Raw genomic sequence first — 55,827 nt, forward strand, 5'->3', positions numbered from 1 at the left:
TGGCCTCGTGCGCCTTGCGGATGAGGGCCGGCAGCACGTGACTGGAGCGAAGATCGAAATTGTCGCCGGGCCCGTAGAGATTGGTGGGCATTGCCGAAATGTAGTTGCGGCCGAATTGTTTGCGATAGGCCTGCGCAAGCTTGATGCCGGCGATCTTGGCGATGGCGTACCATTGGTTGGTGGGTTCGAGCGGCCCGGTCAGCAGCGCGTCTTCGGCGATGGGCTGGGGCGCGAGCCTGGGATAGATGCAACTCGAACCGAGAAAGAGCAGCCGGTCCACATCGCTGGCGTGCGCGGCGGCGAAGATATTGGTTTCGATCTGAAGGTTCTGGACGAGAAAATCCACCGGATAAGTATCGTTGGCGAGAATGCCGCCGACCCGCGCGGCGGCAAGGACGATGGCATCGGGCCGGGTCTCGGCGATGAAAGTTTCGACCTCAGCCTGTCGCGTCAGATCGAGCGTTTCGCGTCCGGCGGTGATCACTTCGCAGGGTTCGCCGGCCAGGCGCCGGACGAGGGCGCTCCCGACCATTCCCCGGTGGCCGGCGACCCAGATCCGCTTGTTCTCGAGCCCCCAAGCCATTGTGCTAAGCTTCGACGCTGACGGGCAGATCGAGCCCGTGCTGCTTTAGAAGGGCGTAGCGCCGGGCGGCGGTGAAATCGGCCTGGATCATTTCCCTGCACATCTGCCGTGCCGTTATCGTCGGCTCCCAGCCGAGCTTACATTTCGCCTTGGAGGGATCGCCCAGAAGGGCGTCCACCTCCGCCGGACGGAAATAGCGCGGGTCGATCCTCATGATGACGTCGCCCGGCTTGACGCTTGGCGCCAGCGTGCGGTCCACCTCGGCTGCGATGGCCATTTCATCGGCGCCGCTGCCTTGAAACTCCAGCGTCATGCCAAGGTCCGAGGTGGCCCAGATCAGGAATTCGCGCACCGAATGTTGCTTGCCGGTAGCGATGACGAAATCCTCGGGCTCTTTTTGCTGCAGCATCATCCACTGCACTTCGACATAGTCCCTGGCGTGACCCCAGTCGCGGAGCACATCGATATTGCCAAGATAGAGACAGGCTTCGAGCCCGAGCGCGATATTGGCCAGGCCACGGGTGATCTTGCGCGTGACGAAAGTTTCGCCGCGCCTCGGGCTCTCGTGATTGAACAGGATGCCGTTGCAGGCATAAATGCCGTAGGCTTCCCGATAATTGACTGTCGTCCAATAGGCGAAAAGCTTGGCGGCGGCATAGGGCGAGCGCGGATAGAAGGGCGTCGTTTCGCTCTGCGGCGTTTCCTGGGCGCGTCCGAAAAGTTCGGACGTCGATGCCTGATAGAAGCGGGTTTTCTTTTCCAACCCCAGAAACCGGATCGCTTCGAGCAATCGGAGCGTGCCCATGGCATCCACATCGGCTGTATATTCTGGAGCCTCGAAAGAGACGGCAACGTGGGACTGGGCGCCCAGATTATAGATTTCGTCGGGCTCGATATCGGCAATGATCCGGGTCAGGCTGGACGTGTCGGTCAGGTCTCCATAATGGAGTTTCATCGAGGCGTTTTCGACGTGGGGGTCCTCATAGAGGTGATCGATGCGCTGGGTATTGAAGAGTGAAGCACGGCGCTTGATGCCGTGCACCTCATACCCCTTTTCGAGCAGCAATTCGGCCAGATAGGAGCCGTCCTGACCGGTGATCCCGGTAATCAGTGCCTTCCTCGTGGTCATTATCCCCCCAGATAATCAGTGACCGGCGTGTTTTTCTAAGTCAGCGTGTCCCGTCGCTCGGGCGTGTCAAGCCGACGACCCGATGGCCGTCGGCAATTCGGCATTGTGCGAGATGAAAGTTCATGAAGCCCACCGAACCCGGTGATGAACGCCTCATTCGGCGGCGTCCACGCGCGTCTCATGATCGGTGGTGAGTTCGCTGCGTCCGATCGAGGCATAGGCAAAGCCGGCCTTTTCGACCTCGGAGCGGCGATAGACGTTGCGCAGGTCGATCAGCGACGGGGTTGTCATCGCGTCCTTGATGCGGCCCAGATCGAGGGACCGGAACTGGTTCCACTCGGTCACCAGAACAAGCCCATCGGCGTTTCTTGCGACGTCATAGGCGTCGACGCAATATTGGATGCCGGTGATCATGGGCCTGGCCATTTCCATGCCCTCGGGATCATAGGCTCTGATCGTCGCGCCTGCGTCGAGCAGGGTCTGGATGATGGCGATCGAGGGCGCGTCGCGCATGTCGTCGGTATTGGGCTTGAAGGTCAGGCCCAATACGCCGATCGTCTTGCCGCGCACATTGCCTCCGCACGCCGCGATCACCTTGCGGCCCATGGCGCGCTTGCGGTTGTCGTTGATAGAGACCGTCGTTTCGATAAGCCGCAAAGGCGCGTCGAAATCCTGGCCGGTCTTGACCAGGGCCAGGGTGTCCTTGGGAAAACAGCTTCCGCCATATCCGGGTCCGGCGTTGAGGAATTTCGAGCCGATGCGCTTGTCGAGCCCGATACCGCGGGCAACGGCCTGAACGTCGCCGCCGGCCTTCTCGCACAAATCGGCCATCTCGTTGATGAAGGTGATCTTCATGGCGAGGAAGGCATTGGCCGCGTATTTGATCAGTTCAGCCGTGCGCCGTCCTGTGAACATCAGCGGCGCCTGGTTGAGATAGAGCGGGCGATAGACCTCTTCCATGACCGGGCGGGCGCGCTCGTCCTCAAGACCGATCACGATGCGGTCGGGGCGCTTGAAATCGTCGATCGCGGCGCCTTCGCGCAGGAATTCGGGGTTCGAAACCACCACGAAATCGGCGTTTGGGTTGGTGTCGGCGATGATGCGCTCCACCTCGTCGCCGGTTCCCACGGGAACCGTCGATTTGGTGACGATAACGGTAAAGCCCTTGAGCGCCCGCGCGATGTCGGCGGCGGCGGCGTGGACGTAGGAAAGATCGGCGTGCCCATCGCCGCGCCGCGAGGGCGTGCCCACCGCGATGAAGACCACGTCGGCATCGGAAACGGCGCTGGCGAGATCGGTCGTGAACGACAGGCGGCCGGCGGCGGCATTGGATTTGACCAGCGTATCGAGGCCGGGCTCGAAGATCGGGATGATGCCCTGCTCGAGCCGCTCGATCTTGCCGGCGTCGAGATCGACGCAGGTCACCTCATGGCCGAAATCGGAAAAGCACGCCCCGCTCACAAGGCCCACATATCCGGATCCGATCATCGTTATACGCATAAATCCACCTGTCTTTAGCGTGTCCCGTGGCGGAGTGGCCGCGCGCGGATCACCACATCTGTCTCAAATTGCGCCGAGGCGCTTAATGTCCTTAGCCGGACTTTATTGCGATTCGACGGCAGCACTGTTTCCGCACACTTTGGCGATTATGGTGCCGTCGCCAATGGCCCAGAAAGCGCAATTGGCGAAATCATTGTCCTGATGCTGATTGCATTTGCCATAGCGCAGAGGATGGCCCGCCATGTCAACCACATGACCACCCGCGGCGCGCAGGATGGCGTCGCCGGCGGCGGTGTCCCATTCCATGGTTCGGCCGAAACGGGGATAGAGATCGGCCACACCCTCGGCGAGAAGACAGAATTTGAGAGATGAACCCACGGCCGAAAATCGAGTGATTTCGAGGGCGTCGAGCCTCAGATCGGCATCGTCGCTGCCATGGGAGCGGCTGCCGACCGCCAGCAGTCCATTCTCAGGCGCCGGGCGAACCTTGACGGGCGACGTCTCGACGATTTCGTGGTTTTGGATTTTTCCCGTAAAGGCGCCGCCGTCGCGGCTGCCCCACCAGATCTTGCCGAGCGCCGGCGCATAGACCACCCCGGCAATCGGGATGCCGTGCTCGATAAGGGCGATATTGACTGTGAACTCCCCGTTCCGGGCGATGAATTCCTTCGATCCGTCGAGGGGATCGACAAGGATGAAGCGCTCGGCCAGAACCGGCGAGAAGCCATTGGCGATCGCTTCTTCAGCAACGACGGGAACATCGGGAAACAGCGCTTGGAGCCGGTCGACGATCAGGGCTTCGGCGGCGGTATCGGCTTCGGTCAGGGGTGTCGCGTCGGGTTTGGTCCGGACGGTAAATTCCCGGCCATAGATCGAAAGGATCGTCTCGCCCGCCGCCAGCGCGATCTCGACGAAAATGTCGGCCGGTTCGCGGGACGAAGATGGCTGGACCGGCTGGGGTTGGCGCGCTGTCATGGTACTCACGGGCAATTACAAAGACTATCGCGGCCGATGGTAATCCAGTCCGTCCCGAACCTAAAGTCCGGTTCCGTTCGGAAATTCCTGCGCCAGCGTCTTCAAGATGATCTTGATATCGAGAAAAATAGAAAAATTTTCGATATAGGCAAGATCATGGTCGATGCGGGCCCTCGCCTTGGCGGCGTCGTTTGTGGGTCCGCGCAGGCCATTGGCCTGTGCCCATCCGGAGAGGCCTGGCTTCATCACGAGGCGCGCGCTGTAATAGGGCACCAGACGATCATAGGGGATTTCGGCGGCGAGCATGCCGAAGGCGTGGGGTCGGGGACCGATGAGCGACATTTCGCCCTTGAGGATATTGATGAGCTGGGGCAGTTCGTCGACCGAGGTGCGGCGCAGGAAACGGCCGATGGGGGTAACGCGCAAATCGCCGGTCACCGCCTGCTCGACGCCGTCGAGATCGCAATGGTCCAGATACATTGTGCGGAATTTATAAATTCCAATCGGCTTGCCGTGATGCCCTTCACGCTTCTGCCGGAAGAGAACGGGGCCGGCGCTTGTTGTCCGGATGGCGAGAGCGATCGCCAGCAGGGCAGGCAGGAACAGCAGGAGCACCAGGCAAGCCAGCACGATATCGAGGAGGCGTTTGGCCACCAAGTGCAGGGTTCGGGATGAGGTCATCGCGGGAAGAACGGGTTGTCCGTCGTCCAGCGTCAGCGGCAGGCCCGATTGCAAGAGCACTACCCGATGCGCGAATTCAGCCCGCCCCTTGGCCGAAACCAGCATGTCCCCCACCTCATGCCCCTGCCCCCGCTATAAATAACGGGCTATGTATTGCTAGATATGGCACAGGCCCAAATAAAGGTGAACGGTCTATTGGCGGGGGCCTCGATTGACGACCGCCTCCAATGCATCGCAGGCCAGTTCTATGGCGTCGGGCGTTCCCACGCTGAGGCGGATGCAGCGGTCGAGTATGGGAACAGCCGGCTTGCGCACGAAGATGCCGCGTTCGAGCAGGCCGTTGAGGAGCGTCTCGGCGCGGGAGGCGTCTGCGCAGTCTATGGCGACGAAATTGGTGGCCGAGGCGATGGGCGTCAGCCCCAATTGCCGGGCGCGTTCGGCGATGCGGTCGCGGCCGGCGGCTATGGCATCGACAGTGCGGGAAAGATAATCCTGATCCTCGAGTGCTGCGATCGCCGCGATCTGGGCGAGTTTATTGACCCCGAAATGGTTGCGGATGCGGTCGAAGGCGGCGATGAAATCAGCCGGCCCGATGCAATAGCCGATGCGCATGCCGGCAAGACCGTAGGCCTTGGAAAAGGTGCGGAAGCGCAAGAGATTGGGGCGGATGAGGCCGATGCCCGGCAGCGTGCCCTGAGGCGCGGTTTCGCCATAGGCCTCGTCGAGGACGATCAGCGTTTCGGGCGGGATGGCATCGACGAAACGGACAATGTCCTCGGCCGGCCACCAGGTGCCCATGGGATTGTCGGGGTTGGCGAGATAGACGATTTTGGTCGGTGCGGCACGGGTGGCCCGGATCAGCGCATCGAGGCTTTCGCTATCGTTTTCGTAAGGAATTTTGACGAGTTCGGCGCCCTGGGCGGCAACGTGATAGTTGAAGGTGGGATAGGCGCCGAGCGAGGTGACGACACGATCTCCGGGCGAGAGAAAGAGCCGGCAGGTCAGCCCCAATAGCGCGTCGATGCCTTCGCCCACCGAAATGGTTTCGATGGGCGTATCCAGATGGGCCGAAAGCGCCGAGCGGACAGTGAAATTTTCCGAATCGCCATAGGTCCAGACGTCGCCGGCCGCGGCGGCAATGGCGGCGATAACCCTGGGGGAGGGGCCGAATGCGCTTTCATTGGCGCCCAGGCGAGCGCGGAACGGGACGCCGGTGCGCCGTTCGATGACTTCGGGGCCCACGAAGGGAATTGTGGCCGGCAGGGCGGCGATGATCGGGGCAAGGCTGGGGCGTGTCATCCGAGGTTTCCTCCCATTGCGGCCTTCAGCGCTGGACCGAGAGCATTTCGTCCTGCCGTTTGCGCAGGGTGAAGAGCTTGGTGGAGGTGTCGGGGATTGCATTGGCCGCCGTCAGCAGCTCGCCCTTTTTGATCGGCGCCGTAACCGTGCCCCCTTCAAGAAGGCCGACCGGAATGGCGGCGGCGGCGCGGGCGTCGGCCACGGTCATGGTCCATGAGCGGTAGCAGGTTTCCCCGATGGCATCGAGCAGTTCGCCGGGCTTGAGGTCGCGCTTGGCAACGGCGCAGACTTCAGCGACGGGGTTGGCGAGTGGCACCATGTCGGGTTTGCCATAAAGCATGATCCGGGCGGCGGTCAGCGGCACTTCGAGACTGGTGAGGTGGTAGGGGCGATAAAATCCATAATAGGGCCCGTGACCGACATGAAGGTCGTCCATGCGCTCGACGACGCGTGGATGGGTGGCCTTGGCGATGACGAAAACGCCGGGCGCCACGCCCTTGCCGATGGTGTAGTCGACGACGCCCGATTTTTCGAGCACGCCCCCATCTGCCCTGGGGATCAGCACCTTGGGAAGCGTCTCGCGATCGGCATTGGGGCCGTGCATACCGGGGCGGTCGGGGACCAGTCCGGTGGCGTTGGCGATGGCGGCCATCTCCACCATGGTTTTCGAGCCGTCGATGAACTCCACAAGCATGCGCGGGTTCATGTTGCGGCGCGTGGCTTCCTCCATATAGTCGGCGGGCACCGCATCGTGGTTGAGCGGGTTGTTCTTGCCCTTGCCGGCGGCGACGATTTCGAGCCCGAGGGCGGAGGTGAATTCGATCAGCTCCATGCACGAAGAGGGCTCGTCCCCCGCGCCCACGGAATAGACGACGCCCAGCCGGTCGGCCTCGTGCTTCAAATAGGGGCCGATGGTGACATCGGCTTCGACATTCATCATCACCAGATGTTTGCCGTGCTCCATGCCCAGCAGGTCGAAATCGGCGCCCACGCCCGGCTTTCCGGTGGCGTCGATGATGACGTCGATTTCCGGGGCCGTGACCATCAATTCGGTGTCGGAGGTGACAGCGATCCGGCCCATGTCGATGGCGGCGCTCATCGCGGCCCTTGAATCGGCCTCGCGGGCATGCTCGTTTTGGCCGCCCGGTCCATAGGCGATGTCCATGGCCGAAAGGGCGGTGTGTGGACGCCGCGTGGAAATGGCGGCGATTTCCATGCCGTCCATCAAGGACACCTGGGTCACGAGATCGGTGCCCATTTCCCCCGAACCGATGATGCCGAGCCGTATCGGCTTGCCCGTCTCCCTGAGACGTTGAAGGTCGCGCGCGATACCGGTCTTTGAAATTGTCATGACCCTTGGGGCTCTTTTTGCGTTTGGTGGTGCGCTTCTCCTAATTCATTTTCCCGGGCAAGGGAAATAACGCAGTATGGGAAGCGGCAAGAGGAAGGGCTCATGAACGACATCTCCATTTCGATCGAAGGCGCCTGCGGCGTCATCCGGCTTAGCCGGCCCAAAGCAATCAACGCGTTGACCATGGACATGATCGCCGCGGTACGCGCCGCGCTCGACGAATGGGACGAGGACGAGCGCGTCCGCATGGTGCTGATCGAGGGAGAGGGGGGAAAGGGGCTCTGCGCGGGCGGGGACGTGCGCGCCACGCGCGATATGGCGCTGGCGGGCGAGACACGCCTTGTGTTTTCGTTCTTTGCCGACGAATACGACATGAACGGGCTGATCGCCACCTATCCCAAGCCGATCGTCGCCTTCCAGCACGGCATCGTCATGGGCGGTGGGATCGGGATTTCCTCGCACGCCCGGTATCGCATCGCGGCGGCTTCGAGCCGGTTCGCCATGCCCGAGGGGGCTATCGGGTTTTTCTGCGACGTCGGGGTAAACGCGATCCTCTACAAGACCGCCGAGGCACGGGCTCTGGCGTTTCTTCTCTCGGGGCAGACGGTGGGCGCAGCCGATGCCATAGCCCTGGGGCTGGCCGATGCGGCGGTACCCGAGGACGCGCTGGTTGATCTCAGGGCACGGATTATCGAGGCGGCGCAGGCGGGAGATCCGGATACGGCGATAACCGCGCTCATCCAGGCGCAATCGGTCGATGCGGGGGAGTCGGGCTTTTGTGCACTCGCCGATTCGCTGGCGCCGGCCTTTGCCGCCGAGAACGCCGAAAAGATTCTGGAAAACCTGCTCGATCTGGCCGAGGAGGGCGATCCCGGCGCGGCCGCGCTCCATTCGGCGATGTCGGCCCATTGCCCCACCTCGCTTGTCGCTATCGTCCTGTCCCACCGGCGGGCACGACAGCTTCGCGACGTGCGGGCCATTCTCGAAGACGATCTGGCACTGGCCAAATATATGGCGCTACGCTCCGATTTCGCAGAGGGCGTGCGGGCGGTGCTGGTCGACAAGGACCGAAACGCCAAATGGCAGCCGGCGCGGTTGGCCGAGGTCGATGTCGAGGCGCTCGAAAAAACTCTGATCGAGCCGGCACTGGTTCAGGTGTAAGACACCGTTCTCAAAGCGGATTGGCCGTGGGTTCACGCGCCGGAACGCCGTTAGGGTTCATCGCGCCGAAATATCCCTCGACCACCCGCAGGGTCTTTCGGTAGTGGTCGTCCAGAAGCGCGGTCGCGGTGGTCACGTCGCCGTCCATCGCGGCCTGGGCGATGGCCTCATGCTCGAGATTGTAGTCGGTGCGCGCGTTGCGGGAGGTGGCTGCGACCGCGCGGTATCGATCCGATTGCTCGCGCAAATCGTCGCAGATCGCCAGAATCTTCGCCGAACCGCAGCGGGAAATCAGCGCATGGTGGAAGCGGTGGTGATACACTTCCCACTCGGCGTTCCTGATCTTGCGGTCTTCGTCGAGAAACCGCGGGATGCGCAAAAGCCGGTGCAGGCTGACGACGATTTCGTCGCGCCATTCCTCGGTGCCATTGGCAATCGAGCGGCGCAGGGCCTCGATTTCGAGCATGCAGCGGGCTTCGAGAAGATCCTTCCAGACTTCGAGCGATATCTGGGAAACCGAAAAGCCCTTGTGGTCTTCCAGGTCGACAAGCCCCTCGGCCACCAGCCGGTTCAACCCTTCGCGAACCGGGTTGATGGCTGTGGTGAATCGCTTGCGAAGCTGTTCGATGCGCAGCTTGCTGCCCGGCGGGAGAGAGCCCTGAAGGATATCCTTGCGGATTTCCATGGCGATCTGGCTTGCGGCGGTCAGCCTTTGGGATTCTTCCCCTTTGGTTTTGCGCATTTTTTTTTCTCCCTGGACCAACCGGATTTAGCATGAGGTTGACAGACAGACAAAATGGAAATTAACTCCCGACAGTCAAAATAATCCATTATCCACTTGGGAGGCGAAATCATGGATATTTTATCACGCTGGACCGCGGGCACCGTTCTCGCACTGGTTTCAGGCACTGCGGCTCTGGCCGGCGACATCGTCGTGGCGGTGCCCAACCCGTCGGCGACGCTGCTGCTGCCGATCGTTGCGGCGCAGGGAGAGGGCTTTTTCGAAGAGGAAGGCGTCAACGTCACGATCGAAGCGCTCAACGGATCGGGCGCCGTCATCCAGGCGCTCGCCGCCGGTCAGGCCCAGATCGGCAATCCGGGCGCCGGTCCGCTGCTTCAGGCCCGCACGCGCGGCGTCGAGATCACCAATATCTACCGCCTCAATCCGTTGAGCTCGTTCGCGCTGGTCGTGCCGGAAGGCTCGGGCATCGCATCGGCCGAGGATCTGGCCGGCACCACCATCGGCGTGGGCACGGCTGACGGGTCGGAAACCGCTTTCGCCCGCTCGATCCTGTCGGAAGCGGGCCTTGAGGAAGGCACCGATTACAATTTCCTCGTCGTGGGTGACGGCGGCCAGGCGACCGCCGGCTTCCTGCGCGGCGATATCGATGCCTATGCGGCGGCCACCAATGACGCGGCGATCCTCAATGCGCGCGGCGTTGCGCTCGAAAACATCACGCCCGAAAAGTACAAGACCTTCTTCGGAAACGCGCTCGCGGCCATGGACAGCTATATCGAGGAAAACCGCGAGGATGTCGAAGGCTTCGGCCGCGCTCTGGTTCGGGGCGCCAAATGGGCCGCCGATCCCGCCAATCGCGACGCGCTGATCGAACATATCGGTGCTGAAAACCCTCAGGAAATCGAGGACCGCGATTTCGCCAATGCGCTGATCGACCAGATCATCATCCGCCAGACCCCGTTCGATCCCGATCTGGGCTATGGCTATCAGGATCATGAAGCCTGGGTCGCCTGGGAAGAGAGCCTTGTGGCTTCGGGCGAGCTCGAAGCGCCGCTCGAAGATCTTTCCGCCGTCTATACCAATGAACTCATCGACATCTGGAACCAGCAATGATGCAGTCCGGCATGGCGGACAGCCTGACGGCGGACGCGGGGGCTTCGGCCCCCGCCGTCTACAGGATCCGCAATCTGCGCAAGACATTCGCCCGTCACAACGTGACCGCGCTCGAAAATGTGAATTTCGACCTGCCCCAGGGCAGTTTCACGGCGGTGATCGGCGCGTCGGGTTGCGGCAAGTCCACCCTTCTCAAGATCATGGCAGGCCTCGTCTCGCCCTCTGAAGGGTCGGTGATGCTCGGGGGTACTCCGGTGCTCGGCACGCGTCCGGACATTGGCATGATGTTCCAGCACGCGGTGCTGCTTCCCTGGAAAACCACCATCGAAAACATCCTGATGCCCATCGAAATCCGCGAGGGCAAGGCAGCGGCCAGGGCCAAACGGCCGGATGCCGAGGCGCTGATGGATCTGGTCGGCCTCAAGGGGTTCGAGGAAGCGTATCCGTCCGAATTGTCGGGCGGCATGCAGCAGCGGGCCTCGATCTGCCGCATGCTCATCACCGAGCCGAAAATTCTGCTGCTCGACGAGCCGTTCTCGGCGCTCGACGAACTGGTGCGCGACCATATGAACATGGAACTCCAGCGCATCTGCATGGCGCGCAATGCGACAGCGTTCCTTATCACCCACTCGATTCCCGAGGCCGTCCTGTTGTCCGACACTGTCTTTGTGATGGGTTCGCGTCCGGGGCGCATTCTCGAACGGGTCGAGATCGACCTGCCGCGTCCCAGAACCCTCGACATGATGCTCGAGCCGCGCTTCGGCGAACTCGTGGGCCATATCCGCAACCGTCTCGACATGGGAGTGAACCATGGCAAGTGATAGCGTCGCCATGTCCTCGGAAACCTTCGTTTCGAGCGAGGAATTTCCCTCCACCGTCTGGCAGGAAACCGATTCGCTGATCGACCGCATCCCCCGGCCCGTCGCCATAATCGGGCTGGGCGTCATCATCGTCGCCGTCTGGCATCTGGCGACGATGTCGGGGGTGATCAACACCATCATCCTGCCCACCCCCGCCATGGTCTGGACCCAGATCGTCACAGTGGGCACCAATCTTGCGACCGGCGGCTACATGCTGGCCGCGCTCTGGATCACGACCCAGGAAGTGCTGATCGGGTTTGCCCTCGCCGCCGTTCTGGGCATTGCGCTGGGCACGCTGGTGGGCGAAACCAAGTTCGGCGCCCGCGCCGTCATGCCCTATCTCGTCGCCATCGATACGATGCCCAAGATCGCCTTTGCGCCCCTTTTCGTCGCGTGGCTGGGCTTCGGGCTGGAGAGCAAGATCGCGCTGGCCACCTTCGTTTCGGTGTTCCCCATCATCGTGGGCACCGCGTCGGGTCTGCGGGCGGCGGAAGAGAGCGCCCACATGCTGTTCCGTACCATGGGCGCCACCCGTCTCCAGACGCTCACCAAGATGAAGTTTCCCTTCGGCCTGCCCCAGATCTTCACCGGCCTCAAGATCGCTTCGCTCGGCGTCATGGCCGGCGCCATCACGGCGGAGTTCCTTGGCGGCGGCAAGGGCTTTGGGGAGCTGATCCGCGTTGCGGCGTCCCAGCTCGATACGGCACGCGTTTTCGCGCTCATCATCTATCTCAGCCTTGTGGGGCTGGCGATGTATGGCGCGGTGATGCTCGCGGAACGCCAGATCGTCTTCTGGCAACGCCGCCGCTCGGGCGAATAATCACAAACTGGAATTGAAGCGATAATGTCCAACCGTCTTTTTGCCGATCCCGTCTTTCCCGCCGTGGCGGTCAAGGGGAGCGAAAGCTCCTACCCCGTGCACCGGATCTTTTGCGTGGGCCGCAACTATGCCGACCACGCCAAGGAAATGGGCGTTGAGGTCGATCGCGAGGCTCCGTTCTATTTCCTCAAGCACCCACTCTCGCTGGTCGAGAACGGGGAAACGATCCCTTATCCGCCGGGAACGGGCAATTTCCATTACGAAATGGAATTCGTCGTCGTCATCGGCAAGCCAATCTTCAAGGCCAATCCCCAGGAGGCGATCGAGGCGGTGTTTGGCTATGCCACCGGCCTCGACATGACGCGCCGCGACCTCCAGCTCAAGGCGCGGGAGAAGGGGCGTCCGTGGGATCTGGGCAAGGATTTCGAACGCTCGGCGGTTCTTTCGGCCGTCACCCCCGCCGAAAAATTCGGCACGATCGGCGCCCAGGCGATCTGGCTCAAGGTCGATGGCGAGACGCGCCAGGACGCGACGCTGGCCGATCTGGTCTGGTCGGTTCCCGAACTGGTCTCCGACCTTTCCCATTACTATCACCTGCGTCCGGGCGATGTGATCTTTACGGGCACACCGGCCGGGGTGGGCGCCGTCGTCGCCGGCCAGTCGCTGCATGGCGGTATCGACGGGCTCGATGACATCAGGCTCGTCATCGGCGCGGCCGAATGAGGCGACGGAGGCCGGCAATTCGCCGGCCTCCTTTTAAGGCCAGGCGGCCTAATGGCCCCACCGTCCAGGACGGCGCCATCCACTATCCGATCTGACGCTAAGGGGCCTGGGTGGTCAGGACGCCCGGGCCCAAGCCCCCACCAGACGGGGATAGAAGATGCACGGGTCACCCGTTCCCGCTTCGCCGAGCAGGCGTTGCTGGAGCGTTTCGATTTCGATGTCGGCGGCGGTGGCGATGCCAAGCGCTTCCATCGCCGGCATCAGGCTTCGGGTGGATTCCACGATAAAGGCGAAGCCGTCGGCGTCTTCGCCATTGCTGATCCGCGTCAACCCGATCATCGCGGGCATAAGCCCCGCCGCGCGATAGGCGGGATAGAGCCGGGCGCCCATATCGGCGGAACGGCCCGAGCGGGTATAGACCTCCGCGATCCGTCCGATGCATTGATGAAGCAACGGCAGGGCCGGCTCGGCGTAGGACGAGGTGATATCGAATTCGATGAAGGCGACGAGCGTGCCGGGCTTGAGCCGTGCGGCCAGTCCGCCGATCGTGGCGCCCGGATCGGTCATGTGCAGCAGAAGAAAGCGCCCGATCACCGCGTCGACATCGGGCCGGTCCTCGATGGCTTCGAGGGTGGTCGCCTCGAACGCGATGTCATGGCCCCGGCGGTGGGCGCGGGCGCGGGCCACCGAAAGCGCCGCCTCGGATGGGTCGATGCCGGTAACCGAACCCTCAGGCCCCACGATTTCTGACGCGATCAGCGAAACGTCGCCCACCCCACATCCCAGATCGAGAACCCGCATGCCCTTTTCCAGCCCGGCGCGCAGCAAAATGTCGCGGGTCTGTCCGGCAAACAGGGCCGCCTGCCGTTCGAGGCGGATAAGCTCGCGTTCCGAATGGCCCAGAATGTAGTCCTGTTCGGCGGGTTGGGCACCTGGTGTGCTCATCGGGGTCCTCACGGGGTTGGCAGTATCGATACGAAAATGGGAAGGAGGCGTATTAACGGGCTGGAGAGGCCCGCCTGCTAGGATGACTAAACAAGTTTTCCGCTCGGAAGCGAAGATGGTTTATGGCGAGATCGCGTGCAAGCAGGCGCACATAGCTGTGAGCGACACGCAAGGGGAGGGGTTTCCCCTGCTGTTGCTGCATGGCAATTCGAACGGACGTGAGGTGTTCTTCCGCCAGTTTCAAAGCGCTTTGGCCAAGCGCTATCGCCTGATCGCCATCGATCTGCCCGGACACGGACAATCGGGCGACGCCCGCGATCCCGATGCCGCCTATACCGTTCCGGCTCTTGCCGACACGGTTTCCGAGGTTCTCGATCATCTGGCTATAGACCGCCTTGGCGTGATGGGCTGGTCGCTGGGCGGGCATATCGGCATCGAACTGCTGGCGCGCGACCCGCGTGTCGCGGGGCTGATGATCGTGGGGACGCCGCCCATTCAGCGCGGCATCCTGGGCGTGCTGCGCGGTTTTCAGCCCACGATGGACCTGACCTTGACGACGCGCGGACGATTGAGCGCGCGCGAGACCGACCGGTTCGCCCGCATGTGTTTCGGAGACCACGAACATCTTCGCTTCCACGCGCTGATCGAGCGTGCCGATTGGCGCATGCGGCGCGTCATGGGACGCGGCATCATGGCCGGTGTGGGGGCCGATCAAAAGCATGTCGTCGAGCACAATCGGGCTCCGCTTGCTGTGGTCAACGGAAGGGGCGAGCCTTTCGCCCGCCTCGATTATCTCGCGGGGCTGGACTACGCCAATCTCTGGGACGGGCAGTGTCACGTGATCGAAGCGGCGGTCCACGCTCCGTTCCTCGAGACGCCCGAAACATTCAACGCCCTGCTCGAGCGTTTCCTGGCCGACGTATCGGATTGGACCGAAATCGATCAGGCGGACGGCCTGTGCCGCCACGCCTGACGTTTTGCGATTGTTATCGCGCGCCGACCGTCTCGACATTGCGCGTTGCGGCGGCCGCCGCGAGTGCCCCGAGCGGAACCGAAGCGGTTCCGAACAGATAGTCGAGTTCGTCCGCATTGGTCCGCATAAAGGGATAGCGGGCGATAACGCTTTCGCGCACGGCACAATAATCGATCCCCATCAGGCTCAATTGCTTGCTCATGCCGTGATAGACGCGCGGCGGGCACAGCGCCCGCAGGCCGAATAGACGCTTGTAGAACGCCTGATGCTCCATCCGAACCGAGGCGAGGCCGAGATCGGCGGCGTAGTATTCGGACGCCAGAAAACCCAGCCGCGCCGTGACATAGGGAAGCTCGGGATGCCGCCCGCTCATGGTGGGGTGCACCGCAAAACGGGTGGGGTCTACGATGGTGCTGCCCTTGTCGATCTCGGGCATCAGCATTTCGGGGAATGCATCCACCGTCGGTGAATGGGCCATTCCGGGACTGGCGACATGCACGCGGATGGTGCTGGCCATCTCCCCGTCCATGTAGATGCCGAAAACATGAACATTGTCCATCTCGTCATAGGCATCGGTCAGCCGTTTGTCGAAGGCGATGGAAATCATCCCCTCGCGCACATAGGCCTCATAGCGGAGCCTGAACGCATTTTCGCGTTCGGCCGGCCCTTCGAGGCGGCGATATTCAATCCTGTCAAGAAAATCGATCAGACGCTGTGAAAAGGAAACACCGGCACTGGGTGCTGCGGAACTCATGGCTTGCCCTCCAAACCGTAACGAGGGCAATTTTTAATTAAAATTTAACTAAGGTCAATTGTTTTGATGTGTTTTATCATTATTAAGTATTATTATTTAACCATTTAGTAATCATTTAGAACTCGGTTTCTTTTCGAATTAATAATTCGAAAACCATAATGGTAAACGCAATGTCGTTACGGTGGCCTCCGTTAAAAGCTGCGTGCATTATGATCGCGAGATAAACTGTGCCTCTATGAGTGCGTGCGCTTGCGGGACGATCGTTTGTAAACGATCTCCAAAAAGCTGCGCCTCAATGTGAAGAGGTGGAAGAATACATTTTAAGCTTTTGCCTTCTATAAAGCAGACTGCCTTATGTTAGACAGAGTGGCCATGCGTCCGCAGTCTCGGGAAAATCCGCCGAATTTGCCGGCAGAAGTTTACATTTCCTCTGTGACCGCCCTCTACAAGGACCGGCGCTCGCTGTTCTCGGGCACGGCCAGCGCAATTACCGCGTCGCTGGTGACGGGCTGGATGAGCGGCTCGATCTGGATCGCCGGCTGCGCCATTCCACTGGGATTGACCGGTCTGTTCCGCTGGCTCGACATGAACGCCTATGAGCGCGCCATGCCCGGCCCGCAGGTTCTGTCCGAGGCGCGGCGCTGGGAAAAGCGCTATATCCTGGGCTCGTGCACATTTGCTGTGTTCCTCAGCCTCTGGTGCCTGCTCACCTTCGTTCTGACGCAGGACGCTACAGTCCATCTGGTCAGCTTTGCCGTGTGCCTGGCCTATATGATCGGCATCACCGGCCGCAATTACGCTTCCGACCAGCTTGTGACTTTCACCACCGTCACGGCGGCGGTGCCGATGGTCGGCGGCCTGCTGTTTCAATTTGAATTCCCCTATGTTTTCCTCGCCATGTTGCTCGCGCCCTTCTTCATGAGCGTGAAAAACATAGCGACGCGCCTGCGCCATACGCTCTTTGACGCCGTGATCGCCTCGCACGATCTGCGGGCGCTGGCCTCCCATTTCGATACCGCCGTCAACAACATGCCCCATGGATTGTGCATGTTCGACGCCGACCAGCGCTTCGTCGTGTGCAACGAGCGCTTCGTCACCCTCCTGGGGCTCTCTGCCGGCGGACGGTGGAAGGGGCGCAAGGGCGTCACCCTGCTGGCCCGTACGCTGGAAGCCAATTCCGTGCCCAAGGAAGGGCGCCAGAAGGTGATCGAATCCTTCCAGGACTGGTTCGCGGCCGGCTGCGGCGGTGCGCTGGTGCTCGAAGCGGCCGGCGACAAGATCCTCGAATTGACCTTCCAGCCCATCGAGGCGGGCGGTTGCGTGATGCTGGTCGAAGACATCACCGAAAAGCGCCGCGCCGAAGCCCGGATCGAGCATCTGGCGCGCTATGACGCGCTGACCGGGCTGCCCAACCGGGGCTATCTGCAGGAACAGTTCGAGACGATCGCCGCAAGAGGGCAGGCCTGCGCGCTGCTGTTCATCGACCTCGACCAGTTCAAGGTGGTCAACGACACGCTCGGCCACCCCTGCGGGGACGCGCTTTTGTGCCAGGTCGCCGATCGCCTGCGGCGCGTGCTGCGACCGTCCGACATCATCGCGCGGTTCGGTGGCGATGAATTTGTGGTCATCCGTCCCCTGCGCGGCGGCGACGCAAAAGAGGCGAGCCTTACCGCCCGGCGGATCGTGGGCGTGCTCGGAGAGACGTTCATCGTCGATGGACACCAGATCGTCATCGGGGCCAGCATCGGCATCGCCATCGAGCCGCGCGACGGCACGACATTCGATCAGGTGCTCAAGAACGCCGATCTGGCGCTTTACTGCGCCAAATCGGACGGACGCGGGGTGTGGCGGTTCTTCGAACCGGATATGGACGTCCGCGCCCAGGCTCGCCGCGCGCTCGAAATCGACGTTCGCGAAGCGCTCGAAAACGGCAATTTCGAAGTGCATTTCCAGCCCATCATCAACCTGCGAACCGGCCATACCTCGGTGTGCGAGGCCCTGGCGCGCTGGAACCACCCCGAGCGGGGCATGATCTCGCCGGCCGAATTCATTCCGCTGGCCGAAGAGACCAATGTCATCATCGAGCTGGGCGACTGGATTCTGCACGAAGCGTGCAGGCAGTGCACCACCTGGCCGGGGGAGGTGGGGGTCGCCGTCAATATCTCACCCATCCAGTTCCGCCGAGGCGATGTGGTGCGTTCGGTCGCTTCCGCCCTCGAACGCTCGGGCCTGCCCGCCCACCGGCTGGAACTCGAGATCACCGAATCGGTGCTGATGGAAAACACCGAAGTCACCCTTACGGTCCTTGAAAACCTCAAGCGCCTTGGGGTGCGCATATCGCTCGACGATTTCGGCACGGGATATGCGAGTCTCAGCTATCTGCACCATTTCCCGCTCGACAAGGTCAAGATCGACCGGTCCTTTTTGAAGGATGTCGAGGCATCGAGCCGTTCGCGCAAGCTCTTGACCGGCGTTGCCCGACTCACGGCGGATCTGGGCATGTCGGTGGTGGTGGAAGGCGTGGAAACGCGACCGCAGCTCGCGCTTTTGATGCGCCAGTCCAGCATCGAGGAGGTGCAGGGGTATCTGTTTTCTCGCCCGCGACCGGCCACGGAGATTGCCGGGCTTCTCGAAGCGGGCAAGGTCGATTTCGAGCAAGTGGCCTGACGTTTAAGCCGGCGCCTATGGTTAGGACTTCTTAAACGCTTGGAAGCCAAACTCGCGCCGACGCAAATCACAGGCAGGGATAAGGCCTCAAATGCCGAAATCGCAAACTCAGTCCGTGGCCTTGCCGCGGGTTGTCGATCTCGACGCTCTCGACGAGATCCGCGAAACCCTGCTCGATGCTCTTTTGGCCGGCCCGATCGACGTCAACGCATCGGCGGTGGAGCGCGTTTCGACCAATGCCCTGTTCATGCTTTTGAGTGCCGCCGAAACGGCGCGGAAAGCCAATTTCTCCTTCACAATTTCGGATGCGAGCACGGTCGTTACCGCCGCAATCGAAAAGCTCGGGCTCGCCCCGGTCTTTGAACCCGTTCTCAAGGGATAATTCCAATTATGCGCGTTCTGACAGTCGACGATTCGCGGACGATCCTTGCCATGCTGCACCACACGCTCACCAATGCGGGCTTTGAGGTGGTCCAGGCCGAAAACGGCCAGGTCGGGCTGGACGTTCTGGGCCGCGAAGACGTGGATGTGGTGATCACCGATATCAACATGCCGGTTATGGATGGCATCGAATTCATCAAAAGGGTGCGCGCGACGGGCAAGCATCAGAGCCTGCCGATCCTCATTCTCACGACCGAAACCAGCCAGGACAAGCGCGACCAGGGGCGCGCGGCCGGCGGGACGGGGTGGATCGTCAAGCCGTTCGATCCCGAAAAGCTTGTCAGCGTCATCAACAAGGTCGTCCACTAACAGGTTTTGACGCACCAACTGGGGGCTGTGGCTGAATAAAATGAGTGACCTCGACGAATTCAAGGCCACATATTTCGACGAATGTTCGGAACTGCTTCTCGAGCTCGAGGAGCAGTTTTCGGCGATTCAGGAAGGGGACAGGGACCCCGACCGTCTCAACGCCGTGTTCCGGGCCATCCATTCGATCAAGGGTGGCGGCGGGGCGTTCGGCTTCGATGCACTGGTGCGCTTCGCCCACAGCTTTGAAACGCTGCTCGATTATGTGCGCGACGGGCGGGTGGATCTGAGCGAGGACGTCGTGGTCCTGTGCATCCGTTCGGTCGATATCGTCGCCGATTTCGTCGCCGCTGCCCGCACGGGCGATGCGCTCGCGCCAGATTATGGCGCCGCCGAAAAGGCCCAGTTCGACGCCTTGAGCCGCGGTGAAGCCATGGAGGCCGCGCCGGCCCCGGCGGATGACGAACCGATGGACGATTTCGATATCGATTTCACGCCGGTGGCCGTCAATCTCGACGCAGGCGCATTTTCGGCTTCGCCCGCTCCGGCTGCCGAAAGCGGAAGCGTCTGGACCATAAGCTTTACACCCTTTGCAAGGCTTTACGAACGCGCCAACGATCCGCTGCTGCTGTTCCGCGAGCTGGGGCTGATGGGCGCCATGACGGTTACCCCGCAGCTTTCGAAAATGCCGCTGCTTGCCGATTTCGAGCCGTTCGGGGTCTATTGTTCCTGGACGATTGAACTCGTGTCCGAGACGGCGAGCGAAGACACCATTCTGGAAGTTTTCGAATTCGTCGAAGGCGATTGCGAGATTTCAGTCGAAAGAAGCGAACCGGGCCCCGTCATCGTCGACGAAGGCATGCCCAGCTTTGCCGCGCTCGCCGAGGAGGCCAAGGCCGAGCGAAAATTCGTTCCGACCGGCGCGCCGGATACGGAATTGCCCGATTTCGCTCCCGCCCCGGCCGCGCGACGCGCCGAGGAGGTTGCTGCCCCCGCCGCGCCGGCCATGGTCAAATCTTCCGAGGCCGGCGAAGAAGCCTCAGGGCGCCCGGTGGGCATGCAATCGATCCGTGTCGATCTCGACAAGGTCGATCGCGTCGTCAACATGGTGGGCGAATTGGTCATCACCCAGTCGATGCTGACCCAGCAGATGGATGAGGCCATCCGCGACCGCTATCAGGAATTGGTGCGCGGCATCGAGGTTCTGGCCCAGACGACCCGTGGCCTGCAGGACGCGGTGATGGCGATCCGCGCCCAACCGGTCAAATCGGTCTTCTCGCGCATGCCCAGGCTGGTCCGCGAACTGGCGGGCAAGACGGGCAAGAGGATCAAGCTCGAAACCATCGGCGAAACGACCGAGATCGACAAGACGGTGATCGAGCAGCTTTCAGATCCGCTGACCCATATGGTGCGCAATTCGGCCGATCACGGCATCGAAAGCCCCGAAAAGCGTCTCGCCAAGGGCAAGCCCGAAACCGGCACGATCAGGCTTTCGGCCGAGCAGGCCGGCGGCAATATCCTGATCGTGGTCGAGGATGACGGGGCGGGGATCAACCGCGAACGCGTGCTCGAGATCGCCCGCGATCGCGGCGTGGTCGGACCCGACCAGCAGGTCACCGACGAGCAGATCGACAATCTGATCTTTGCGCCCGGCTTTTCGACCGCTTCGGAGGTTTCCGACATTTCCGGGCGCGGCGTGGGCATGGATGTGGTCCTCTCCAACATCAAGAAGATCGGCGGTTCGGTCAACGTACGCTCCTGGCCCGGCAAGGGTACGCGCATGACCCTGCGCCTGCCGCTGACGCTTGCCGTGCTCGACGTGATGCTGGTCAAGGTCGCCGACAGTCCATACGTCATCCCGCTCTCCTCGATCGTCGAGACCATCCAGAATTCGCGCGCCGATTTCGGGCACATGCCCTCGGGGGGCAAGGTCCTGCAGGTGCGCGGGGAATATGTGCAGGTTGTGGACCTCGCCCGGCGCTTCGATCTGGTCTCCAGCCAGAGCGAGGACAGCCGGTTCGTGGTGCTGTGCGAGGCGGAAGGCAATTCCAAGATCGCGCTGGTGGTCGACGACATCATCGGCCAGCAGCAGGTGGTCATCAAATCGCTCGAAGAGAATTTCCAGCGCATCGACGGCATCGCCGGCGGCACCATCCTGGGCGATGGTAACGTTGCGTTGATTGTTGATGTGCAATCTCTCAAATCCGGAAATGCCCACCAGAACGCGGCATAGAGCGCTTTCCGCAAAAGTGGAATCCGCTTTTGCGGTTCGGAAGCGCGGCAAAACAAGGATTTAGAGCATTCCAACGTTTCCGTTAAACGATGAAATGCTCTAGGATTTTTCGTCCGTCAATGGGAGCCAGGATAGCTCCCCAATGAGGTCAAGACATGGAAGCGCTCGGTATTCGCGACGACTATTCGGATACGACGGCGGGGGCGAACCAGAATTCGCTGCAGCTCATTGCTTTTTCGATCGATGAACAGATCTATGGGGTCGAGATCACCACAGTGCGCGAAATCCGCGCGTGGAACGGGGCGACCCCGCTGCCCAACACCCGCGAATATGTGCGCGGGGTGATCAACCTGCGCGGCACAATCGTCCCGATCTTCGATTTGCGCGCCCGCTTCGGCGACGGCCAGACCACTCCCACCAAGAACCATGTGGTGGTGGTGATGAGCGTGGGCGAAAAGTGGATCGGCATCCTTGTCGACGCGGTCTCCGATATCCTCACGGTTTCCCGTGACGATATCCATGCGGTGCCCGAGGGCAATTCGGGCGATACCGAGCTTTTGAACGGCATCGTCACCCATGACAGCCGCATGGTGGGGCTGATCGACCTCGCCGCCGTGGTTTCGGGCGCCAAGACCGACGCCTGAGCGGAACGCTCAGAGCGTCGCCAGTTCGCGATTGCCCATTTGCCGGCCATAGCCGTCACGGATCACCATCTTGTCCTCCAGGGCGGCGATGACCGCGTCGCAGAAATTGGCGCCCTGGAGTTCGGACACATTGTTCAGCCCGCCGGGCGTGAAGGTGTTGATCTCCAGAATCTTCTCGCCCACGATATCGAGCCCCACCAGGAACATCCCGTCCTGGATCAGCTTGGGCCGCACGGCCTCGGCGACGGCCAATATCTTGTCGGTGATATCGACCTGCTCCACGGTGCCGCCCCGATGGACGTTCGAGCGCGTCTCGCCCTTGGCCGGCACGCGGCGGAACGCTGCGTATTTGCCGTCGACGACCAGCGGCTTGCCGTTCATGAGGAAAAACCGGATGTCGCCCTCGGACGCCTCGGGCATGAAGCCCTGCGCGATGAGATAGCCTTCCTCGCTCACCGCCTCGAAGATCTGGTTGAGATTGGCTTCCTTGGGTGAGCCGATCTTGAAGACGTTCTTGCCGCCAGAGCCTTGCAGCGGCTTGATGATCACGCCCTTGCGCTGGCCTTCGATAAAGGCGCGGATTTCCTCGATGCTCTTGGAAATCAGCGTTTCGGGCCGCACGCTTTGCGGAAAATCCTGGAAATAGAGCTTGTTCTGGGCGCGTGAGAGCCCATCCGGATCGTTGACCACCAGGACACCCCGCGCGGCGGCCAGCCTGCCGAACAGGGCCCCCACATGGGCGGCCCATGGCCGTTCGGCGGCATCGAGCGAGGGGTCGTTGCGCAAGAACAGCACGTCGATTTCACTGGCGTCCATGCGCTTGATTTCGGCCTCGCCCTGCAGATCCTTGAATAGCGTTGTCGCCTTCTTGTAGGTCGATCCCGGCAGGGTATGGGCGCGTATGGCGAGGCTGTCGTCGGGAGACAGCACGAAATCGCCCGGCGTCACGTAGCAGACCTCGTGTCCGCGCAGCACGGCGGCGAGCGCCATAACGGTGGTCGTGTATTTGGGGGATTCGCCCTTGATGGAATTGACGAAGAACGCGATGCGCATGAAGGCTCCTAGGTGTTGACCATATCGATGGGGGCAAGTCCGGCGCGGGCTTTTTCAAGCCGCTCGGAGGCTCCCTTGCGGGAGAGGAAACGGGGAACAATGCGGGGCGGCTTGAGCAGGCCCCGGCTGCCCAGCTCCTCGATGACGGGAAAATGGGATGCGGCGACCTTGCCCATCCAGAAGGGGTCGAGCTTGCCGCCCCCTTCGAGATGGGCGAGGATTTCGAGCAGGCCGCGCAGATAGACCGCATCCTTGGCAAAGCCGCCGCCGCGATAGATGCGCAGCGTCAGCGTGAAGGCGGTGTGTTCGGAAAAGCCGTGCTCGCGGGTCATGGCGTTGAACACCGCCTGGAACGGGGCACCCTCAAGCATCATCGAGCAGGCGACCACCCGCGCCGCGATCAGCCGCAGCCGGGCCGGCGTCATCCCGCCGACCAGATATTCGGCCAGCACCGCAAGGCCCTCCTGCAAGCCCTCATAGCCGGCCAGCCCCGAGCGGAACAGCCGTAGCCCCTGCGCCGAGCCGTTGAAATAGGTGAGCAGGTGCACGCCGACCTCATGGCTGAGCAAAGCCTCGACGCGCCCCTTGGGCATGGCCATGCCCCTGGAGATCAACAGCCGGCGTCCGGTGACCATCAGGCCCGAGGGCAGGTCGTCGCGCAGCTCGATCCGGGCGTCGAAGCCGGAATCCTCCCCCGCGTAATCGGCGATCATCGCTTCGGCGCGCTTTTTTACGACGCTCGAGCCGACCTGCGCGGCCCCCGCTTTGCGTCCCGGACGGCATTGGTCGAGGATGGCTTCGGCGGCGGCCAGAAGCGAGGGTTCCACCGAACCATAGAGCGCCCGCCCCAGTTCGCGGAAACGGGGCGTTTCGCGCGCGGCGATCATCGAGAGCTGCAGGTCGAGTTCCTGGCGCTTTTCCTCGTAAAGGCCCGAGAGCACCGGGTCTTCGAAGAGGTCCAGATCGATGGCGTAGAGCGCGCGCTTTTGGCGGTCGATGCTCGCGGTCAGCGGACGGTAGAGAAAGCGCGGCGCGCGCTTATGACCACTGTCCACGAACTGCTCATAGGCCGGGCCGGCATTGATCGGGGTGACCGAGAGGAGAAAATCGAAAGATTGCGCCACCTCGTCCATGGCCCGGTCGGCCCGCACCACGGTGTCGATGAACACCTTGCGCCCCAGCGCCCGATGGGTCGCCGGCTTTAGGGCGCCGGTTTCCCGCACGAAGGCGGCGATGCCCTGAAGGATCGAATCCACCATGTTGGCGGTCATCCGCTCGCGCAGGTCGGGATAGATGGTGTCCCCATCCGGCGCCCGATAAATGGGCGCAAAGGCGATGTGGAGCGCCGGATAGTCGGTAAGCTGGGCGACCATGGGCCTGTCGCCTTTTCCCGTCGTCAGCGACGATTGCGATATCCGGGGCAGGCGAAATTTGGCGTCGGTCGCCTGGATCGCCGCCGCCAGCGCCCCGAGCGCGGCCCGCGTCGCATCGTCCTCGGAAGCAGCAAGCTCGATCTCGAAGGGGGGCAGATAATCGGCGTCCTCGGCCAGCGCGTCCTTTTCGAGTTCCCCGATCTCGATGACGATGAAGGCGCCGAATTTCCCGCTCATCGCCGCGCCGACCTGGGCGATGATATCGCGCGCCTGCCGCTTGTTGCGAAACAGCAGATAAGAGGCGCTCGCCGCCGCCACCGCCCGCGCCACGTCTCCGGTTTTTCCGAGCCTGTGGATGACGATGAACGGCAGCGCCCTGTCGATATGCAGCCGCGCCCCGCGCCCCAGATCGCAGCGCAGTGTCTCGCCGCTCTCGAACGCGCCCGCGATCCGTTCTTCAAGCGGAGGTTCGGCCGGTTTCTTGCCCGCACTCACGTGAGCGCCCCCAGCTTTTCCTCAAGCACCGGCAAACTCGCCGTCAGCGCCTTGCGGAACTGTTCGAGCCGGTCCAGGTGCGGCTCCCCGGTCCACTCGTCCATGAAGACCTTCTTGAACTCGATGGCGATGGCGCAACCGGTATCGGCAAAACGCTCATGCACGAACCGCGTCTGCTCGCCCTTGCCCGCAAAGGCGACGTTCTCGCGCACGTCGATGAAATCCCCATCCACGGTCTGCGACGCCAGCGCCTCGATAAAACCATCCAGCAACGGCGCCCACCGCTCCCTGTGCATCGAAAACGTCCCGATATTGACCACCGGCGCCTTTTGGGGATCGGTGGCAATTTCAGGGCCCTCGCGCCGATGATTGTAGGAATGGATATCGAGAAGCACGAAGCCCCCATGCATCGCCTCGATCCCGGCCAGCGTCTGTTCGAGCATGGCGTAATAGGCGTCGTGGATAGCGAGCGAGGCATCCACGAGCGGCCCGGTCAGCTCCTCTTTCCAGACGCGCAGCCCCCAAGCCTGCTCGGGCCGCAGATACACCGCCTCGTCCCGCGCTCGGTTGAGATCGATCTCGAAGCGCGAGCGGTGAAAGACGATGCGGTTGGGCACGTCGCGAATGAAATATTCGGTATAGGGGTCTTCCTCGCGCAACCGCCCCTCGGCGCCGAGCGCATAGTGATCGACAAGCTCGGGCCGGACATGATGGCCATTGTGGATGGCCGTGCCGATCAGCGGCGAAAAACCGCGCTCGATGCTCCACAGCGAGTTCGGAGCCGAAACCGCCCATCCGGTACGCGCGGCAAAATCTTGATAACGAGTCAAATGAAGGTCCGCTCTAAAATCTTAAATCAATCGACCGCCCCGCAGGGAGGTGATGATCAAACGAATGAGCGGTGCCCTTGTTCCTGTCGCCGCGAGGTAGAACCTCGGTGCAGCCGGATAATCGTCAGAAAAATTCGACTTCGCCCGAATTGGTGCGGGCGGCGATGCCCGACAGCGACTCGTCGCGCAATTCGTCGAGCGTCAGCGACGACCAGACGGTTTCACTCGCTTCGGAGGCGGGGCCATCGGCAAGCTCGGCCATCTTGCGGGCCGCTTCGGCCATGTTGCGGCAGCGCTGCTCGATACGGTCCTGCATCTGGAGCGCCATGACGATCTGGCGGATGGCGGTCGAGCGGGCGGTGTTGCAATCGATCGAGGTGTCGCCCAATGTGAGCAGGCTGGCCGTGATGCCGTCGACCATTTCCGCGGTCTGGCGCGCGGTTTCCTCCAGCTCTCTGGCCAGTTTGTGCAAGCTCATGCACGTTCCCCGATTTCCGTTCCGGCCATGATGGCGGCAAGTGCGCAAACTATGCCTGCCATGTTTGCCTTGCCTTACTCATCCCCCGTTAGGGTTAGCAAACGGCTAACGATCTGGCGCTAGGGTGAGAAAAATCGCATCCGAGCCCAAGCCGGGGCGGCCTATCCAGGGAAGCGGCAATGCCGTCACGACAGTTTTGAAGCCCGATAATTTCACGCGCGGCGTGGTGACCAACATCCATCAGGGCGATTGCGTGGTTGCAGGCGAACCCGAAACCACCCTTTCGACGGTGCTGGGCTCGTGCATCTCGGCCTGCGTGCGCGACAGGGTGGCTCGGATCGGGGGCATGAACCATTTTCTTCTGGCCAGCCAGTCGGGCAATTCGCGGGACCGGTTCGGCGAATCGGCGCGCTATGGCGCGTTCGCCATGGAACAGCTCATCAACATGGTGCTGACCAGGGGAACGGGCAAAAAGGCCAACCTCGAATTCAAGGCGTTCGGCGGCGGCAATATCCACTCGGGGATGAACGATGTGGGCCTCAAGAACATCGAGTTCATGCGCGAATTTCTGACCGATGAAGGCTATGAGCTCCTGGGCCAGGATCTGGGCGGCAGCTTCGCGCGGCGAGTGATGTTCCAGCCCTATACGGGCCGGGCCTTCGTCAAGCGTCTCGAGAGCACCGACAGCGCGCTGCTGGTCGGCGACGAACTGGCAATCGCAAGACGGCAGGTCAAAAAGCCCAAGCTCTACGATATCGAGCTGTTCTAGCCACGTTTCCAATGTCTTACCGACGCAGGTCCCCGCTCACCAAGCGTTAACCATACCCCCTTAGGGTGGCCAAAGATTTTCTCGCCAGAAGGTAAGTGGTTTGGCCCGCACCCGGCTCGTTTCCGCACTGCTTGCGCTGTGGTCCGCGACCGGGGCGGTCTGCATCTGGCTGGCCGTCAATTTTTCGGCGGCGTCCTGGTGGCCCCTCGCCGTCGCCGGCCTTTGGGCCGCGACGATCGTCGTGAGCTTTTTCGCCGCGCTCCTGGCCGATCGCGCGCAGCGGCGGGCGCTTTCGGCGCTGGGCGAGGCGGTCGGCAGCGGGCCGATCGGCAAGGCGACCGAAATCGAGCATATGCGGGCCATCACCGCCAATCTGTGCCAGAGGCTCGAGCGCGCCATGACCTATATGGCCGCTTTCGAAACGCTCGACCGGCCGGCCATGCTGGTGGATCGGGCCGGTGTCATCGTCAAGATGAGCAAGGGGCTCGCCGCGCTGGCTCCCGAATGCGCCGAAACCGACACCGCCGCAGCGCTTCTGGGCATTGAAATTGCCCCCCAGGACGATATCGCCACCCACGCCGTCACCCTGGCCGATCATCGTTTTGTGGCCACGCTTTCGCCCTTGGGCCACGATCGCTGGCTCATTGAACTTACAAGGCCGGGCCGGGTCGTCCCCGCCAATGTTCTGCTCGATCTTGGCGAGGCACTGGCAGGCGGCGACACGAGCTACAGGATCGGGCCGGACGCGGTGGCCGAAACCCATGAATTGGGCAGCATCAATATGGGGCTTGCCGCGCTCGATGCGGCTTTCGGCAGGCTCGATGCGCTGGCCGAGGGCGCGCCGGTCATCGAAGAGGGCGCCAATGACGGGCTTTCGACCCGGCTCAATGGTCTGGCCCGCCAGATGAGCGAACTCGACGCCGAACGCCAAGCCGCGCTCCATGGCCATGAGCGCACGCGTCAGCGGCTCGAAAAGGTCGGGGCGTTGGTCGAAATCTGCCGAAGCACGGCGCAGGTCCTGACCGCATCGGCCGCCGACGCGCGAACGCATCTCGAAAAGGCGCGCGGCGAGGTCGAAGCGGGGCGCGGGCTGGCCGGCAAGGCCGGCGAAGGCGCAACCGGCATAGCGGCTGAAATCGAGCAGGCGCGGGCCTCGGCCGAACAGACCCGAGGCCGCGTGGCGGCCGTCACTGAGCTGGTGACGCGGATCGATGCGCTTGTCGCCAGCATCGAGGACGTCTCGTTCCGGACCAATCTTCTGGCGCTCAACGCCGCCGTCGAAGCGGCGCGCGCAGGCGAAAAAGGCGCCGGGTTCGCCGTCGTCGCCAGCGAAGTGCGCGAACTGGCCCAGGCCAGCGCCCGCTCGTCCAGGGACATTCGCGCGCTGGTCAAATCGGGGCTCGGCGAAGTCGCAGCCAGTTCGTCGGCGGCCGAAGCGCTGGCCGAAACCATCGGCGCGGCTGGTGCCCATTTACGCAATTTAAGTGAGCAGACGGCCATGATCGGCACCAGTTTCGACCTTGCCGATACGGCACTCGGTGCAGCGCGGGGTGAGGTCGAGACGATCGACGATCGGGCGAAGCAACAAGCCGGTGCGCTGGCGCAACACATTGCCGGCTAGATCGGCAATCGGGTGTCAGGGAGTCGGAAAAGCATGGACAATGGCGAGTTTCGCTTGAGCGAAAGGGAATTCTCGCGCATCCGCGAACGGGTTTACACGATAGCCGGGATATCGCTTTCCGACGCCAAGCGAACCCTCGTCGTCTCCCGGCTCTCCAAGATCGTGCGCGCCCTGGGGCTGCCCGGTTTCGATGCCTATATCGACTATCTCGACATGCGCGGGCGCCCCGAGGACGATCAGGATTTCGTCAATGCGCTCACCACAAACCTCACGCGGTTCTTCCGCGAGGATCATCATTTCGAGCATTTGAGCACTTTCGTGGGCTCGCTCGTCGCCCGGCCGCGCCGGATGGGCAAGGGCGGGCGTCCGCGGTTGCGGATATGGTCGGCGGGTTGCTCGACCGGACAGGAACCCTATACGATCGCATTGAGCCTGCTTGCGGCCTACCCCGAGCTCAAGCGCTGGGACTTCCGGATTCTGGCCACCGACATCGATTCCAACGTCGTCGCAAGGGCGGCGACCGGGCTCTATCCGGCAAGCGAACTCAACGGATTGTCCGCCCAGCGCACCATGCTGTTCGAAAAGGCCGGGCCAGGCGAAATCCGCATCCCCGAGGAGGCGCGCGAACTGGTCGCCTTCAAGCTTTTGAATCTCATCGAGCCCTGGCCGGTCAGCGGGCCGTTCGACGCGATCTTCTGCCGTAACGTCGCCATCTATTTCGACAAGCCCACCCAGGGCACGCTGTTCGACAGGCTCGGTCAGGTCCTGGCTCCCGATGGTTTCCTCTATATCGGGCATTCGGAAAACCTGCAGGCCGTTTCCAAGGGTTTCAGGCTGGTGGGCAAGACGGTTTATCAGCGCAAGGCCGAGGCCGGCACGAGGGATGCAGCGGCATGAAATCCACCATCAAGGTTCTCGTCGTCGACGATTCCGCGCTGATCCGGGATGTGCTGAGCCGGATGCTGGCCACCGAGGGCGACATCGTCGTGGTCGGGACGGCTCAGGACCCGCTCGACGCCCGCGAAAAGATCAAGCAACTCAATCCCGACGTGGTGACGCTCGATATCGAAATGCCCAATATGAACGGGCTGGCCTTCCTGCAAAAAATCATGCGCCTGCGCCCCATGCCGGTGGTGATGGTTTCCACCCTCACCACCAAGGGCGCGTCCGAGACCATGCTGGCGCTGGAATTGGGGGCCGTCGATTTCGTCGCCAAGCCGGGTGCCGACATGGCCGGCGGGCTCGATGCGTTTGGGACCACGCTGCGCGAAAAGGTACGGTTGGCGGCCCATAGCGACGTTCAGGCTCGTGTCCACCGTACGCCTGCACCGGACCTGCCGCTCAAATCCGCAGCCGCGCCATCGGGGGCGCTGATCGCCATCGGCGCGTCCACGGGAGGCGTCGAAGCGATCCGGCAGGTCTTGTCAGCCATCCCGCCCGATTGCCCGCCGATCCTCATCGCCCAGCACATGCCCAAGGGCTTTACGACGCGTTTCGCCGCCCGGCTCGATGAATTGGTGCCGGTAAGGGTGGTCGAGGCGGCTGACCGTATGCCGCTCGTTAACGGCACCGCCTATGTTGCGCCCGGCGATTTTCATCTGCGCGTGGAAAAAACATCGGGCGAAATCAAGTGCCGGGTGACGCAGGACGACGCGACATCGGGGCATCGGCCCAGCGTCGACGTGCTGTTTTCCTCGGTCGCCAAGGTTGCCGGCGCCATGGGGGTAGCGGCGATCCTCACCGGCATGGGGCGCGACGGGGCGGCGGGGTTGAAATTCATCCGCGATGCCGGCGGTTTCACCATCGGGCAATCGCAAGGCTCGGCATTGGTCTATGGCATGCCCAAGGTCGCGTTCGAGATGGGGGCGGTCATCGAGGAAGCACCCGTCGAAAAGATCGCCGGACGGCTGGTCGCCGCTCTCCTCAAACTGAGAAAAACGCCGGGCGCGCAAACCGCGTGATGTGTCGGGCGCCGTTGATCGATTGAGGGAATGGTAACGCTTGTTGCCTAGTGTTTCTGGCGGTTGGCGGTCCCCCTTTGAGGGCGGGCGGCCGAAAAACGTTTCCCGGTTTCGGACGACGATTGGCGCAAACGTCGACGGACCTTGAGTTTATGAGCTGGAAAAACAATGCCAAAGGCAAGCGCAGTCAGCGTTCTGATCGTCGATGACCAGCAATCCATGCGGGGCATCTGCAAATACATCCTCACCCAGCTCGGGTTCAAGGACATCATCGAGGCCAAGTCGGGCCGCGATGCGCTGACCAAGCTCGAAAAGACCAATGTCGATCTGATCATTTCCGACTGGAACATGGACGATGTCGACGGGCTGACGCTTTTGAAGGTGATCCGCAAGCACCCGCGAACGCAGGGTATGCCCTTTATCATGGCCACGGGCCGCTCGGACAAGGAGCAGGTCAAGGAAGCCATCGAGTGCGGGGTCAACAATTACATCATCAAGCCCTTCGACGCCGCGACCATGAAAAAGCGCATCGAAGCGGTGATCGGCGCCCTGTCCTGATGGCAGCCAAGACCATCGGGCTTGTCGCCCATGACGAAAAAAAGGACGACATGGTCGCCTTCGCGCAGGCGCACAAGGAACGGCTGAGCCAGTTCAATCTGGTCGGTACTGGCACGACGGGCGGACGCGTGGCGCGCGAAACCGGACTGGCGGTCGAGGCGCTCAAGAGCGGACCATTGGGCGGGGATGCCCAGCTCGGCGCGATGATCGCCGAGGGGCGGCTCGACGCGCTGATCTTTTTCATCGATCCCATGAGCGCGCTGCCCCATGACGTCGACGTCAAGGCTCTGACGCGGCTGGCGACGCTCTATGACATCCCGGTCGCCTACAACAAGTCCACAGCCGATGCGGTGCTCTCCGTGCTTTGAGTTGACCGAAGGGGCGGCTTGTGAACAGATGCCGCGAAATTGGGCAGAACGGCATACTGCCCATCGACCAACAAGGGGCTATGGGAAAGCGTGGCGTTTGACGCGGTAATCGAGGTCCGCAGCGTATCAAAACGTTTTGGCGGGCTTTTGGCTGTCTCGAACTGTTCGCTCGAAGTCGAGCGCGGATCGATCACGGGGCTGATAGGGCCCAATGGGGCAGGCAAATCCACTTTATTCAATATGGTGGCGGGCAATTTCCCGCCCACCAGCGGCCAGATCGTTTTCGACGGCCAGGACATCACGGGGTTCAAGCCCCATGAATTGTTCGAGCTGGGCATGTTGCGCACCTTCCAGATTGCGCATGAATTTTCCCACATGACAGCGCTGGAAAACCTCATGATGGTGCCGGGCGACCAGCCGGGCGAAAGCCTCGCGACGCTCTGGTTCCAGCCGGGCAAGGTCGCAGCCCGCGAGGCCGAGGTACGGCAAAAGGCCACCGAGGTCATCGACTTCCTCAAACTCGGGCACGTCAAGAACGAATTGGCCGGCAATCTCTCGGGCGGGCAGAAGAAGCTCCTCGAGCTGGGCCGCACCATGATGGTCGACGCCAAGGTCGTCCTGCTCGACGAAGTGGCCGCCGGCGTCAACAAGACCCTGCTCAACGATCTGGCGTCCAACATCGAGCGCATGAACCGCGAATTGGGCTACACCTTCTTTGTCATCGAGCACGACATGGATCTGATCGCCCGGCTGTGCGATCCGGTAATCGTCATGGCGCAGGGGGAAGTCATCGCCAAGGGCAATATGGAAGAACTGCGCGCCAATCCGATGATTGTCGAAGCCTATTTCGGCGGACCGGTGGAGGCGCATCCATGAGCCTGATCGAACTCAAGAACCTCGTCGCCGGTTATGGCGGCGCGCCTATTCTCAACGGCGTCAACCTGGCCATCAACACCAGCGACATAGGGGTCATCGTCGGTCCCAATGGTGCGGGCAAATCGACGACGCTCAAGGCGATTTTCGGGCTACTCACGGTCACCGAAGGCACCGTCACCTTCGGGGGACAGGACGTCACCAATTCGGAGGCCGACCGCCTCGTGCCCATGGGGCTGAGCTTCGTGCCCCAGGAACACAACGTCTTCACCTCCATGTCGGTGCACGAAAACCTCGAAATGGGCGCGTTCGTGCGGCGTGACGACATCTCCGATACGCTCGACGAAGTTTATGAAATGTTCCCCGATCTCAAGGCCAAGCGCCGCCAGCCGGCGGGCGAGCTTTCGGGCGGGCAGCGCCAGATGGTGGCCATGGGCCGGGCGCTGATGAGTAAGCCTCGGCTGCTTATGCTCGACGAGCCTTCGGCCGGGCTTTCACCGCGCTACATGATGGAAATCTTCGAGCAGGTGGTCAAAATCAACGCCGCGGGCGTGGGTATCCTGATGGTCGAGCAGAACGCGCGTCAGGCGCTTGCCTTTGCGACCAAGGGGTTCGTGCTCACCAGCGGTCAGAACAGGTTCACTGGAACCGGGCAGGAACTGCTCGACGATCCGGAAGTGGCCAAGAGCTTTCTTGGGGGCTGATAAGCAGCGATGAACGACCTAATCTTCTTTATCAATCAGGCGGTTATCGGCGGGGTCGTGCTCGGCTCGGTTTATGCGCTGGGCGCGGTGGGCGTGACGCTGATCTTCGGCATCCTGCGGTTCGCCCATTTCGCGCATGGCGACATGATGACCATGGGCGCGTTCGTCACCTTCGTTCTGGCCAGCCTGCTGGCGGCGAGCGGGCTCGTCATGCCGTTGCCGACCGGGTTTGTCGTCGTGCCGATCGCGATGGTCATCGCGGCGGCGATCGCGCTGGGCATCGACAAGGGCTTTTATGCGCCGCTCCGGGCGCGTGGGGCCAAGCCGGTGACGCTGCTGATCGCCTCGATCGGCGTCACCATGATGATCCAAGGCCTTATCCGGCTGTTTTTCGGGGTCGGCACCTATTCCTTCTTCGATGCCGCACCCAAGGATATCTTCAGGATCGAATTGCCCATCGAAGGGGTGACGCGTCCGATCACCATCACCGAACCTCAGGTCCTGTTGGTGATCTCCACCATCGTTGCGGTGATCGCGCTGCACTATTTCCTCACCCGTTCGCGGCTGGGCAAGGCCATGCGCGCCATGGCCGACAACCCCGATCTGGCCAAGGTTTCGGGCATCAATACCAAGCTGGTCGTGCGGGTTACATGGGTGATCGCGGGCGCGCTCGCCTGCCTTGCGGGCACCATGCTTGCGCTCGACGTCTCGCTCAAGCCCGATCTGGCGTTCAACATCGTGCTGCCCATATTCGCCGCCGCCATCCTGGGCGGGCTGGGCCATGCCTATGGGGCGATCGCTGGCGGGTTCGTGCTCGGTTTTGCCGAAACGCTGGCCGTTTTCAACTGGTCGGTGCTGCTGCGCCCGTTCCGGGATGTGCTGTGGTTCGAAATCCCCGGCTCGCTGACGCTCGTGCAGTCGGAATATAAGCTCACCGTCGCCTTCGTCATTCTCGTCGTCGTCCTTCTCGTGCGGCCGACGGGGATCTTCAAGGGAGCCTCCACATGACCGCGCGCTATATCGGGCTTTTCGGAGCGCTCTTTGCGCTGATCGTCGTGGTCGCTACAATGATGGGTACGCCCTTTACGGTGCGCCTTTTGGTCGAAGCCTTCGCCTTTGCGCTGGTCGCCATGGGGCTCAATATCCAATGGGGTTTCGGGGGGCTGTTCAATTTCGGCATTCTGGGGATGCTGATGGTGGGCGGATTTGCCGTCACCTTCATCTCCTATCCCCTCAATATGAGTTTTTGGACCTCGGAAGGTCCGCTCTATCTGGGACGGACGCTGGTCGCGGCAGCGATCGGCGCGGTCCTGATCTTTTTCGCCCATCGCGTCCAGCGTCTGGGGATCACGGGAAAGTGGCGCGGAGCGGTCATTGTTGTGGCCTGGTTCATCGCCTATCTGATCTTCCGCAGCCAGATGGACCCGGCGGCCAATTACATCACCTCGACCGCTGGCTGGATCGGCGGGCTGGGCCTGCCCGTCCTCATCGGCTGGGCCTTCGGCGGCGTTCTGGCCGGATTGATCGGTTATCTCGTGGGCAAGGTCAGCCTGGGGCTGCGGGCCGATTACCTCGCCATCGCCACCATCGGCATCGCGGAAATCCTGCGCGCGGTGATCAAGAACCTCGAATGGCTGACGCGCGGTACGTTGACTGTTTCGCCCATTCGCTGGCCAGTCCCCAATCCGCAATATTATCAGGCGGCCGGAAACGATACGACAACGAGCTTCATTCTGGCGCGCGGCGGGTTCCTGGCCGTCGTGATCGTCGTCGTGCTGATCGCATTGTTCCTGATCCACAGGGCCTATCTGGGGCCTTGGGGGCGCATGATGCGCGCCATCCGCGACAACTATGTCGCCGCCGGATCGATGGGCAAGGACGTCACCGGCCGTCAGCTCGAGATCTTCGTTTTCGGCTCGGTGCTCATGGGCATCGGCGGGGCGATCCTCGTCTCGTTCGTCGGCATTTACGACCCCTCGAGCTATCAGCCGATCAACCACACCTTCATCATCTGGGTGATGCTGATCGTGGGCGGGGCGGGCAACAATTTCGGCGCGCTGTTCGGTGGCCTGTTCATCTATATCGTCTGGATGCTGTCCGAACCTCTGGCCCAGGCGCTGTTCGGCGGGCTGTCGGGTTTTTCATCCGATATGGGCTGGGGTGCCATTCCCGATATCGAAAGCCGGGCGGTGCAGATGCGCGTCTTCGTCATGGGTCTGATCGTTACCATCGCCCTGCGCTTCGCGCCTCAGGGGCTGCTGCCCGAGGTTCTCAGCCGCAAGGGTTGAGGTGTAAAACAAGTCGCCCATAACAAAAGGCCCGGGAGCAAAGTCCCGGGCCTTTCGGTTTCTATCGAACTTGCGTCCGCTTATTCGATGACGCCGATTTCGACGAACGCACCGTCCTGGATGGCCAGTTCGACGATGACGCCTTCAATATCACCGGCATCGTCGAAATCCAGAGTGCCGCCGGCGCCCTGATAGTCGATGTCGGTTCCGGCCGCGATCAGCTCCTTGGCCTTTTCCCACTCGCCCGGAAGGACGACTTCGCCGGGTGCCGAAGCGATCTCACGCAAGGCAGCCGAGAGGCCTTCACGATCGGCCGAACCGTTCTTTTGGATGGCCAGCGCCAGGAGGAAAGCCGCGTCGTAGGCCTGGGGCGCGTAGATGGCATCGGCGGCGATCCCGGCCTCGGTAGCCAGATCGCCAAAGACGGTTGCCGATTCACCCTCGAATGCGCCGGCGCGGGTAACGATCATGCCTTCGAGCGAGGCGGCATCCACGCCGGTGAACAGATCGTCGCCGACCATGCCGTCGCCGCCAACGAAGGTCAGGAAGTTGCCCGATTCCAGCGCCTGGCGCAGAAGGGTCTGTCCCGACGAGGAGGCATAGGCGAGAACGACGAGGGTTTCGCTGCCCGAGGAGGCAAGGTTGCCCAGTTCGGCGCGGTAGTCGGCCTTGAGGTCTTCATGGGCCAGATTGGCCGAGATGGAGCCGCCGCCCGCTTCATAGGCGGTAGTGAAAGCTTCGGCCAATCCCACGCCATAGTCGTTGTTGACGTAGGTCAGGGCAACGTCCTGGATGTCTTTCGACAGCAGCAACTGGGCGAGCTTTTCACCCTGGAAAGCGTCGGACGGGGTGGTGCGGAAGACCAGATCGTTGTCTTCGAGCGTAGTCAGCGACGGTGCGGTCGAGGCGGGCGAAACCATCACCACATTGCCCGGAATACCGGCAGACTGAGCGCCGCCGATGGTTTCACCGGTGCATAGGCCCCCGACGATTGCCGTAACGTTGTCGGTGTTGACCAGACGGTCGGCAGCGTTGGCGCCACCGGTGGCATCGCAGGCAGCATCGGCCGTGATCATCGAGAGCGTGTCGCCGTCGAGAATGCCGCCTTGCGCGTTGACCTGGTCGACCGCCAATTGGGCACCGGCCACGATGCCGGGCGCCATGGATTCGATCGGGCCGGTCAGCCCGCCCAGAAAGCCGATGGAAACGTCCTGCGAAAGCGCAGGGCTGGCTGCGGCGAGAACGCTCGCAGCGACCGCAAGGGTCAAAGACTTTTTGATGTGACGCATGATATCCCTCATTGTTTGGTCGTGCCGCGTCCGTTCCGTGCCGCGGATCGCGGTCTTTTCGGCTCGGACAGCCCAACTGGAACGGGCCCACTCGCTGAACCCTCCCATATGCTACCATTGCACAACAGGCTTTGCCGAGTCATCAGGTTTCAGAACGATTTTTCGTGCCCCGCCAGTTGCTTAACCGGAAGGGTTTTGCGAGTTTTTCGCGACCTCTCGAAAGGAGACCAGCCAGCCTCATGCGTATCGATGCTGCATATGTCCTCGTCATTGCGGCGGTGCTGGCGGCAACGCCTGCCCTGGCGCAATTTGAAGTGCTTGATCCGGTCGGCGCCGAGGACGAAGCGCCCTCTGCCGTCGAGGCGGCCGAACAGTCTCCATGCGGGGCCCAGGAGATCACCATTGCCGAAATGGGCTGGCCGTCCGCGGCGATCCTGGCCAATATCCATGCGACGATCCTGAGGGTGGAATTTAACTGCACGGTGCGGCTGGTGCCGGGCGAGCCCGAGGCGACGCTGTCGTCCATGGCGACCACCCAGCAACCGGCTGTGGCGCCCGAACTCTGGGTCTCCCGGCAGGCCGATGTCTGGAACGGGGCGATGCAGGCGGCAAGCGCGCGCGCCGCCGCGCCCACGTTTGCCGATGGTCCGCTGGAAGCCTGGTTCGTGCCGTCTTACGTCAAAGCCAACAACAACGGACTGGTGGGCACGGCCGACATCATGGACCATTGGCAGGTCTTTCTCGCCGAGGGCGAGGAGAAGGCGAAGCTGATGTCGTGTCCGGCCGATTGGGCCTGTTCGGTGATCAACAGGAACATGGCCGCTGGGCTCGGGCTCGATGAGCGCTTCGACGTCGTCGAGCCCGAGGACAGGTTCGCCATGGATGCCGCGCTGACCGATGCGGTTTCGCGCCGCGAGCCGGTCCTGGCCTATTATTGGCAACCCAACGCGCTGATCGACAGGCTCGATCTCGTTCCGCTCGATATGGGTGGCTTCGATCCGGGCAACGCCCAATGCATGGCGATCCGTGATTGCGTGCCGTTCGGTGGTTCGGGTTTTGCGCCCGATACCGTGGTGATCGCCACGGCCGAATGGGTGTTTGCCGATGCGCCCGATGTCGCCGACTATCTGGCCCGCGCTTCCATGCCCATTGCTGAAATGAACAGACTTCTGGCCTGGCAGATTGAACAGGAGGCCACTGCGGAAGCTGTGGCCCAGCATTTCCTCATCGCTTCGCGCGACATCTGGCAGGTGTGGATCGGCGCCGATGAGGCCGACGATATAGTCGAGTAACACTGCCGCAACCATAGGGCGTGCGCCCGTGAGGCTTGTCGCATACTTGTCATGAAATGAAGCGATAACGCTGGCGCGGGCGCAGTCTATACTTGGGTTACGCTATTGATCTTCTTAATTAAATTGGGAAGATTCACAAGGCGTTAAAGCGTGGCGAATAAGGTCCCCGCACCGAAACGGACCTCACCCCTTATGCGCACTGAACTCTCGCTGACGAACATTCTCACCGCCTATCGCGGGTCCGCAATGGCCTCGGGCCTGGCCGCGCTGGCGGTTATCGGGGCGTCGGGGGCCGGGCTGGTGAGCCTCGCCATGGGGCAGGAGCTTGCCCCCGTAGCGCTTCTGACCGCCGGGTTTTCGGGCATGGGGCTGATCCTCATTGTGTTCATGGGCTATTTTTCGCTGCGCCGCGCGCTGGTTATTGCCGAGGCGCGGCGGCGGGATTTGCTTGCCTCGCTCAACCGCGACTCCCTCACTGGGGTCTTCACGCGGAAATATTTCCTCGACCGGTTGCGCGAATTGGTGCGCCAGGCCGATCGGATGCCGGTTGCCTATGTCCAGATCGACATGGACCATCTCAAATCGATCAATGATGGCAATGGTCACGCGGCGGGAGACCAGGCGCTGGTGCGTCTGGTGCGGACCATCGAGGAACTGGTGCCCGGAGCGGTGATCGGGCGGCTGGGTGGCGATGAATTCGCTTTCGTTTTGTCGGGGATCAGCTCCAAGGCCGCGCTCAAACGCCTGGGCGATCGTCTGCTCGAGGAGCTCGATCGCCCGCGTCCGTTGGCCGGGCGCGACATGCGGCTTTCGGCAACGCTGGGCATCGCGATCGCTCCCGAGGATGCGGGCGATGCCGATACGCTGATCTCCAAGGCGGACCTAGCGCTCTACAAGGGCAAGAACAATGGGCGCGGCACCGTCGTCGCCTTCGAGCGCGAACTTCTGACCGAGGAGCGCTATCAGCGCTTCGTCGAACGCGAACTGCGCGCCGCGATCCTCATGGAAGAGCTTGAGCTTTATTATCAGCCCGTTCAGGCGGTGGATGGCACGCTGCGGTCGGTCGAGGCGCTGGTGCGCTGGCGCCATTCCGTGCGCGGCATGATTTCCCCGGCCGCCTTCGTTCCGATCGCCGAGCAGTCCGATCTCATTTCAAAGCTCGGCCAATGGGTGTTGCGCCGGGCCTGCGCCGATTTCCCGCGCCTTGGCGTGCCGGCGGTGGCGATCAATGTTTCGGCGGCCGAGCTGCGCAATCCTGATTATGCCGCCCATTTCGCCGAGGAGCTCGCCAATGCCGGCTTGCCGGGGGAAAAACTGATCGTCGAGATCACCGAAACGGTGCCGCTCCAGAAAAATTCTGCTGAGCGCAAGAACCTCGAATTTCTGCGTGCGCTGGGCGTGCGGATCGCCGTCGACGATTTCGGGGCCGGCCATGCGAGCTTGGGATATCTGCGCGATCTTTCCTTCGACATCTTGAAGATCGATCGGGCCTATGTGGCCGAGATCACCTCGCGGCCGGTCGATTCCATGATCGTTCAGTCGATCTGCCAGATCGCAGCCAGCCTGGGCGTCGTGGTTATCGCCGAAGGCGTTGAAACCCGTGAGCAGCATGCAGTTCTGGTCGAACTGGGCTGTACGGGGTTCCAGGGATATCTCCTGGGCCGGCCCGAGCCGCTCGATGCAATCGAAGCGCGCACGAGCCGCGCGATCGAGGCCGCCTAGCACGAACCGACAGCGTCTCCGTGTTGCGCGAAACGGGACTTGGCGTCTATAAGACGCAGACGCAAGCGTGCCTTGCGGGTTCGAGCGGTCGCCGTTTCGCAGAGAAATTGCCGACATGCCGGGCATTCTTGCTTGCTGGAGACAAGTTTTGGACATCAAAAAGATCAATGACCGCATGAGCGTTTCGGGACAGATCCAACCCGAGGACGTTCAAGCCATCAAACAGGCGGGTTTTGTTTCGATCATCAACAACCGCCCCGATGGCGAAGCGCCGGACCAGCCTTCGAGCGCCGCTATCGGCGAGGCGGCGCGTGCGGCAGGTCTTGGTTATTATGAAATTCCTATGGGCCGCGAGGGTGTGACGCCCGATCTGGTCGCCGCCACGCAGAATGCGCTCGACCAGAGCGATGGGCCGGTCTTCGCCTTCTGCCGTTCGGGTACGCGCTCGACCACGCTCTGGGCCCTGAGCCAGGCGGGCAAGGACAATGCCGATACGATCATCGATTCGGCGGCCAAGGCGGGCTATGACATGAACCATCTCGCCGCCCATCTGGACAAACCCCTGTCCTGATCTCTCGTTCGTGCCCATCGGTGGATGGGCGCATGAAACGGGACGATGATTTGCGCCGGGTGCATGTCCCGGCTTAGCGACGACGCATGCATATCGCCGGGGCTATTGGGTTCCGGCCGTTTTCGAGACAGATCAAGGGTGTTTTTCCTTCATGCCGATCAAGAAGATTCTCGTTGCCAACCGGTCCGAGATTGCCATCCGGGTGTTTCGGGCGGCCAATGAACTGGGGCTGAAAACCGTCGCCGTCTTTGCCGAGGAAGACAAGCTGGCGCTGCACCGGTTCAAGGCCGACGAGGCGTATCTGATCGGGCAGGGCAAGGGGCCGGTCGAAGCCTATCTCCAGATCGACGAATATATCCGCGTGGCGCGGATTTCGGGCGCCGACGCCATCCATCCCGGCTATGGGCTGCTCTCGGAAAGCCCCGAATTTGCCGATGCTTGCGCCGATGCGGGGATCATCTTCATCGGGCCCAAGGCCCAGACCATGCGCGATTTGGGCAACAAGGTCGCGGCGCGCAACATGGCGATCAAGGCCGGCGTGCCGGTGGTTCCGGCCACCGAACCGCTGCCCGACGATCTCGATGCTGTCGAGCGCATGGCCAATGAGATCGGCTATCCCCTGATGCTCAAGGCGAGCTGGGGCGGCGGCGGGCGCGGCATGCGGCGCATTACCGACCCCAAGCAGCTTCGCTCGGAGGTTTCCGAAGGCAAGCGCGAGGCCAAGGCGGCGTTCGGCAAGGACGAGATGTATCTCGAAAAGCTTGTCGAAAAGGCCCGCCACGTCGAGGTGCAGCTTTTGGGTGACGATCACGGCAATCTCGTACATCTGTTCGAGCGCGATTGCTCGGTGCAGCGGCGCAACCAGAAAGTGGTCGAGCGCGCCCCGGCGCCCTATCTCAACGACGAAACGCGTAAGGCCCTGACCGATGCGGCGCTGCGGCTGGGCAAGGCCGCCAACTATCGCTGCGCCGGCACCGTCGAATTCCTGATGGATGCCCAGACCGACCAATTCTACTTCATCGAGGTCAACCCGCGCATCCAGGTCGAGCACACGGTCACCGAGGAGGTGACCGGGATCGATATCGTCAAGGCGCAGATTCATGTGATGGACGGGGCGGTGATCGGCACGCCGGAATCGGGCGTTCCGGTTCAGCAAGACATCGAACTGCACGGCCACGCGCTGCAGTGCCGGGTGACCACCGAGGACCCTGAAGAAAACTTCATCCCCGATTATGGCCGCATCACCGCCTATCGCGGCGCGACCGGGTTCGGGGTGCGGCTCGATGGCGGCACCGCCTATTCGGGCGCGGTGATCACCCGCTATTACGACCCGCTGCTCGAAAAGGTCACCTGCTGGGCGCCGACGCCCGAGGAAGCCATTGCGCGCATGGACCGTGCCTTGCGTGAGTTCCGTATCCGCGGGGTGTCGACCAATCTGGCGTTCCTCGAAAACATCATCTCGCACCCCAAATTCCGCGACAACACCTATACCACGCGGTTCATCGACGAGACGCCCGATCTGTTCGACATCGAGCGGCGCAAGGACCGGGCGACCAAGCTTTTGACCTATATGGCCGACGTGACGGTCAACGGTCACCCTGAGGTGCGCGATCGGCCCCGGCCGCCGGCCAATGCCGCAGCGCCCGTGGTGCCGCAATATCCTTCGCTCCCCCGCCTTGACGGCAGCCGGCAGATTCTCGAGCGCGACGGCGCCAAGGGGCTTGCCGAGTGGATGAAGGCGCAAAACCGGGTGCTGTTCACCGACACGACGATGCGCGACGGGCACCAGAGCCTGCTGGCCACCCGCATGCGCAGCTTCGACATGGACAAGATCGCCAGCGCTTATTCGTGCGGCCTGCCCAACCTCTTTTCGCTCGAATGCTGGGGCGGCGCGACGTTCGACGTCTCCATGCGGTTCCTGAACGAAGACCCCTGGGAGCGCCTGACCAAAATCCGCGAGGGCGCGCCCAATATCCTGACGCAAATGCTGCTGCGTGGCGCCAATGGCGTGGGCTATACCAATTATCCCGATAATGTGGTGCAGTTCTTCGTGAAAAAGGCCGCCGAGGGCGGCATCGACATCTTCCGGGTGTTCGATTGCCTCAACTGGGTCGAGAACATGCGCGTCTCGATGGACGCGGTGATCGAAAGCGGCAAGGTGTGCGAGGGCGTCGTCTGCTACACCGGCGACATGCTGGACCCCGACCGGGCCAAGTACGATCTCAAATACTATATCGCCCTGGCTAAGGAACTTGAAGCGGCGGGCGCCCACGTTCTGGGCATCAAGGACATGGCCGGGCTGATGAAGCCGGCGGCGGCCAAAAAGCTCGTCGCGACGCTCAAGCAAGAAATCGGCCTCCCCATCCACTTCCACACTCACGATACCTCGGGGGCGGCGGCGGCCACGGTACTGGCGGCGTGCGAAGCCGGTGTCGATGCCGTGGACGCGGCAATGGATTCGTTTTCGGGCACCACTAGCCAGCCCACGCTCGGTTCGCTTGTGGCTGCGCTCAAGGGCGGAGAGCGCGATCCGGAACTCGATCCCAAGGCGATCCGCGAAATCTCGTTCTACTGGGAAGCGGTGCGCACGCAGTATCGGGCATTCGAATCCGATCTGAAAGGCGGGGCCTCGGAAGTTTATCTGCACGAAATGCCGGGCGGCCAGTTCACCAATCTCAAGGAACAGGCCCGCTCGATGGGGCTGGAAACCCGCTGGTACGAAGTCGCCCAGACCTATGCCGACGTCAACCGGATGTTCGGCGATATCGTCAAGGTGACCCCCTCGTCCAAGGTGGTGGGCGACATGGCGCTGGCCATGGTCTCGTCCAACCTCAGCCGGTCAGACGTCGAAAATCCCGACAAGGAAATCGCTTTCCCCGATTCGGTTGTCGGCTTCTTTGCCGGCGATCTCGGCCAGCCTCCCGGAGGGTTCCCCCAGGCGTTGCAAAAGAAGGTCTTGAAGGGCCGCACGCCGATGACCGAGCGCCCCGGTTCCTATCTCGCGCCCGCCGATCTCGAAGCCGAACGTAAGAAGGCCGAGGAAGCGACCGGGATCGAGATCGACGATTACCGGCTCGCCTCGTATCTGATGTACCCGAAAGTGTTCATCGAGTTCGCCAAGGCGCAGGATCTTTACGGGCCCACCGAAGTGCTACCCACCCCGGTCTATTTTTATGGCCTGGCACCCGCCGACGAGATCATGGTCGATCTCGAAAAGGGCAAGACCATGGTGGTGCAGTTCCTGGGCCAGTCGGAAACCGACGAGAAGGGCAGGGTCAAGGTGTTCTTCGATCTCAACGGCCAGCCGCGCACCGTCTCGGTGCCCGACCGGCTCAAGGCCGGCGAGATCGTTGCCCGCCCCAAGGCCGCACAGGACGACCCCAGGCAGGTCGGCGCGCCCATGCCCGGCGTGATCTCGACGCTGGCGGTGCAGGCCGGCCAGAAGGTCGAGGCCGGCGACGTGCTGCTTTCGATCGAAGCCATGAAGATGGAAACCGCGCTCCACGCCGAACTGGCCGGAACCGTCGCCGAAGTCCTCGTCAAACCCGGCGACCAGATCGATGCCAAGGACCTCCTCATCAGGCTCGAATGAGCCGGCCCAAAAGAAAAGGACGGTGCGGATAAATCCGGACCGTCCGAGATAGGGAGGAGATCAATCAGGAACCGGCCCGCGCCAAAGAGCGGGCCGATGGGTCAGTGTGTCAGGTAATGATGCCCATGAGCATCAGGATCAGCACCACAACCAGCACGACACCAAGAATGCCGGTGGGGCCATAACCCCAGGCGCGCGAATATCCCCATGTCGGCAGGGCGCCGATAAGAAGCAAAATCAGAATGATAATGAGAATTGTGGAAAGGCCCATTTTACAAATCCCTCACAGTGACCATCATGCGGCTATAAGTGCATCCAGCCGACAATGGTTCCCTTTACGGCCTTTCAAACGCTAAACCCGACGGGCGGTTCCATCGATGATGGGACCTTCACGCTCCGCCGGTGCGTTTCGTCCGGGAAGGCGCGAAACGATCCAGGAAACGACCAGCGGCACGATGATCACGTCATCGACAAGGCCCAGGATCGGGATCACATCGGGCAGGATATCGACCGGCCAGACGAGGTAGAGCGCGGCCAGGACGGTCGCGGCCTTGAGATAGAGCGGGGTGCTCGGGGCCCAGAAGGCTTTCCAGAGCAGGATCACTTCCTTGCGAAAGCGCAGGAAGCGAGGCAGCAGGAGGGAAGCGAAGCTCTTGGTCATGGAAAATAGATAGGAAAGGTCAAGCCGGGTTCAAGTCCGGGGCTGTAACGTTGCGCCGGTTGCCGGGAAGGCTTATGTGTGGCCCGCAAGGAAAGGGTTCCGTGATGGCAGGTCCAGCGCAGCGCAACAGAACGGTCGGGGTCGATGTCGGCGGGGTGACCGTGGGGGGCGGGGCGCCCATCGTCGTTCAGTCGATGACCAATACCGATACCGCCGATATCGAGGCGACGGTGGCCCAGGTGGCCGCCCTGGCGCGGGCCGGATCGGAGATCGTGCGCATCACTGTCGATCGCGACGAAGCGGCCGCCGCAGTGCCCTTTATCCGCGACCGGCTGATGCTGCGCGGCATCGACGTGCCGCTGGTCGGCGATTTCCACTATATCGGCCATAAGCTGTTGTCCGACCACCCCGCTTGCGCCGAAGCGCTTGCCAAATACCGCATCAATCCGGGCAATGTGGGTTTCAAGGACAAGCGCGACAAGCAATTCTCCCAAATGATCGAGATCGCCAACCGGTTCGACAAGCCGGTGCGGATCGGGGTCAATTGGGGGTCTCTCGACCAGGAATTGCTGACCGTGCTGATGGACGAAAACGCAGGCCGCGAGAACCCCTGGAGCGCGGCGCATGTGCAGCGCGAGGCGATCATCCGCTCGGCGATCCTTTCGGCCGAGCGCGCCGAGGAGCTGGGCATGGGGCGCGACAGGATCATCTTGTCCACCAAGGTGTCAGACGTGCAGCAATTGATTTCCGTCTATCAGGAACTGGCCGCGCGCTGCGATTACGCGCTTCATCTGGGGCTGACCGAAGCGGGCATGGGGTCCAAGGGCATCGTCGCGTCCTCGGCGGCGCTGGGCATCCTGCTCCAGCAGGGGATCGGCGACACCATCCGCATTTCATTGACCCCCGAGCCCGGCGGCGACCGCACGCTCGAGGTCAAGGTCGCCCAGGAATTGCTCCAGACCATGGGTTTCCGGCAGTTCGTTCCGGTGGTCGCGGCATGCCCCGGCTGTGGGCGGACCACGTCGACCACGTTCCAGACGCTGGCCAAGGAAATCCAGGACCATCTTTCGACCTCGATGCCTGAATGGCGCGAGAAATATCCTGGCGTCGAGGCGATGAGCGTGGCCGTCATGGGCTGCATCGTCAACGGGCCGGGGGAATCGAAACACGCCGATATCGGAATTTCCCTTCCCGGTACGGGCGAAACGCCTTCGGCCCCGGTGTTCGTCGAAGGCCAGAAGGTCGCGACGCTGAAGGGCGCCGACGTGGCCGATCAGTTCAAGCTGATGGTGGCCGACTATATCGAGAACCGGTTCGGAGCTGGACGCGCCAAGCCGGCAGCCGAATGAGCAGGCTCGTGCAACCGATCGTTTCCCGATCGGACGCCGTGGGTCGGGCAATCATGGCCCTCTGCGCGATTGCGGCGGCCTATGCGGCGTTGTCCACGCTCACGCCCGTCGCCCCGGAACTTGTCTGGCTTTCCACATGGCAGATGCTCGGTTTTGCGCTCTTTGCCGGCATGTTCGCACTCCTGGCGATCCGGCCCCGGCTTTCGGCAGGTGTTTGGGAGCTTTGCTTTCTCAACAAGGCAGGCCTGTTCATCGCCAGCCTTTTCGTTTCCGGGGCACCCGGTGCGACCGAAGCGGGATTGTTCGACGGGGTGCTCGCTGCGCTTATCGCTCTGGCCTATGGGCTGACCAAGGGCTGGCAAGCCTGGGGAAATCGTCCGCGCGCTTAAGCGTTGCGCGATGATGGGCGCACATAAACCGGCGTGTCGCCGCCCATATACTGCGCGGTGTGGCTGAACCGGTAGCCTAGCTTTTCTCCCACCCGGATCGAGCCGGTGTTGTCGGGATGGAAGATGCAAAAGGTGCCTTGGCTCTCGAAATTGGCGTCACCCCATTCCAGCGCCGCGCGGGCCGCCTCGGTCGCATAACCCTTGCCGTGATGATGGGGCATGAGGACCCAGCCGATTTCCGGCTCGCCCGAGACCGGGGGGACCATATCGCGCTTCAATTTTCCAAAGCCCACGTCGCCGACGACATCTCCGGTTTCCCGTTCGATCACGTGCCAGTAACCGAAGCCATACGCCGCCCAATGGCCGATATAGCGCAGCAGGCGCACCTGGGATTCCATTTCGGTCGAGGGCCGGCCGGTGATGAATTCGACCACCGCCGGATCGCTCCAGAGCCTGTGAACGCCATCGAAATCCTCGGGCCGATGACCGCGCAGGATCAGCCGCTCGGTTTCGAGCACCGGCACGGCGGGAAGCATTGGTGTCGGCACGCTCAATAGCTCCTCTGGGCGAAATGACCGATCAGGGCGCGCAGCGGGTCGGCTTTCGCATCGAATCCTTCGAGCGCGTGGAGCCCCTGTTCCACGGCGTGATCGAGTATCGCACGCGCGCCGGCCAGGCCGCGCAAGGCCACGATGGTGGATTTGTTCTGGACCACATCCTTGCCTGCCGTCTTACCGAGAGCGTCGGAGGTGGCGGTGACGTCGAGAATGTCGTCGGCGATCTGGAAGGCAAGGCCGGCCGAGGCGCTAAAGAGCACCAGTGCCGCGCGCTCCTCTTCGCCCGTTCGGCCCAGGATTGCCCCCATCTCGGCGCTGGCGCGGATCAGCGCGCCGGTCTTGCGCGCCTGCATCTGAAAAATGCCGTCCTCGTCGAGCGGGCTGGCTTCGCCCTCGATATCGAGCACCTGACCGCCCACCATGCCGGACGAACCGGCGGCAAGGGCGAGGGTGGCGACGAGATCGGCACGGATCGCGGGGTCCGCATGGGTGGCGGGATCGGAGAGGACGGCGAAGGCTTCGGTGAGCAGCGCGTCGCCGGCCAGAATGGCCAGGGCCGGATCGAACGCCTTCCACACCGTGGGCTTGCCGCGCCGCAATTCGTCATTGTCCATGTCGGGCAAATCGTCATGGATCAGCGAATAGCAATGGATCATTTCAAGTGCCGCGCCAGCGGCAAGGCTTGCTTGCGGCGTTACGCCGAACAGGCCAGCCGACAGCCGCACGAGGAAGGGGCGCAGGCGCTTGCCGCCACCGAGCGCGCCATGGCGCATGGCGGCGAGGAGGCGCGGCGGGCTCCCGGTCCGCTCCAGCCTCTCGGCAAGAAAGGCCTCGATCTGCGTGGCGCAAACGGAAAGTTCGGTCTCGAAATCATATTCGCTCATAGCAGGGTTTGCTAAAGCCTCTTGCTCCATTCTACAAGCGCGGGCGGCGCGATGGACGAGAAAGGGCTGGGCGTGGCCGGGCGCAGAAAACGCAGTTGGAAATTCTGGTTGGCCATGCCGCTGATGCTGGTTGCGGCGCTCATCGCCATTCCGCTGGTCCTGGTGCCGCTCTATTGGGTGGTGCCGCCGGTTTCGACCCTCATGGTCTCCCGCTATGTCACCGGCCAGCCCGTCACACGGGTCTGGCGCGATATCGACGAGATTTCCGATCGGCTCAAGACCGCGGTGGTCCTTTCGGAAGATGGCCAGTTCTGTTCCCATCACGGCGTCGATGTCGCTGCGCTGCGGGCCGAGATCGACAATTTCCTCGCTGGACAAGAGGCGCGCGGGGCTTCGACCATCACCATGCAGGTGGCGCGCAATCTGTTCCTTTGGAACGGCCGATCGGTGGTGCGCAAGGTGCTCGAAGTGCCGCTGGCCATCTATATCGATCTGGTCCTGCCCAAGCGCCGGATCATGGAAATCTATCTCAATATCGCCGAATGGGGGCCCGATGGGCAGTTCGGTGTCGAGGCGGGAGCTCAGGCTGCGTTCGGGACGAGCGCGGAAAATTTCACCTGGCAGCGGGCCGCACTCCTCACGGTTACTCTCCCCAATCCCCATGTGCGGCGCCCTGGCCATCCGACGGCGGGGCTGACCAGCGTGGCGGGAATTGTCGAGGCTCGGGCGCGGCGGTTTTCCTCCAATGCGTCCTGCCTTTTCAATGGGCCGCCAGCGCTATGAGATGTGACGATTTTCGTATGCCCAAGACTAGCCAAGCGCTTGCCGATCCTGTATAGAGCGGCCCAATCCGAACACGGTATGACGGTTTCAGCGTGACCGGCGCGGTAGGACCTCTTTGTCCCTCGTGGGTTGCGCGGCAAGAATGGAGTAGATGGAAATGGCAGTTCCCAAGAGGAAGACGACGCCGATGAAGCGCGGTTTCCGCCGCTCGGCCGACGCGCTCAAGGCCGCAGCTTATGTCGAGGACAAGGACAGCGGCGAGCTTCGCCGTCCGCACCATGTCGACCTCAAGTCGGGCATGTATCGCGGCCGTCAGATTCTCGAGCCCAAGAGCAACTAACGCTTTTGAGCTTCGCGCTTAGACCAAAGCGCCATTGACGGGTTCGCTCGTCGAGATTACGGCCAGTCCTTGAAAAGGGGCTGGCCTTTTTGTTTGCCCGCCATCGCACGGAGGATTTTGATGAGCACGCGGACCGAAACCGACTCGATGGGCCCGATCGAGGTCGATAACGAGAAATATTACGGTGCCCAGACCGCGCGTTCACTCCAGAATTTCGATATCGGTGGCGAAAAGATGCCGATCGAGATCGTCCACGCTTTCGGGATCCTCAAAAAGGCGGCCGCCATCACCAATACCGGGCTCGGCCTTATGGACGAGACGACGCGCGATTTGATCGTTGCGGCAGCCGACGAGGTGATCGCCGGCAAGCTCGACGGCCATTTTCCCCTGGTGGTCTGGCAGACCGGGTCCGGCACCCAATCCAACATGAACGTCAACGAGGTGATCAGTAACCGCGCCATCGAGATGGCCGGTGGCGAGATGGGCAGCAAGAAGCCTGTTCACCCCAATGACCACGTCAATATGAGCCAGTCGTCCAACGACACCTATCCCACCGCTATGCACATCGCGGCGGTGACGGCGGTGGAAGATCGGCTGTTCCCAAAGGTCAGGCTGTTGCGCGATACGCTGGCGAAAAAGTCGCAAGAGTTCATGGACGTGGTCAAGATCGGCCGCACCCATCTCCAGGACGCGACGCCCCTGACGCTGGGCCAAGAAATTTCGGGCTGGGTGGCCCAGATCGATCTGGCGCTCAAGGCGGTCGAGGCGACGCTTCCCCAATTGCGTGAGCTGGCGCTGGGCGGCACGGCGGTGGGGACCGGGCTCAACACTCATCCCGATTACGCGGTGACTGTCGCCGAGGAAATCTCGCGGCTTTCCGGCCATCAATTCGTGACCGCCCCCAACAAATTCGCCGTTCTGGCGGGCCATGATGCCTTCGTCGGCGCTTCGGGCGCCCTCAAGCAGCTTGCGGCGGCGCTCATGAAGATCGCCAATGACGTGCGCTGGCTGGCCTCCGGCCCCCGCTCGGGCCTGGGCGAAATCACCATTCCGGAAAACGAGCCCGGCTCGTCGATCATGCCGGGCAAGGTCAATCCGACCCAGTCCGAGGCCATGACCATGGTCGTGGCGCAGGTGATGGGCAATGACGCGACCATCGGGTTCGCCGCCTCGCAGGGCAATTTCGAGCTCAACGTCTTCAAACCCGTCATCGCCTATAATTTCATCCAGTCGGTACGGCTCCTCGCCGACGCGGCGAAATCTTTCAACGACAATTGCGCCGTGGGCATCGAACCCGATCGCAAGAAGATCACCGAGCATCTGAACAATTCGCTGATGCTGGTCACCGCGCTCAACCGCAGGATCGGCTACGACAACGCGGCCAAGATCGCCAAGACCGCGCATAAGAACGGCACGACACTGCGCGAGGAGGCCATCAATCTGGGGCTTCTGACGGGCGAGGAATTCGATGCCGAAGTGCGGCCCGAAAAAATGGTTGGGCCGCTGCCCGCCAGGAAATAAGGCAGTAGGGCCGGTTGCGACCGGCCCTTTTTTCTGGCCAACGCACAGCGAATAGGGCAGTCTTTTGCCCATGCCGAACCCCGAAAGATCGAGACCTGCCATGTTCGTTCCGCCACTTCTGGCGCTGCCTCTTGTCGTCTATAACATCATGGCGCTGTTCGGCTTTTCAAACGGGGAGGCCTGGGCGGCCCCGATCGCGACGATCACCATGGTGTCCGGTGGCGTCTGGGATTTGACCGTCGGCGATATCTTCATCGTCGTCTCGCTCGTCTTGCTGTTCGGCGAAATCCTGAAGGCCACCCGGTTCGGCAATGCCTCGGTGGTCGATCACATGCTTTCGACGCTGGTCTTTGTTATCTGCCTCGTCGAATTCCTGCTGGTGGGGTATGCGGCGACCTCGGTGTTCTTCATCCTGATGGTCATGGCGCTGATCGACGTGATCGCCGGCTTTACCGTCTCCATCCGCGCGGCGGCGCGCGACGTCCAGTTCGGTGGCGTCCAATAGTTTAGGGTACCTGTTTTTATGGAATCAAAGCAGGTGCCCTAAGTCTTTGATTTATCGTGTTTCCGAACTGAAAAAGTGGAGTCCACTTTTGCTGGAAACCCTCTAGACAGAAACCGACTTGCGGTAGCCCGCCGGTAGCCGGCGCTGATCGCTGGTTTCGATCAGGCGGTAGCGTCTGGTCGCCTCGCTTTCGCGAGTTGTCGCCGCCGCGTGCGGCGACGGCGTGGATGCTTCGAGCAATTGGGTCACGAATGCGGCGGCCTGAAGGGTGGGGCGAACCGAACGCGGCAGCGGAAGGCTCACCGGTAGCCGGTGTGCCGAAACGATCCGCTTGCTCCCCTCGTTCCTGTCCACTTGCGCTTTTCCGTTCCCGGTTGGAACATCTGTCCCAATCTGGCACGAAACACGTGCCGTCATGGTTGAGATGTCGCAATCATCGTGCCAGTTGGCAATGATTTGTTAACGATTGCCACAGCGCAAATGTTGCATGGTTAACGCGCCCGAAGATCGCCGTTAACGAACCGGTAACGGATACGCCGCAATTTTGCGGTTTTGTTGCGGTTTGGAGGGATAACCCTTTCCGGACCAGACCCAAGAGGCCGATCCCATGATTTCCCAATTCGCCCCCGCCCGCCTGACGCGCGTCGCCTTCGTCGCTCTCTGTGTGGGCGCGCTCGCCGCCTGCAGCGGAACGTCCAACACTGGTGGCGGCGGGTTGGCGCCGGGCCTTGTTGCCGAGATCGCTTCGCCCGGCGCGCAGATGGACCGGCAGGCAGCGCTCGGGATCATCAATCAGTATCGCGCCACGCGCGGCGCGGCGCCGCTTGCCTCAGACCCGGCGCTCGATGCGCAGGCGCAGGCCGTTGCTACGCAATACGCCAGCAGCGGTAACCCCCCGGCCAGGCCGGCCGATGCGGCCGCCATGCGGCTTTCGGCTGGCTATACCAATTTCGCCGAAACCTTCTCGGGGTGGCGCAACAGCCCGGACGATGCAAACGTTCTGGCCCAGGGCGATGCACGGCGCGCGGGGTTTGCCGCCGTTTATGATCCCAACTCGGCCTATGGCACCCATTGGGTCATGCTGCTGGGGCGGTAGTGTCCAGCGGCTTTGTGGCCGCAACGACATTCATCCGATTGGCTGCCTGAATCTGCTTGCGCAGATCGGGCACCAATTCGTCCGCTGTCCGGATCACCCGCCGCTCCAGATCCGCGGGCGGCAGGGTTTCGATGAACTGGATGGCAAAGCCGGGATCGAGCTGGCGCACCACGCGGCCGACCGCAGTACCCAGGGCGAGCGGCATGCCGACCCTGACGTCGATATCGGCGGAAACGGCAGCCCCCGAACTCGATATGTCGATCACAAAGCACGGCACGAGGCTCGCATCGGGCAGAACCAGGGTTGATTGGGCGCTTTTGGGCACGATGCGGGTGTGGCGGCGGGCCTCGGAGACCGCGTAATTCTGGAATTTCTCCAGCCAGACGATCTTTTCGGCCATTCGGTGACGGGCTTCGTCGTCGAGATCGAGCGACATCACGAACCCAAAGCCCAGCCGGCGTTGAATCTGGCCGCGCAGCCGGCCCAATTCATTGAACTGGGCGACCACCCAATCGCCGATGTCGCCGGAAACCGGCGCGGTCATCAATACGGTGGCCGGGGAGAGGCGCTGAATGCGGCAGGCGAACAGCGACACCTTGCGGTTGGGTGTCTGGTGCCATTTTTCGAGATGATAACGGCCCCGCATATTGACGAGCACCCGTGTGCGATCGTCTATGGAACTTTGCGGCTTGGCCTGCTCTATGATGTCCCGCGCACCCATTTCGGTGCCTCCACCCCCCTGGGAATGGCCATAAGTATCACTACTGAGTAAACAAGGCCTTTCCGGCGGTGCCGATCCATGCGGAGGATTTCGATGAACCCAGAAGAACGGGCGGACGCAGAGGTCCTTGTCGATGCCAGGGGGCTCAAATGTCCCCTGCCGGTGCTCAAGCTGGAAAAGGCGTTGGCCGATGGGCCGGATAAAGGCCGGATCGTCGTGCTTGCGACCGATCCCGTGGCCCGGATCGATATTCCCTACTACTGCCGCCAGCGCGGCCTCGATGTCGCCATCGAGCCGGTGTCAGGCGGGGCTATGCGCTTTTCGGTTACGAAAACCTAGGTCAGTTGCCTGCAGTCCCGGCGCTGGGGGTCAGCGAGACGATCGAGGAATCCCCAAAGCCGGTCAGATTGTCATTGGCGACCGTGCCGGCGGCGATGACCGGTCCTCCCATCGCGGGACGCGGGCGGGGGAGGGGGATGTTGGCCAAGCGGCCCAGCGTCGAAATCGTGTGGGTGGGCGGCACAATGGTGTCGGTCAGGTAGGAAATCTGGCCGTCGAGCCCGGCCGAAAAGATATCCATGCGTTCCTGGGCATAGGTTTGGGCGTCGGCGCCGCAAATATTGGCGCGCATGTCGACTGGTGCGATGGTGGTGTTGTTGGCAATGTTGACGACATTGACACCCATGCCGCGATAGCCGCCGGCAAATCCGGAGAACAGCATCTGGGCTGTCATCTCGCCGCGCTCGCGCGCCGAGTTGGCGCCCAGCGTCACGGCCATGAGCTGACGGCCGCCTCGGGTGACGGTGGCGACGATATTGAGGCCCGACGAACACACATAGCCGGTCTTCATGCCGTCGGTGCCGGCAAAGCCGGTTAGCAGCTCGTTGTTGGAATGGGAGCGCGAATCGCCGAACGCCACGGTGCGGGTGGAGAATATGGAATCGTACTGGGGAAACCGCGCCCTGATGGTCAGCGCGATCATGGCGATATCGCGGGCGGTGGTCACCTGGGCTGGGTCGTGCAGGCCGTGGGGATTGACGAAATGGGTACCGGTCAGCCCCATCATGGCGGCGCGTGCGTTCATCATCTGCACGAAAGCCGGTTCGCTGCCGGCGATGGTTTCCCCGATCGCGACGGCGATGTCGTTGGCCGATTTGACGAGCAGGATATAGAGCGCGTCCTCGAGGGTGATCGCGGTCCCCACAGGGAAGCCCATCTTGGAGGGGGCCACCGAAAGGGCGTTGGCCGAGGTGATGACAGGCGTCGAAAGCGAGGCCTGGCCGGTTTCGATGGCTTCGAACGCGATGAGCGCGGTCATCAATTTGGTCAGCGAGGCCGGATGCCAGGGAACTCCGGCATCGTTCTGATAGAGCACCTCATTGGTGCGCATGTCGATCAGCAATTGGGGCAGCGCGAAGGCGGGGACGATGGACGCCGTCAGTGAGGCCAGCGCAAGCACGCAAAGAGACAGCAATCGCCGAACAGCAGACACCAGCTTGGCTCCGTTACCGGTCAGTTAATGGGACCAGCCTTGCATAACAGGCCAAATTTGGCAGAACAATGCCCAGCGCCATTGTGTGCCCATCTGTCACTGCCGCTTTTTGCGCGGGGTTCCCATCCGGGCCTATCGAACCTATATCTTTTTGGTGGGCTCGCCAGCGAGGAGGGCGTCTAGCCATGGATACCGGACCCGACGAATCTCAAGTCTGCGCCGCTATGGGCGATATTCTCAATCGCATCGGCGATAAATGGAGCGTGATGGTCGTCGGCCGTCTCGAAGGCGGCACCATGCGCTTTTCCCAATTGCTCCGCGAGATCGATGGCGTTTCCCAGCGCATGCTGACACTCACGCTGCGCAATCTCGAACGCGACGGCCTGGTGACGCGCACCATCTATCCCGAAGTTCCCCCGCGCGTTGAATATCAGCTCACGGAACTGGGCTGGACGCTGACCGGCCCCATTGGCGCCCTCTGGGACTGGGCGACAGTCCATCAGGATGCCGTGGCCCGGGCACGCACCGCCTATGACCACGCCCAGGATCTGTCGGAACGCAAAAGCGCCTGAACCCATAGGGCTTATCGGGCCACGGCGACGTGTAGATGGTCCTGATGCAGCCGATCGGTAAACGAGCGCCCGCGTGGCCCCTCGAGACGCCAGGGCGAACCGATCTGGCGGATTTCGGGTTGGTCGTACAGCCATTCCACGATCTGGTGGGTGAACGAGCCCTCCGCCCTGTCGTCGATGACCAGCGTCTGGTCCAGGCGATAGATATCGACGGCCCGTCCGCGCGTATGATCCGATTGCCTGTCGGTCCCGAACACCTCGAACGGGTGCCCCTGCGACAGTGTCGTCACTCCGAATGGCGTCCGTTCGGCCAATCGCGCCATCACGGCGAGCAGATCGGGGGAGATGGCGCCTGAAAGGATGTCCCAGCGCGCGGAATCGGGCATTTCGATGCGGGTGTCGTTGAGGACGGTAAGGGCGATCTGGGGGATGGGACCGGGCGATGAAACCGTCGTGCCGCCGCTCGACGCCAGCGTGGAAAAGCGCCACGCACCCTGGTCCAGCGCAAGCCTCACATCGAGAGTGCGGATAAAAACCCGCACGCCTTCCGGCGTTCCCACCATCTGTTCGGTCACCACCATCACCGAGGCGGCCTCCTCGCCCAGCCCACCCAATTGCGGATAGAGCACGCGACCCTGCGACCAACTGCCGGGGAAATGGAAGGTCGTCGCCAGCTCGGTGGCGTTGGGGGACCCGAGCGCCTGGAGCCGCGCCGCGATATCGGCCGGAGTTTCCGCCACCGTATAATTGGTCAACGCCAGGGCGATCTGGCTCGCCAGCCGCTTGGCGTTGGGGTGGGTTTCATTGGGAGAAACCGGCTCGGACCCGTTCTGGTGGGGCCCGAGCGGTATGATGGCGGGCGCTTCAGTGCCGCTGGGCGGAGAGAGGATGGATTGGGCGGAGCCGGTTGGGATAAGCGCGCACCACAGTAAGATTGCGCCGATCGTTACCCAGTTCCTCATAAGCACCTGCCTCGTCCAGTATCATCCTGTATTCGCGGAGCACCGCCCCATCCTGTCCCTGGCGCCGGGCGATCAGCCTGCAGCCCAGCTTTTCGAAAAACGGCGTTCCCAGCCCACCCTCTTCGGTGACCAGCAGGGCGCGATGGACGCCGCTGGCGCTGGCGCGCGATTTGAAGGCTTCCACCAATTGCCGGCCCACTCCGCGCCGGCGCGCGTCGGCGTCCGTTACGATATGACTGAGCACCGACAGGCTTCCCCCGC

General features: G+C 62.3%; 58 protein-coding genes (2 of these 58 running past the window's edge). 34 read left to right on the top strand and 24 right to left on the bottom strand.

Annotated elements, in window-relative coordinates:
• The 7 genes from fcl to V4T21_RS00275 form a co-directional block, all read right to left on the bottom strand.
• Window positions 1-583, bottom strand: the 5' portion of a protein-coding gene (fcl, locus tag V4T21_RS00245) for a GDP-L-fucose synthase (RefSeq protein ID WP_332711415.1). 368 nt of this gene lie to the left of the window's left edge; 583 of the gene's 951 nt are visible here — the first part of the coding sequence; its start codon is at window positions 581-583; its stop codon lies beyond the left edge, outside the window.
• Between the two features lie 4 nt (window positions 584-587).
• A complete protein-coding gene (gmd, locus tag V4T21_RS00250; protein ID WP_332711417.1) occupies window positions 588-1,712 on the bottom strand; it encodes a GDP-mannose 4,6-dehydratase in 1,125 nt (374 codons plus the stop codon).
• Window positions 1,713-1,865: 153 nt separating this feature from the next.
• Window positions 1,866-3,212: a UDP-glucose dehydrogenase family protein gene (locus V4T21_RS00255; RefSeq protein ID WP_332711420.1), complete on the bottom strand. Its 1,347-nt coding sequence runs from the start codon at window positions 3,210-3,212 to the stop codon at window positions 1,866-1,868.
• Between the two features lie 102 nt (window positions 3,213-3,314).
• Window positions 3,315-4,187: a 3'(2'),5'-bisphosphate nucleotidase CysQ gene (cysQ, locus tag V4T21_RS00260; RefSeq protein ID WP_332711422.1), complete on the bottom strand. Its 873-nt coding sequence runs from the start codon at window positions 4,185-4,187 to the stop codon at window positions 3,315-3,317.
• Window positions 4,188-4,247: 60 nt separating this feature from the next.
• Entirely contained in the window at window positions 4,248-4,973 is a 726-nt protein-coding gene (locus V4T21_RS00265; RefSeq protein ID WP_332711424.1) for a sugar transferase, read from the bottom strand.
• A gap of 87 nt (window positions 4,974-5,060) precedes the next feature.
• The gene (locus tag V4T21_RS00270) at window positions 5,061-6,167 is read right to left on the bottom strand and encodes a pyridoxal phosphate-dependent aminotransferase (protein ID WP_332711427.1); all 1,107 of its coding nucleotides are present in this window, start codon (window positions 6,165-6,167) and stop codon (window positions 5,061-5,063) included.
• A 25-nt stretch (window positions 6,168-6,192) separates the two neighbouring features.
• Window positions 6,193-7,518 (bottom strand): NAD(P)H-dependent oxidoreductase, encoded by a 1,326-nt coding sequence (locus V4T21_RS00275; RefSeq protein ID WP_332711430.1) that lies wholly within the window; start codon window positions 7,516-7,518, stop codon window positions 6,193-6,195.
• Window positions 7,519-7,620: 102 nt separating this feature from the next.
• Here V4T21_RS00275 and V4T21_RS00280 point away from each other — a divergent pair, with 102 nt between their 5' ends.
• Window positions 7,621-8,679: an enoyl-CoA hydratase/isomerase family protein gene (locus V4T21_RS00280; protein WP_332711432.1), complete on the top strand. Its 1,059-nt coding sequence runs from the start codon at window positions 7,621-7,623 to the stop codon at window positions 8,677-8,679.
• A 10-nt stretch (window positions 8,680-8,689) separates the two neighbouring features.
• On the opposite strand, the gene V4T21_RS00285 is transcribed toward V4T21_RS00280, so the two are convergent.
• Window positions 8,690-9,421 (bottom strand): GntR family transcriptional regulator, encoded by a 732-nt coding sequence (locus V4T21_RS00285; protein WP_332711434.1) that lies wholly within the window; start codon window positions 9,419-9,421, stop codon window positions 8,690-8,692.
• A 111-nt stretch (window positions 9,422-9,532) separates the two neighbouring features.
• Here V4T21_RS00285 and V4T21_RS00290 point away from each other — a divergent pair, with 111 nt between their 5' ends.
• From V4T21_RS00290 to V4T21_RS00305, 4 genes are read left to right on the top strand one after another with little or no spacing between them, the layout of a single operon-like run.
• On the top strand, window positions 9,533-10,531 hold the full coding sequence (locus tag V4T21_RS00290; protein ID WP_332711437.1) for an ABC transporter substrate-binding protein: 999 nt from the start codon (window positions 9,533-9,535) through the stop codon (window positions 10,529-10,531).
• On the top strand, window positions 10,528-11,352 hold the full coding sequence (locus tag V4T21_RS00295; protein ID WP_332711439.1) for an ABC transporter ATP-binding protein: 825 nt from the start codon (window positions 10,528-10,530) through the stop codon (window positions 11,350-11,352). The genes V4T21_RS00290 and V4T21_RS00295 overlap by 4 nt, the downstream gene beginning before the upstream one ends.
• A complete protein-coding gene (locus V4T21_RS00300; protein ID WP_332711442.1) occupies window positions 11,342-12,211 on the top strand; it encodes an ABC transporter permease in 870 nt (289 codons plus the stop codon). Before V4T21_RS00295 ends, V4T21_RS00300 begins: the two co-directional genes overlap by 11 nt.
• A 24-nt stretch (window positions 12,212-12,235) precedes the next feature.
• Entirely contained in the window at window positions 12,236-12,934 is a 699-nt protein-coding gene (locus V4T21_RS00305) for a fumarylacetoacetate hydrolase family protein (RefSeq protein WP_332711445.1), read from the top strand.
• Window positions 12,935-13,048: 114 nt separating this feature from the next.
• Here the strand turns inward: V4T21_RS00305 and V4T21_RS00310 are convergent, their stop codons facing one another.
• On the bottom strand, window positions 13,049-13,879 hold the full coding sequence (locus V4T21_RS00310) for a class I SAM-dependent methyltransferase (RefSeq protein ID WP_332711447.1): 831 nt from the start codon (window positions 13,877-13,879) through the stop codon (window positions 13,049-13,051).
• Window positions 13,880-13,961: 82 nt separating this feature from the next.
• On the opposite strand from V4T21_RS00310, the gene V4T21_RS00315 reads away from it, so the two are divergent.
• On the top strand, window positions 13,962-14,852 hold the full coding sequence (locus V4T21_RS00315) for an alpha/beta fold hydrolase (protein WP_332711449.1): 891 nt from the start codon (window positions 13,962-13,964) through the stop codon (window positions 14,850-14,852).
• Between the two features lie 13 nt (window positions 14,853-14,865).
• Here the strand turns inward: V4T21_RS00315 and V4T21_RS00320 are convergent, their stop codons facing one another.
• Entirely contained in the window at window positions 14,866-15,606 is a 741-nt protein-coding gene (locus V4T21_RS00320; protein WP_332711452.1) for an N-acyl amino acid synthase FeeM domain-containing protein, read from the bottom strand.
• 432 nt (window positions 15,607-16,038) lie between these two features.
• On the opposite strand from V4T21_RS00320, the gene V4T21_RS00325 reads away from it, so the two are divergent.
• The 5 genes from V4T21_RS00325 to V4T21_RS00345 all read left to right on the top strand — a co-directional run bounded on the left by V4T21_RS00325 (window position 16,039) and on the right by V4T21_RS00345 (window position 21,897).
• The gene (locus tag V4T21_RS00325; RefSeq protein WP_332711454.1) at window positions 16,039-18,273 is read left to right on the top strand and encodes a putative bifunctional diguanylate cyclase/phosphodiesterase; all 2,235 of its coding nucleotides are present in this window, start codon (window positions 16,039-16,041) and stop codon (window positions 18,271-18,273) included.
• A gap of 91 nt (window positions 18,274-18,364) precedes the next feature.
• The gene (locus V4T21_RS00330; RefSeq protein ID WP_332711457.1) at window positions 18,365-18,655 is read left to right on the top strand and encodes an STAS domain-containing protein; all 291 of its coding nucleotides are present in this window, start codon (window positions 18,365-18,367) and stop codon (window positions 18,653-18,655) included.
• 8 nt (window positions 18,656-18,663) lie between these two features.
• Window positions 18,664-19,023, top strand: coding sequence for a response regulator (locus tag V4T21_RS00335; protein ID WP_332711460.1), 360 nt, complete (start codon window positions 18,664-18,666; stop codon window positions 19,021-19,023).
• 40 nt (window positions 19,024-19,063) lie between these two features.
• Window positions 19,064-21,253: a chemotaxis protein CheA gene (locus V4T21_RS00340; RefSeq protein WP_332711463.1), complete on the top strand. Its 2,190-nt coding sequence runs from the start codon at window positions 19,064-19,066 to the stop codon at window positions 21,251-21,253.
• Window positions 21,254-21,408: 155 nt separating this feature from the next.
• Window positions 21,409-21,897: a chemotaxis protein CheW gene (locus V4T21_RS00345; protein WP_332711466.1), complete on the top strand. Its 489-nt coding sequence runs from the start codon at window positions 21,409-21,411 to the stop codon at window positions 21,895-21,897.
• A 9-nt stretch (window positions 21,898-21,906) separates the two neighbouring features.
• On the opposite strand, the gene V4T21_RS00350 is transcribed toward V4T21_RS00345, so the two are convergent.
• From V4T21_RS00350 to V4T21_RS00365, 4 genes are all read right to left on the bottom strand, one after another.
• A complete protein-coding gene (locus tag V4T21_RS00350; protein WP_332711469.1) occupies window positions 21,907-22,950 on the bottom strand; it encodes a glutathione synthetase in 1,044 nt (347 codons plus the stop codon).
• A gap of 8 nt (window positions 22,951-22,958) precedes the next feature.
• Window positions 22,959-24,818 (bottom strand): flavohemoglobin expression-modulating QEGLA motif protein, encoded by a 1,860-nt coding sequence (locus V4T21_RS00355; RefSeq protein ID WP_332711471.1) that lies wholly within the window; start codon window positions 24,816-24,818, stop codon window positions 22,959-22,961.
• Entirely contained in the window at window positions 24,815-25,648 is an 834-nt protein-coding gene (locus V4T21_RS00360) for an N-formylglutamate amidohydrolase (protein WP_332711474.1), read from the bottom strand. The genes V4T21_RS00355 and V4T21_RS00360 overlap by 4 nt, the downstream gene beginning before the upstream one ends.
• Window positions 25,649-25,772: 124 nt before the next feature.
• Window positions 25,773-26,126 (bottom strand): hypothetical protein, encoded by a 354-nt coding sequence (locus tag V4T21_RS00365; protein WP_332711476.1) that lies wholly within the window; start codon window positions 26,124-26,126, stop codon window positions 25,773-25,775.
• 124 nt (window positions 26,127-26,250) lie between these two features.
• On the opposite strand from V4T21_RS00365, the gene V4T21_RS00370 reads away from it, so the two are divergent.
• The 10 genes from V4T21_RS00370 to V4T21_RS00415 all read left to right on the top strand — a co-directional run bounded on the left by V4T21_RS00370 (window position 26,251) and on the right by V4T21_RS00415 (window position 35,268).
• Window positions 26,251-26,895 carry a chemotaxis protein CheD gene (locus tag V4T21_RS00370; protein ID WP_332711479.1) on the top strand — a complete coding sequence of 215 codons (645 nt, stop codon included), beginning with the start codon at window positions 26,251-26,253 and terminating at the stop codon, window positions 26,893-26,895.
• 100 nt (window positions 26,896-26,995) lie between these two features.
• A complete protein-coding gene (locus V4T21_RS00375) occupies window positions 26,996-28,516 on the top strand; it encodes a methyl-accepting chemotaxis protein (RefSeq protein WP_332711482.1) in 1,521 nt (506 codons plus the stop codon).
• Between the two features lie 54 nt (window positions 28,517-28,570).
• A complete protein-coding gene (locus tag V4T21_RS00380; RefSeq protein ID WP_332711484.1) occupies window positions 28,571-29,413 on the top strand; it encodes a CheR family methyltransferase in 843 nt (280 codons plus the stop codon).
• Window positions 29,410-30,477: a protein-glutamate methylesterase/protein-glutamine glutaminase gene (locus tag V4T21_RS00385; RefSeq protein WP_332711487.1), complete on the top strand. Its 1,068-nt coding sequence runs from the start codon at window positions 29,410-29,412 to the stop codon at window positions 30,475-30,477. Before V4T21_RS00380 ends, V4T21_RS00385 begins: the two co-directional genes overlap by 4 nt.
• 168 nt (window positions 30,478-30,645) lie before the next feature.
• Complete coding sequence (locus tag V4T21_RS00390) at window positions 30,646-31,035, top strand: response regulator (protein ID WP_332711490.1); 390 nt, start codon at window positions 30,646-30,648, stop codon at window positions 31,033-31,035.
• Window positions 31,035-31,403, top strand: coding sequence for a methylglyoxal synthase (locus tag V4T21_RS00395; protein ID WP_332711493.1), 369 nt, complete (start codon window positions 31,035-31,037; stop codon window positions 31,401-31,403). The genes V4T21_RS00390 and V4T21_RS00395 overlap by 1 nt, the downstream gene beginning before the upstream one ends.
• A 90-nt stretch (window positions 31,404-31,493) precedes the next feature.
• Window positions 31,494-32,279, top strand: a complete 786-nt coding sequence (locus tag V4T21_RS00400) for an ABC transporter ATP-binding protein (RefSeq protein WP_332711496.1) — start codon at window positions 31,494-31,496, stop codon at window positions 32,277-32,279.
• Entirely contained in the window at window positions 32,276-32,980 is a 705-nt protein-coding gene (locus V4T21_RS00405) for an ABC transporter ATP-binding protein (protein WP_332711499.1), read from the top strand. The genes V4T21_RS00400 and V4T21_RS00405 overlap by 4 nt, the downstream gene beginning before the upstream one ends.
• Before the next feature lie 9 nt (window positions 32,981-32,989).
• A complete protein-coding gene (locus V4T21_RS00410; RefSeq protein ID WP_332711501.1) occupies window positions 32,990-33,988 on the top strand; it encodes a branched-chain amino acid ABC transporter permease in 999 nt (332 codons plus the stop codon).
• The gene (locus tag V4T21_RS00415) at window positions 33,985-35,268 is read left to right on the top strand and encodes a branched-chain amino acid ABC transporter permease (protein ID WP_332711504.1); all 1,284 of its coding nucleotides are present in this window, start codon (window positions 33,985-33,987) and stop codon (window positions 35,266-35,268) included. Before V4T21_RS00410 ends, V4T21_RS00415 begins: the two co-directional genes overlap by 4 nt.
• Window positions 35,269-35,348: 80 nt before the next feature.
• Here the strand turns inward: V4T21_RS00415 and V4T21_RS00420 are convergent, their stop codons facing one another.
• The gene (locus tag V4T21_RS00420) at window positions 35,349-36,557 is read right to left on the bottom strand and encodes an ABC transporter substrate-binding protein (RefSeq protein ID WP_332711507.1); all 1,209 of its coding nucleotides are present in this window, start codon (window positions 36,555-36,557) and stop codon (window positions 35,349-35,351) included.
• Window positions 36,558-36,796: 239 nt separating this feature from the next.
• On the opposite strand from V4T21_RS00420, the gene V4T21_RS00425 reads away from it, so the two are divergent.
• The 4 genes from V4T21_RS00425 (at window position 36,797) to pyc (ending at window position 43,734) form a co-directional block, all read left to right on the top strand.
• Window positions 36,797-37,849, top strand: a complete 1,053-nt coding sequence (locus V4T21_RS00425; RefSeq protein ID WP_332711509.1) for a glycine betaine ABC transporter substrate-binding protein — start codon at window positions 36,797-36,799, stop codon at window positions 37,847-37,849.
• Window positions 37,850-38,041: 192 nt separating this feature from the next.
• Window positions 38,042-39,571, top strand: a complete 1,530-nt coding sequence (locus V4T21_RS00430) for a putative bifunctional diguanylate cyclase/phosphodiesterase (protein WP_332711512.1) — start codon at window positions 38,042-38,044, stop codon at window positions 39,569-39,571.
• Between the two features lie 148 nt (window positions 39,572-39,719).
• Entirely contained in the window at window positions 39,720-40,142 is a 423-nt protein-coding gene (locus V4T21_RS00435) for a protein tyrosine phosphatase family protein (protein ID WP_332711514.1), read from the top strand.
• Window positions 40,143-40,293: 151 nt separating this feature from the next.
• Window positions 40,294-43,734 carry a pyruvate carboxylase gene (pyc, locus tag V4T21_RS00440; RefSeq protein WP_332711516.1) on the top strand — a complete coding sequence of 1,147 codons (3,441 nt, stop codon included), beginning with the start codon at window positions 40,294-40,296 and terminating at the stop codon, window positions 43,732-43,734.
• Between the two features lie 109 nt (window positions 43,735-43,843).
• Here pyc and V4T21_RS00445 read toward each other — a convergent pair whose 3' ends face one another.
• The gene (locus V4T21_RS00445) at window positions 43,844-44,005 is read right to left on the bottom strand and encodes a DUF3309 family protein (RefSeq protein ID WP_332711520.1); all 162 of its coding nucleotides are present in this window, start codon (window positions 44,003-44,005) and stop codon (window positions 43,844-43,846) included.
• Window positions 44,006-44,086: 81 nt separating this feature from the next.
• Window positions 44,087-44,395, bottom strand: a complete 309-nt coding sequence (locus tag V4T21_RS00450; protein ID WP_332711522.1) for a YkvA family protein — start codon at window positions 44,393-44,395, stop codon at window positions 44,087-44,089.
• A 104-nt stretch (window positions 44,396-44,499) separates the two neighbouring features.
• Between V4T21_RS00450 and ispG the strand changes: the two genes are divergently transcribed.
• Together ispG and V4T21_RS00460 are read left to right on the top strand one after the other, a co-directional pair.
• Window positions 44,500-45,744: a flavodoxin-dependent (E)-4-hydroxy-3-methylbut-2-enyl-diphosphate synthase gene (gene ispG, locus V4T21_RS00455; protein WP_332711525.1), complete on the top strand. Its 1,245-nt coding sequence runs from the start codon at window positions 44,500-44,502 to the stop codon at window positions 45,742-45,744.
• Window positions 45,741-46,133: a hypothetical protein gene (locus tag V4T21_RS00460; protein ID WP_332711527.1), complete on the top strand. Its 393-nt coding sequence runs from the start codon at window positions 45,741-45,743 to the stop codon at window positions 46,131-46,133. Before ispG ends, V4T21_RS00460 begins: the two co-directional genes overlap by 4 nt.
• Here V4T21_RS00460 and V4T21_RS00465 read toward each other — a convergent pair.
• Both V4T21_RS00465 and V4T21_RS00470 read right to left on the bottom strand, forming a co-directional pair.
• The gene (locus tag V4T21_RS00465) at window positions 46,130-46,681 is read right to left on the bottom strand and encodes a GNAT family N-acetyltransferase (RefSeq protein ID WP_332711530.1); all 552 of its coding nucleotides are present in this window, start codon (window positions 46,679-46,681) and stop codon (window positions 46,130-46,132) included. The genes V4T21_RS00460 and V4T21_RS00465 overlap by 4 nt on opposite strands.
• Before the next feature lie 2 nt (window positions 46,682-46,683).
• On the bottom strand, window positions 46,684-47,574 hold the full coding sequence (locus V4T21_RS00470; RefSeq protein ID WP_332711533.1) for a polyprenyl synthetase family protein: 891 nt from the start codon (window positions 47,572-47,574) through the stop codon (window positions 46,684-46,686).
• A gap of 114 nt (window positions 47,575-47,688) precedes the next feature.
• Between V4T21_RS00470 and V4T21_RS00475 the strand changes: the two genes are divergently transcribed.
• From V4T21_RS00475 to V4T21_RS00490, 4 genes are all read left to right on the top strand, one after another.
• The gene (locus tag V4T21_RS00475; protein WP_440589610.1) at window positions 47,689-48,357 is read left to right on the top strand and encodes a transglycosylase domain-containing protein; all 669 of its coding nucleotides are present in this window, start codon (window positions 47,689-47,691) and stop codon (window positions 48,355-48,357) included.
• A 157-nt stretch (window positions 48,358-48,514) separates the two neighbouring features.
• The gene (rpmF, locus tag V4T21_RS00480) at window positions 48,515-48,697 is read left to right on the top strand and encodes a 50S ribosomal protein L32 (protein ID WP_309159801.1); all 183 of its coding nucleotides are present in this window, start codon (window positions 48,515-48,517) and stop codon (window positions 48,695-48,697) included.
• 120 nt (window positions 48,698-48,817) lie between these two features.
• Entirely contained in the window at window positions 48,818-50,218 is a 1,401-nt protein-coding gene (gene fumC, locus V4T21_RS00485) for a class II fumarate hydratase (RefSeq protein ID WP_332711545.1), read from the top strand.
• A 100-nt stretch (window positions 50,219-50,318) separates the two neighbouring features.
• Window positions 50,319-50,723, top strand: coding sequence for a hypothetical protein (locus tag V4T21_RS00490; protein ID WP_440589600.1), 405 nt, complete (start codon window positions 50,319-50,321; stop codon window positions 50,721-50,723).
• A 102-nt stretch (window positions 50,724-50,825) separates the two neighbouring features.
• Here the strand turns inward: V4T21_RS00490 and V4T21_RS00495 are convergent, their stop codons facing one another.
• Window positions 50,826-51,077 (bottom strand): hypothetical protein, encoded by a 252-nt coding sequence (locus tag V4T21_RS00495; RefSeq protein ID WP_332711548.1) that lies wholly within the window; start codon window positions 51,075-51,077, stop codon window positions 50,826-50,828.
• A 253-nt stretch (window positions 51,078-51,330) separates the two neighbouring features.
• On the opposite strand from V4T21_RS00495, the gene V4T21_RS00500 reads away from it, so the two are divergent.
• A complete protein-coding gene (locus V4T21_RS00500; RefSeq protein ID WP_332711551.1) occupies window positions 51,331-51,819 on the top strand; it encodes a CAP domain-containing protein in 489 nt (162 codons plus the stop codon).
• Here V4T21_RS00500 and V4T21_RS00505 read toward each other — a convergent pair.
• Window positions 51,800-52,540 (bottom strand): PilZ domain-containing protein, encoded by a 741-nt coding sequence (locus tag V4T21_RS00505; protein WP_332711553.1) that lies wholly within the window; start codon window positions 52,538-52,540, stop codon window positions 51,800-51,802. The genes V4T21_RS00500 and V4T21_RS00505 overlap by 20 nt on opposite strands.
• A gap of 93 nt (window positions 52,541-52,633) precedes the next feature.
• On the opposite strand from V4T21_RS00505, the gene V4T21_RS00510 reads away from it, so the two are divergent.
• On the top strand, window positions 52,634-52,879 hold the full coding sequence (locus V4T21_RS00510; protein ID WP_332711556.1) for a sulfurtransferase TusA family protein: 246 nt from the start codon (window positions 52,634-52,636) through the stop codon (window positions 52,877-52,879).
• A gap of 1 nt (window position 52,880) precedes the next feature.
• Here V4T21_RS00510 and V4T21_RS00515 read toward each other — a convergent pair whose 3' ends face one another.
• Window positions 52,881-54,032 carry a D-alanyl-D-alanine carboxypeptidase family protein gene (locus V4T21_RS00515; protein WP_332711558.1) on the bottom strand — a complete coding sequence of 384 codons (1,152 nt, stop codon included), beginning with the start codon at window positions 54,030-54,032 and terminating at the stop codon, window positions 52,881-52,883.
• Between the two features lie 185 nt (window positions 54,033-54,217).
• Here V4T21_RS00515 and V4T21_RS00520 point away from each other — a divergent pair, with 185 nt between their 5' ends.
• On the top strand, window positions 54,218-54,604 hold the full coding sequence (locus V4T21_RS00520) for a winged helix-turn-helix transcriptional regulator (protein ID WP_332711561.1): 387 nt from the start codon (window positions 54,218-54,220) through the stop codon (window positions 54,602-54,604).
• A gap of 11 nt (window positions 54,605-54,615) precedes the next feature.
• Here V4T21_RS00520 and V4T21_RS00525 read toward each other — a convergent pair whose 3' ends face one another.
• Both V4T21_RS00525 and V4T21_RS00530 read right to left on the bottom strand, forming a co-directional pair.
• Complete coding sequence (locus V4T21_RS00525) at window positions 54,616-55,566, bottom strand: hypothetical protein (RefSeq protein ID WP_332711563.1); 951 nt, start codon at window positions 55,564-55,566, stop codon at window positions 54,616-54,618.
• On the bottom strand, window positions 55,469-55,827 hold the end of the coding sequence (locus tag V4T21_RS00530) for a GNAT family N-acetyltransferase (protein WP_332711566.1). Its footprint extends 394 nt past the window's final position; 359 of the gene's 753 nt are visible here — the last part of the coding sequence; the start codon falls outside the window, past its right edge; the stop codon is at window positions 55,469-55,471. The genes V4T21_RS00525 and V4T21_RS00530 overlap by 98 nt, the downstream gene beginning before the upstream one ends.

Origin of the sequence: Pelagibacterium mangrovi (assembly GCF_036662815.1) — a bacterium.
In the GTDB taxonomy this organism is placed as follows: domain Bacteria; phylum Pseudomonadota; class Alphaproteobacteria; order Rhizobiales; family Devosiaceae; genus Pelagibacterium; species Pelagibacterium mangrovi.

Coding starts and splice junctions, on each gene's coding strand:
- gmd (WP_332711417.1), bottom strand. CDS start 1,712: ATGACCACGAGGAAGGCACTGATTACCGGGATCACCGGTCAGGACGGC.
- V4T21_RS00255 (WP_332711420.1), bottom strand. CDS start 3,212: ATGCGTATAACGATGATCGGATCCGGATATGTGGGCCTTGTGAGCGGG.
- cysQ (WP_332711422.1), bottom strand. CDS start 4,187: ATGACAGCGCGCCAACCCCAGCCGGTCCAGCCATCTTCGTCCCGCGAA.
- V4T21_RS00265 (WP_332711424.1), bottom strand. CDS start 4,973: ATGCTGGTTTCGGCCAAGGGGCGGGCTGAATTCGCGCATCGGGTAGTG.
- V4T21_RS00270 (WP_332711427.1), bottom strand. CDS start 6,167: ATGACACGCCCCAGCCTTGCCCCGATCATCGCCGCCCTGCCGGCCACA.
- V4T21_RS00275 (WP_332711430.1), bottom strand. CDS start 7,518: ATGACAATTTCAAAGACCGGTATCGCGCGCGACCTTCAACGTCTCAGG.
- V4T21_RS00280 (WP_332711432.1), top strand. CDS start 7,621: ATGAACGACATCTCCATTTCGATCGAAGGCGCCTGCGGCGTCATCCGG.
- V4T21_RS00285 (WP_332711434.1), bottom strand. CDS start 9,421: ATGCGCAAAACCAAAGGGGAAGAATCCCAAAGGCTGACCGCCGCAAGC.
- V4T21_RS00290 (WP_332711437.1), top strand. CDS start 9,533: ATGGATATTTTATCACGCTGGACCGCGGGCACCGTTCTCGCACTGGTT.
- V4T21_RS00295 (WP_332711439.1), top strand. CDS start 10,528: ATGATGCAGTCCGGCATGGCGGACAGCCTGACGGCGGACGCGGGGGCT.
- V4T21_RS00300 (WP_332711442.1), top strand. CDS start 11,342: ATGGCAAGTGATAGCGTCGCCATGTCCTCGGAAACCTTCGTTTCGAGC.
- V4T21_RS00305 (WP_332711445.1), top strand. CDS start 12,236: ATGTCCAACCGTCTTTTTGCCGATCCCGTCTTTCCCGCCGTGGCGGTC.
- V4T21_RS00310 (WP_332711447.1), bottom strand. CDS start 13,879: ATGAGCACACCAGGTGCCCAACCCGCCGAACAGGACTACATTCTGGGC.
- V4T21_RS00315 (WP_332711449.1), top strand. CDS start 13,962: ATGACTAAACAAGTTTTCCGCTCGGAAGCGAAGATGGTTTATGGCGAG.
- V4T21_RS00320 (WP_332711452.1), bottom strand. CDS start 15,606: ATGAGTTCCGCAGCACCCAGTGCCGGTGTTTCCTTTTCACAGCGTCTG.
- V4T21_RS00330 (WP_332711457.1), top strand. CDS start 18,365: ATGCCGAAATCGCAAACTCAGTCCGTGGCCTTGCCGCGGGTTGTCGAT.
- V4T21_RS00335 (WP_332711460.1), top strand. CDS start 18,664: ATGCGCGTTCTGACAGTCGACGATTCGCGGACGATCCTTGCCATGCTG.
- V4T21_RS00340 (WP_332711463.1), top strand. CDS start 19,064: ATGAGTGACCTCGACGAATTCAAGGCCACATATTTCGACGAATGTTCG.
- V4T21_RS00345 (WP_332711466.1), top strand. CDS start 21,409: ATGGAAGCGCTCGGTATTCGCGACGACTATTCGGATACGACGGCGGGG.
- V4T21_RS00350 (WP_332711469.1), bottom strand. CDS start 22,950: ATGCGCATCGCGTTCTTCGTCAATTCCATCAAGGGCGAATCCCCCAAA.
- V4T21_RS00365 (WP_332711476.1), bottom strand. CDS start 26,126: ATGAGCTTGCACAAACTGGCCAGAGAGCTGGAGGAAACCGCGCGCCAG.
- V4T21_RS00385 (WP_332711487.1), top strand. CDS start 29,410: ATGAAATCCACCATCAAGGTTCTCGTCGTCGACGATTCCGCGCTGATC.
- V4T21_RS00390 (WP_332711490.1), top strand. CDS start 30,646: ATGCCAAAGGCAAGCGCAGTCAGCGTTCTGATCGTCGATGACCAGCAA.
- V4T21_RS00395 (WP_332711493.1), top strand. CDS start 31,035: ATGGCAGCCAAGACCATCGGGCTTGTCGCCCATGACGAAAAAAAGGAC.
- V4T21_RS00405 (WP_332711499.1), top strand. CDS start 32,276: ATGAGCCTGATCGAACTCAAGAACCTCGTCGCCGGTTATGGCGGCGCG.
- V4T21_RS00410 (WP_332711501.1), top strand. CDS start 32,990: ATGAACGACCTAATCTTCTTTATCAATCAGGCGGTTATCGGCGGGGTC.
- V4T21_RS00415 (WP_332711504.1), top strand. CDS start 33,985: ATGACCGCGCGCTATATCGGGCTTTTCGGAGCGCTCTTTGCGCTGATC.
- V4T21_RS00420 (WP_332711507.1), bottom strand. CDS start 36,557: ATGCGTCACATCAAAAAGTCTTTGACCCTTGCGGTCGCTGCGAGCGTT.
- V4T21_RS00425 (WP_332711509.1), top strand. CDS start 36,797: ATGCGTATCGATGCTGCATATGTCCTCGTCATTGCGGCGGTGCTGGCG.
- V4T21_RS00430 (WP_332711512.1), top strand. CDS start 38,042: ATGCGCACTGAACTCTCGCTGACGAACATTCTCACCGCCTATCGCGGG.
- pyc (WP_332711516.1), top strand. CDS start 40,294: ATGCCGATCAAGAAGATTCTCGTTGCCAACCGGTCCGAGATTGCCATC.
- V4T21_RS00445 (WP_332711520.1), bottom strand. CDS start 44,005: ATGGGCCTTTCCACAATTCTCATTATCATTCTGATTTTGCTTCTTATC.
- V4T21_RS00450 (WP_332711522.1), bottom strand. CDS start 44,395: ATGACCAAGAGCTTCGCTTCCCTCCTGCTGCCTCGCTTCCTGCGCTTT.
- ispG (WP_332711525.1), top strand. CDS start 44,500: ATGGCAGGTCCAGCGCAGCGCAACAGAACGGTCGGGGTCGATGTCGGC.
- V4T21_RS00460 (WP_332711527.1), top strand. CDS start 45,741: ATGAGCAGGCTCGTGCAACCGATCGTTTCCCGATCGGACGCCGTGGGT.
- V4T21_RS00470 (WP_332711533.1), bottom strand. CDS start 47,574: ATGAGCGAATATGATTTCGAGACCGAACTTTCCGTTTGCGCCACGCAG.
- V4T21_RS00475 (WP_440589610.1), top strand. CDS start 47,689: ATGCCGCTGATGCTGGTTGCGGCGCTCATCGCCATTCCGCTGGTCCTG.
- rpmF (WP_309159801.1), top strand. CDS start 48,515: ATGGCAGTTCCCAAGAGGAAGACGACGCCGATGAAGCGCGGTTTCCGC.
- fumC (WP_332711545.1), top strand. CDS start 48,818: ATGAGCACGCGGACCGAAACCGACTCGATGGGCCCGATCGAGGTCGAT.
- V4T21_RS00490 (WP_440589600.1), top strand. CDS start 50,319: ATGTTCGTTCCGCCACTTCTGGCGCTGCCTCTTGTCGTCTATAACATC.
- V4T21_RS00500 (WP_332711551.1), top strand. CDS start 51,331: ATGATTTCCCAATTCGCCCCCGCCCGCCTGACGCGCGTCGCCTTCGTC.
- V4T21_RS00505 (WP_332711553.1), bottom strand. CDS start 52,540: ATGGGTGCGCGGGACATCATAGAGCAGGCCAAGCCGCAAAGTTCCATA.
- V4T21_RS00510 (WP_332711556.1), top strand. CDS start 52,634: ATGAACCCAGAAGAACGGGCGGACGCAGAGGTCCTTGTCGATGCCAGG.
- V4T21_RS00520 (WP_332711561.1), top strand. CDS start 54,218: ATGGATACCGGACCCGACGAATCTCAAGTCTGCGCCGCTATGGGCGAT.
- V4T21_RS00525 (WP_332711563.1), bottom strand. CDS start 55,566: ATGAGGAACTGGGTAACGATCGGCGCAATCTTACTGTGGTGCGCGCTT.